Here is a 57,586-nt window from a genome sequence, read left to right as displayed (position 1 = left end):
AAATTTAAACCATCGTGATCAAAAGTTGAAAAACGAAATGATTTTAGTTAGCTATGAATAATTCAGGTTTAACATTGAGTTTATTGAACAGCCAGTTCCTTCCTATGATTTAGATGGCCTAAAGTTTGTAACTAATCGGGTTTCTACACTTATTATGGCAGATGAAAGCTTGTTTTCAGTAAAGGACGCGTTAAAGCTTGTCGCAGGGCGCTATGTAGATTTATTAAATATTAAGCTTATGAAGTGCGGGGGAATAAACGAAGCATGGAAAATTGCGAGTATTGCAGAAGCAAACGGTGTGGGTTGTATGATTGGTAGCATGATGGAACCTTGTTTTTCTGTAGGAGCGGCAGCACACTTTGCAGCAGCACATCCAAATGTTCATTACTTTGACTTAGATGCTCCACTATGGCTAGATGGCGACTTAGATGTTTTAACCTATCACGGAGATCAAGTCATTTTATCTGCTCTTCCAGGGGTGGGAGATGTACAAACTACTTTTCAAGGAAATTAAAAAAGATGCCACCTAGTATCATAATCTAGTTGGCAGTTTCTTTGAATATTTGAAAATGGAAAGCTTGTACGTTTTACTGCTCGTCCTTTTTTTGCTCTTCAATGATAGTGGCAATACGGTTGATAATCTTTGTGAAATTATCAATCTTTTAATGAGTAAATAAAAAGCGACCGCAATTGGAAAAACTACATTGGCAATAACGTTTAACCAGCTTTCTATTAGAGACACCTCCTTAATATGGACTTGCTATATCATATGCAGTCTTTCACCAAGGATTCATTATGCTGAAAATAAGTTCTTATATACGTTTTTATTGTTGTTAAATGGAAAGGTGTGAATTTTTTGGGGAAGGAAGTTTCAATCGTTTTAGATCCTAAGGATGTTAATAGAAAAGCCTCTTATTACACAATAGGAATTGTATTGCTTAGTACGGTTGTTTACACATGGTTCTGGGGGGTAGAGTTTACCATTACTCTTATGTCCCTGCTTAAGTTTATCGGTTTTTATTTTCTATTAATTTTTCTTCATGAACTGCTTCATGGAGTTGGTTTTTTGTGGTTTGGGAAGGTCAAGCTAACAGATTTAAAGTTTGGTTTTATTTGGAAGTATATGGTTTGTTACGCACACTGTAAGGTCCCCATTTCAATGCGTGCTTTTCGCATGGCACTGTTGCTGCCTGTACTTCTTACAGGATTTGTTCCGCTCATTATCGGATTGGTAGTTGGCAACGGCATGCTAGTAGCAATCTCAACATTATTAGTAGGGGGTGGTGCTGGAGATTGGCTTATTTATCGTTCGATTCACTCATTTTCTAAAGATACGCTGGTAAAAGATCATAAAGATAATATTGGATGTACGGTTTATTTTTGTAATGAAATGAATGAAAATAAAAACATCAATACATAGATTAAAAAGCGCATGAATTCCACCTGGTTTCTTCTTCTCACAAGCTGATGAAGATGAGCTGCATCAAGCACTTGGTGTTACTTTAAAGAAAATAGATTTGCAAAAAGCATTTAAAGAATGCATTACTAATTCAAAGTCAGAGTGGGTTGGAGAAGTAGATCGTGCTCAACTCTGTCTCAGTTCACAGAGGATGGAATGGTAACATCATGTGAATCTGATATTGATGGATCAATTTCCATGTTTATCTTAAGAGAATTAGCAAAAGGAAACGCCCCGTATTTGGGAGACTTGGTTCACATTGACGAAGGGAAAAATTCAGCTGTATTTTGGCACTGTGGAGCTGGTGCTTATTCGTTAGCCCGTCCAGATACTGGAGCCACAGCTGGTGTTCATCCTAACAGAAAGATTGGCTTGGCAATGGACTTTGGCTTAAAAGCTGGAGAAGTAACGATTTTCCGAGTGAGTCATAGACCAGATGGTTATCGTTTATCATTTACGAAGCTGATTTGTTAGGCATTCGAGCGGGAGAAGCGCTCTTGGAAATGACAAGGTTGAGCTTTGGTTTTGATGATAAGCTTATTGAATTTACAACCACAAAGTTTCGTAGTGATAAGTACCATTATGATATTGAATTAACGAGATAATAAACATTTGGGTGAATGGGAGACATGGTAAATACGGCAAGCGTAAAGCAATATGGATTATATGTAGATGGCGAATGGAGTGAGACCAAAAAGGAAATGAATGTTCTTGATAAATACACGCAGGAAACAGCTGCAAAGGTATCAGTTGCTGAAAAACATCACGTTGATCAAGCAGTTCAGGGAGCAAAGCAGGCACTTAAAACCTCATTTTCACCATATACGCGATACGAGGTATTAATGAAGGTAGTTGAACTGTAGGAGGAGGGCTTATGAATAAACCAGTCATTCTATTCGTTTCGTATCTATTATTTATTATTCCGCTTTTCATAATTATAAACTTCTTTCTAGGAGTTGTTACTTTTGAGAAAATTCAAGGAGTCGTCATTTTTTTCCCTCTAGTCTTAAGTTTCATTGGCTTTTGGCTAGCCCTATCTATCTATAAGAGAAAAGAAAGTGGCTTTGCTAAAGGAGCAATTGTTAGAAATATAGCTATGTTCTTGTTTCCTATTGTATATATGATTATGGGAACGGTTTTTTTAGGAGTATAAATTTACTAATAGGTAAAAAAGACATGGCATAAGCCATGTCTTCTTAATAATAGTAACCATATGGTGGATAGTAAGGGTATGGTGGATAAGGGTATGGGCCGAAGCCGCCACCGTAAAGAGAGCTAGCAAGTAATCCGCCAGCTAATCCTCCTAAGAACGGAGCTCCAAAGATAAATGGTCCTCCGAAAGGACGTCCGAATGGTCTGCCAAATGGACGACCGAAGCCGCCTGGTCTGCCATAAGGTCTGCGAAAATCGTGCTCAGTGTATACGTGTTGGTTTTGATACATAACAATACCTCCTTTTTCTTTAGAAGTATATGCAATAGCCTACAAAACGTTTGGGCAGTAATCTCGTTTACGTACATTATTTTTTGAAAATAAAATAAAGGAGAAAAATCTATGAATCTATATTCCGTAATGAAGGCAGTTGAAAGTGATTTTTTATCATTTTCAGAGCTGAAAAATCAAGTGCAGAAGCTTCATATTAAAGGAAGGCCTGATTTATATGAGAAGAAGGATTCAACCTTGTCCCGTGGTGAATATCAACAATGGCTTGAATCGACTGAAACAGAATTACTAGTCGTACGAGATCGAGAGAAGTCTGTCGTTGGATATGTCATCCTTGATTTTAAAAAGGCAAGAGATACTAATCCCATTTTAAAAAACCGGTGCACTTTATTCATTCGAAGCATCGGTATTAGTGAGGATCATCAAAGCAAAGGAATTGGTAAGCTATTAATGAATGAAATTGTTAAATACGGCAGAGAAAAATCAGTAGATGCTATTGAACTAAACGTGTTGGAATTTAACGAACGTGCAATAAAGTTCTATGAAAACATGGGGTTTACTACTAAAAGCCGTCAGCTTGAACTGCTGTTTTAAAAAAGGAAGCGCTCAGTATAGTTATATTGAGCGCTTCCTTCTTATCTATTTTGCGCAAGCTCGAATAAAAAATCATCAAAGCTTAGGGAGTGCTGGCTATTATCTGAGCGTTTTCGAACGGCAAGGCTGCTATTCGCTACTTCTTGATCGCCGACAATTACGATATAAGGAGCTTTTCTTAGCGTGGCTTCCCTAATTTTAAGGCCAATCTTTTCTTTTCGGCTATCAACTTCAACCCGTCTTCCATGCTGACGTAAGCGCTGTGCAACTTCATTTGCGTAGTCTATATGAGCATCAGCAATCGGCAGAATTTTCACTTGAACAGGTGCAAGCCAAAGAGGGAAGTCTCCACCATAATGCTCGATTAAAATACCCATAAAACGCTCGATTGAACCGTAAATTGCGCGATGAATCATTACTGGGCGATGAGGGTTGTTATCTTCTCCGATATATGTGCAGTCGAATTTTTCAGGCATTTGAAAATCCAGTTGAACTGTTCCACACTGCCAGCTTCGGCCAAGGGAGTCTAAAATATGAAAATCAATTTTAGGCCCGTAGAACGCTCCGTCTCCTTTATTAATATCGTACGCTAACCCTCTTGCTTTTAAGACATTTTCAAGAGACGCTTCCGCTTGTTCCCACATGCTTAAGTCTCCCATGTGTTTTTCAGGACGAGTTGAAAGTTCTATCTTATACTCAAAGCCAAACTGCTCATAAAATTCATGAACCAGCTTTAAGACACCATTAAGCTCTGCTTCAATTTGAGCAGGCGTAACAAATAAGTGTGCGTCATCCTGCGTAAATGAGCGAACGCGAAACAAACCGTTTAAAGATCCAGATAGTTCATGTCTGTGTACGAGTCCAAGTTCAGCATAACGAACCGGAAGCTCTCGGTAGCTTCTACGTTTGCTGTTAAACAATAAAATTGCGCCGGGGCAGTTCATTGGCTTTAGGGCATAGCTCTGTTCATCTACGTTTGAAAAATACATATTTTCTTGATAGTGGTCCCAGTGTCCAGATTGTTCCCATAAATGTTGCTTCATCATAACGGGTGTTTGAATCTCCGCATATTCAGCTTGAATATGCTTTTGTTTCCAATCGTTAACAAGTTCGTTTCGAATGGCCATGCCGTTTGGTAAGAAAAATGGCATGCCGGGTGCTTCTTCCAGAGTCAAAAAGAGTTCAAGCTCTTTTCCTAACTGCTGATGGTTTTGTTTTTCAAGTTTTGCGTTTCTCATGTTTTTTCCTCCCAATAATTAAATAAAAAAACGCACTCATCCCAAAAGAAGGGACGAGTGCGGTCGTGGTACCACCCTAGTTTCACGACAAATAAGCGTCGTGCTCAAAAACGATAACGGATTTCCCGATTACGGATAGTCTGCAAAGCATTTCCCCGCAATAGCTCAAAGGTGGTAAATCAACTTTGTTTCTAAAGGGCTCGCAGCCAAAGGCCCTAGTCTCTGAGTAGAAATGAAAAGTTATTCATGTCCTTATCAATGCTTACGGATGATTATAATGGATGGATTTTCCTTAAGTCAAGAGGGATTTTTAAAAAAAGGAAAATAAAGATAAAATAACCCAGTTAAAGTTAATTATGGTATAATGAACAATACATATTCGGCTGAGAGAAATAAAGGAGTGCTAGTAATGATTCAATTTCCGCGTTTAAAGCATGACGCTACCATAGGTGTAACCGCTCCTTCTTCGGGGGTTCCAGACGCTTTACATAAGATGTTTCAATCAGCTTGTGACAAAATGGAGGAGCGTGGGTACAAGGTTCAATGCGGTCAAACTGTTTGGACGCAGGTAAAAGCAAAGTCTGCTTCAGGTAAAGTGCGAGCTTATGAATTGATGAGTATGCTCAAAAACGAAGAAATAAATTTAATTATTCCGCCTTGGGGTGGGGAGCTTTTGATTGAAATTTTTGAGCACTTTTTATTTCAAGAAATTAAGCCAAAGTGGGTTTTAGGCTATTCTGATACAAGCTTATTCCTATTTGCGTTAACCATAAACACCGGTATTGCAACAGCTCATGGTCCAAATTTAGTCGATTTGCGAGGCGAGTACTGGGATGAGACGACCAAGATGTGGGAACGAGTATTACAACTTGAAGAAGGAAAGAGTATTACGCAGTACTCTTCTACTTATTTTCAAAAAGAATGGCAGCACAGTAATCCATCTCCTTGCGTCTTTCATTTAACCGAACCTACCGAGTGGAAAATGGTTGGGAACAAAGAGCTTGTGATTGAAGGAAGGTTACTTGGTGGATGTATCGACGTAATCCGTCATGCAATTGGCACACCATGTGGGGATGTTAAAAGCTTTCAGCAGAGGTTTTTACAGGGTGAAAAGCTCGTTTGGTATTTTGAAAACTGTGAGCTATCAGCTACAGACCTTAGGCGTACACTCGTTCAAATGAAGCTAGCAGGTTGGTTTGATTATTGTAGCGGTATACTTTTTGGTCGAAGCACTGCTAACCATCCAGTCGGAGGCTATACAGCTGAAGATGTGTATGAAGCCCTTTTAAAAGAGCTTGAAGTACCTATTGCATATGATCTTGACTTTGGGCATATGCCTCCTCAGCTTACGCTTGTGAACGGTGCTTTCGCCAAGGTAGAAATTAAAAATGGAAAAGGTTATATAAAACAAACATTTAAAAACTAACAGAGGTTGCATTATGCAACCTCTGTTAGTTTTTATGGCTGTAAGTCTAGCATAGCTCCATAATATTGAGAAGCGGTTGTGAAACAAATAAAAGCACAAAGCTCGCTAATCTCCTTATCGCTAAAGGCCTCTTTTAAAACGGCAAAGACAGTATCTGGAACGCTTCCTTTTTCTTTTAAAAAAACGTCTGCAAAGGCAATCGCCAGCATGGTTTTCTCATCTTGTTGTTTCCGATTTGGCGCACCTTTTGCTTTACAATAAGCGCAGCCATTTTTTTCAGCTAATACGCGCCTTACTTCTTCCTTTAGCTGTGCTGATAGACTAAGAGTTCTTTCTAACTCATCACCTAAATCACACCATTTATTCATAATATCTACATTGTGACCTAATAGCCGTTGAAAAGGCGTGAATCCAACCCTAGAAAGTTCAATTCTTGGCATATTTTACATCCTCCTTTCATTTTTCTAGTATAGCGTAATGGGATAAAACAGACCCTTTCGTTTGAAAAAGAATTTAAAATAATTATTTATATATATAACAAATAATGCATAGATGGTTTTCAATTGAGAAACTATCAATTTTTAGAAACAGTTTATCTGAAAAAGTCATTTATTTAGATTTTTTGATATATTCCTAGTTTTTTCTAAAAGGTTATAGTATCCTGTTGGTAGAAAGATTCATTTTTTGTAAAAAAATGATAGATTTTTGGGGAATATGGTATAAAGGGGAATCGGTCAGATGGAGGAAAGAACAGGGAGAAAACAGAAATACCGGCGGATGAAAAAAAGAGGGATTTTTACTATTCTAACTTTGATTCTCATTGGCTATTTTGTCGTTGCCAATATGGATCGTTCAGAACCTGCAAGTAACAACGTTGCTTCAACGGAAAAAGAACAACCTAAAAAGGAAGAAGCTAAAGAGAAAAAAGCAGCGGCCCTCAAGAATGAAAAAGAAACAACGATTAAAATTAGCGCAGCGGGAGACTTTACAATTGGTACAGACGAAAGCTTTCCATATCAACAGTCGTTTCCGCATGAAGCAGATAAAAATGGCCTACCTTACTTTGTAGAACATATTAAAGATTTATTTGAAAACGATGACTTTACGACCGTTAATCTTGAAACAACGTTAACTAACTCGACGCAAAAAGCAGCAAAAACCTTTCGTTTTAAAGGGGACCCTTCCTACGTTAATATCTTAAAGTTAGGAAATATTGAAGCTGTGAACTTGGCAAATAATCATATTTTTGATTATCTAGATCAAGGGTATGAGGATACGATGAAAACATTAGATGAAAATGATATCGGTTACTTTGGTTATGATAACGAGTACATAACAGAGGTTAAGGGTGTTAAGATTGGTGCACTTGGGTATGAAGGTTGGGATTCAAATGTGGAAACAGCCAAAAAAGAAGTCAAGGCTGGCATAAAGCGTTTACGCAAAGAAGGTTCAGAGATTGTTATTGTACATTACCATTGGGGTATTGAAAAAAGTCCTGTGCCAACACAAACTCAGCAAGAGCTAGCTCGCTACACGATCGATAACGGTGCAGACTTAATTCTAGGACATCATCCACATGTTGTTCAAGGCATTGAAGAGTATAAAGGGAAGTTCATTGTATATAGTCTAGGAAACTTTATGTTTGGTGGAAATCGCAATCCAAGTGATAAAGATACGTTTGTTTTTCAGCAAACGTTTCATTTGAAAGGTGAAGAGCTAACAGATAAAAAAGAAATTCAGGTTATTCCATTTAGCATTTCATCAGTAGCTTCAAGAAATAACTATCAGCCAGCGCCTTTACAAGGAGCTGAAGCAAGTCGAGTGAAAAATAGAATTATTAATTTATCCGCCCAAATTACAGATTCAAACTGGCTTGTTTATGAAGGCGGAGAATAAAAGAAAGAGACTGAGACATAAGTAGTTCAGCCTTTACTATACCTGAACGATTGAGAGTTCATAACTTTTAATCGTTCAGGTTTTTTGGATGATTGTGAAAACAATGTTGGAAACAGGGTGGAATGGAGCGTAGGGCACTCGACTCCTGCGGGAAAGAGATGGGAACAGCTAGTGTTCGTCTTTTAGAAGCCATCATTTTGTTATGTCCCAAACTCTTTATTGTAGATGAAAATCAAGAGATTTCATCTCAATACCATTTATGAGTATCGTTAAGGTGTGTACCCCGCTATAGTGTGTGCGCGTAGATAGATTTTTAAAGGAAAGCTTTCTTTCATAGTGTTTAGATAAATGCTTTTTGACTTGAAACTCTGCTAGCTTAAACACTTTTCTTGTGCGATTACCCCGTGATTTTACATAATCTACTGCATATTCAATACGAATTTTCTCTTCTGTTTCGCCATATAGATCAAATTGAAAAGTTAAAGAGTCTCCAATTGCTGTTTCGGGAGCTGAAAGTTGGAAATTTGAGATTGTCACTTGGTGATTCTGGTCAAAGCCAAAAAGCTGTAGAACTTTTGGATGGCCATTTTTCAATAGCGTGCGACATGCATGTTTTAAAATCCAATCTGTGTGTGGGTGCTTATTAAGGTTAGCCTCAGTAAAAGTTAAAAGAAGATCAGAATGCGTTTTAGAAATATCATTTAAATTATTTGCGACGCTTTTACGTACATACAAAGATGAATCTTGAAGTAAGTTATTTAACACGGGAAACACCGGCCTTGGGTTTTGTTTAAATGATGGAATAGATATTCCCCAAGGAAGGCGAGGACGACAGCCTTCACTGGCAAGGCGGCGAACGTGTTCATTTTCATGAGTAGACCATGTTAAAAATTGTTCCATCATGCGTTTTTGATCTTTGAGTAAAAAAGGTCGAACCGCAAACTCTGAAGTAGAGTAGGTCGTGAAAAAAGCAAGCGCATCCATAGACATTTCCCATTCGTTCAAACCATATTGTTCTACATAGTCTGGAAAAGTAATTCCAGCAAGCTGTCCCTTAAATTCAGGGGCGACTTTATATAAAACAGCAAGTGCTCCGTGATAATCTAATGCTAAATGCTTATGTAGCATTATAGTAATGTGCCTCATTCTGTCTTTTAATGATCGATTGTCCCACTCTTTATGAAAGACACTTGATACAAAAGCATCTTTTGAAAATGAAGAATAAGCTGCTTTTATCGAATGGGCCAGCTTGTTAACAAAATGTTTATTGTAGATATTTCTTTGCTCAGCCATTGGTACACCTCTTCTATATAAATTGATAAAGTAAGGTAGAGACAGTATTCTTAAGATAAACGCCCTCGTAGCTCAGAAGGGAAGAGCGCCGGAAAACATTGTAGCCACCGGGTCGCAAGGTAAGGGTTTCAGAAGCACCGAAAAGCAAAATAAGCTGAAACGGGTGAAATTCCCGTTGGTGAAACTCCGTAGGGAAGCGTGTTCCCCCGAACCTAAGCTTACGAAAGGAGTGCGGGTTCGAATCCCGTCGAGGGCATAAAAAAAGCAGAGAATTTCTCTGCTAATTACCACTCTTTTGGTTCATAGTTTAATTCTTTAAACAGCTGGTTACGCTCTTTTTTTGTTAAATCACGCCACTGACCAACAGGTAAATTATTTAAGTGGATATTCATAATACGTGTACGCTGTAGGCGTAATACCTGGTAACCTAGGACTTCACACATACGACGAATTTGACGGTTAAGCCCTTGGGTTAAAATGATTTGAAATTCGTATTTCGACAGCTGCGTTACTTTACACGGCAGTGTTTTTGTTCCTAAAATATGTACACCCTCTGACATGTTTTTAACAAATTCTGGAGTGATAGGCTTGTCCACAGATACCACATACTCTTTTTCATGCTGATTTTCTGCACGTAGAATTTCGTTTATAATGTCATTATCATTTGTTAAAAGAATAAGGCCGTCTGAATCTTTATCCAATCGTCCTACGTGGTGAATACGTAACGGATGATTGACAAGGTCAATGATGTTTCCCTTTACTTTCTTCTCACTTGTACTTGTAATGCCAACTGGCTTATTTAAAGCAATATATACGTTGTTACGAGCGATACGAAGCTGCTCTCCGCTTACTCGAACGTCATCGCCAGGATATACTTGGTCACCAATTTTTGCTTTCTTACCATTAATGGTTACGCGACCTTCGCTAATTAATTTATCTGCACCGCGTCTGGAAGCTTTTCCAGATTCGCTAATGAATTTATTAACTCGCAGTTTCATCACATCCATATCTTCATTCATTTTACTTTAAAGTAATGCCTTAATATCTTATCATGCCAAGGGAATTCCGTCATTAGTTGTTCTTTTTATTATTAACAAATTTCATCTGTTTTTAACAGTGAAAAAAGGATGGAGAAAACTGCTAGCATGCTTTGTATGCATTTAGCCATGCTAATAAGTGAGATGCCAAGCGAGGCTTTCTCGTTAAAGGTAAGTATCCTAACTTTGAGGTGATAAGAATGAGTTATAAAGATCAATTAGATCCGCACTCAGAACTTTTTAGCCACAACTGGACAAGACCTAAGCGCTCGAAATCGCAGGTAAATGGACATACTCAAATGTCACAAACAAACATTATTTTGCGAAGTAATGCGAAAGCGCATCGTTGGTAAGGATGCTATTCTCTATGCAAAAGGCGCGCACAGCGCCTTTTGTTGATTCATTGAAAATGGAGGGGTAAATGATGAATCAAAAAAGTCGTGTAGAAGCGGAAAAAGCGAAATATTTTTCGTCTCAAATTGTTAAAAAACCAGGTCATTCTGATGGTGTATACGAAGAGTTTTCAAGTGAGCTTGATCAAGCTGATTTAAAAGCTCAAGAACGTGCAAAAGCTGCAGATGAACGTCAAAGTCATTAATGAATAAAATAGCTGCCGTTTGGCAGCTATTCGATAGTCAATAGTTATTATTCTCCTTGTGCGCCACCAAGCGTTTTTTGGTGAGCATGCTCCGCTTCATTTCCGTTCTTTCTAAGCTTAGCTGCTTTGTCATCAACTAGCTTTGATTGATCCACTTCTTGTGAAGGAGTTAGCTTTTTCTTAGACAATAGAATCACCGCCTTTCGATTACACTTTTAGCTTTTCTAAAACTCAATAAAATATCAGCCTAAAATAAAAAAGACTCCCAATTGGAAGTCTTTTATTTTTTCAGAAGTAGATAAATGAAATAGGGAGCACCAATTAACGCAACAATAATTCCGGCCGGAACTCCTTCAGAAGTCATTAAGTTACGTCCGATTGTATCAGCTATTAAAAGGAAAAAGCCACCCATTAAAATAGCTACGGGAATAAATAGCTGGTTTCTTGGTCCTACAAGGCTTTTTGCAAGGTGAGGAGCAATTAATCCAATAAATGCAATTCCACCGCTTACAGATACGGCAGAAGCTGCAAGGGCTACAGCAGCAAGTAACAGTGTGATTCGTTCTTTTTCAATGGAGATTCCAACACCGATAGCCGTATGCTCATTGAGCGATAAAATATTAAGTCTATTAGCTTTGTATAAAACAAAAGGAATTAATACCATTAGCCAAGGTAAAAGAGTTAAAACAAACGGCCAGTCTGAACCCCAAATGTTTCCGGCTAACCATTTTGCAATAAAGTCCACCTTTTGACGTTCAGCAGAAGAGATTAAGACAATCATGACTCCGGATAGAGCCATGGAAAACCCAACCCCAGTTAGTACTAACTTAGTAGGGGCGAGGCCTATATTTCTTTCATAGGCAAACGTGTAAATCAAGGCTGCAGTTATAATGGCTCCAATAAATCCAACAAAGGGAATCATATACACAAATGAGCCAGGGTCAATTGGGAAGAATAAGAAAAATACCGCGACTCCTACTCCAGCACCTGAGTTAATTCCAATAATGCCTGGTTCTGCTAAATCATTTCGGGTAATGCTCTGTAAAATAGCTCCTGATAAAGCAAGAGCCATACCAGCTAGTAATGTAATAACGATACGAGGCAGACGGATTGAAAATAAGATAAATTCTTCTTTAAACGTTCCTTGTCCAAATAGAGTCGGAAGCAAGCGGTCAAAGGATAAAGACGCATAGCCTAATCCCATGCTAACAGTAATTGTCAGCAAAATAAGAACTGTTAGTAAAAGCAAAATAAATAGCTGTTTTTTTCGTAGTGTAGGATGAATCATCGGATTGTGTGACCTCCTTTTTTAATAATAAACAAAAAGAAAGGGAGGCCAATCATTGCTACAACTGCAATAATGGATGTTTCGTACGGAGCGTTAATTGTGCGTGCTAACGTATCCGCAAACAACATAAACGATGACCCGATAAGTACAGACATTGGGATGATAAATCGGTAATCCGTTCCGACAATCGCTCTTACGATATGAGGAATCATCAGACCAATAAAGACAAGGTTACCGGCTAAAGCAACCGATGCACCCGCCAATAACACAATGACTCCAAACAAAATAACTTTAACCTTAGTCGTATGCTGTCCTAATCCCGTTGCTACCTCATCACTTAAACTAAGAATGGTCAGCTGTCTAGCAAGAGTAAGTGCAATCAATGTGCCTACTATAATAAATGGAATCACAATGGATAATTGTTTCCAAGATGTTAAAGTAAGTCCTCCAGAAGTCCACATAGACACATCTTTTGAAATGTTAAAGTAAATGCCAACGGCATCGGCGATTGCATATAGAAAAGTAGAAACTGCGGCACCAGCTAATACAATGCGGAGAGGGGAAAAACCTCCTCTTTTTAGAGAGCCAATGCCAAATACTAGCCCAGCGCCAACACCAGCTCCAATAAAGCATGCAATCATAATCCAAAAATAGTTGGCAGATGGAATGAGAGCAATTGTCAGAGCAAGAGCAGCTTTAGCACCAGCTGTTAATCCGAGTAAACCAGGGTCTGCTAGTGGATTCCTTGTCATCCCTTGCATGATACCACCTGATACTGAAAGAGCGATACCTACAAAAATAGCTGCTACTTCTCGAGGAAGGCGAAGTTCGCGAATAATTAAGATTTGATTATTTGTACTAGTTGAGGTAAGCGCTAACCAAACATCTTTTATAGAAATGTTAGCTGCCCCAAAAACCATTGAAATAATGAACATTCCAATAAAGATTAAAAATCCAAGAATAAGTTTAAGTGTAAAAGGAATAAATGGTGTTTTGTTCGTTGTCATGAGCCTCTCATCTTTTCTTTTATAGAATAAAGCAAAAGGAATTCTTAAAATAAGAATTCCTTTTTATGATTGGATTACTGCTGTAAAAATTTCTCTTTAAAGAAGTCTAATTGATATTCTAATGAAATTGGATCATTAAAATAAAACTCTTTTGCATTTGCTTCAAACAGTTGCTTGTTCTTTACAGCAGGAATGTTTTTGTACGTATCCGTTTCTTGGAATGACGTATCTCCATCTGTATTTTTACTGAAGATTACGTAGTCACCGGCATACTCAGAAAGAACCTCTGGTGAAATTGCATAATAGCCATCTTTTAATGCCATTTCTTTTACTTTTTCAGGCATTTTTAATTTCATCTCTTGATATAAAATTTCTGTACCACGTGCCCAATTGTCACCAAATACATAGAGTTGTTTGTCAAAGTTTTCAATAACTGAAACGGTTGCATCTTCACCAATTTTTGCTTTGATGTCTTCACCAGCTACTTTTGCATCAGCTTTGAATTCATCAATCCATGCTTGTGTTTCTTTTTCTTTGTTTAAAGCTTTACCAATTTCTAAGTGCTGAGTTAAATAATCTACTTTACCGTATGTATACGTAACGGTTGGAGCAATTTCTTGTAGTTTATCAATGTTTTTTGTTGTCGATAAACCAATGATTAAATCTGGGTTTAATTCAATGATTTTTTCTAAGTCGTCTTCTGTTACAACTTCCGCATCTTTTAGCTGGTCTTTGAAGCGAGGGTTGTCTTTTGACCATGAATCTACGCCAACTACGTTTGTATCTAAAGCTAAAACGTTTCCGACAAATGAAGCAAGAACAACTACGCGCTTAGGATCAGCAGGAACTTCAATTGGTCCATTTTCAGATTCATATGTAACAGTATCTGATTTTTTATCTTTTGCTTCATTACCTTGACTTTCGTTTGAGTTACCGCAAGCACTAATAATGAGCAGTAGTAAGAGCACAAAGGGAAGTAATAATTTTTTCATGTTGTTAGTCTCCTTCTATAATAAATTATATGTAATACACATCGGTTTGTTTGTTCTAGGATCGAGTCCAATTTCAGCATCGATCTGGAAGACCTCTTTTAAAATGTCTTGCTGCATGACTTCTTCACAGGTACCGGCTTTTATAATTTCGCCATCTTTCATTGCGATAATATAATCTGCAAAGCGGGCGGCTTGATTTAAGTCGTGAAGAACCATAATAACAGTGCGATCTTGCTCTTCGTTAAGCTTTTGTAACAGCTCAAGTACTTCAAGCTGATGAGCCATATCCAGGTAAGTAGTGGGCTCGTCTAAAAAGATAATATCTGTTTCTTGAGCTAGGGCCATTGCAATCCACACGCGCTGTCGCTGACCGCCCGATAAGGCATCAACAGGACGGTACTTATAGTCTATTGTTCCTGTTACTTCAAGTGCCCAGTCAATAACTTCATAATCTTTTTTTGTTAAGCGACCAAATCCTTTTTGATAAGGAAAACGTCCATAAGATACAAGCTCTCCTACGGTGAGTCCGTTTGCGCTTTCAGGGGACTGAGGAAGGATTGCTATTTTCTTTGCAAGTTCCTTGGTGTTTTCTTTTGCAATACTAGAACCGTCCAATAATACAGTGCCGGACTGATGAGAAATCAAGCGTGTAATAGCTTTTAGCAACGTTGATTTTCCACAGCCGTTTGAACCAATAATGGTTGTTATTTTTTTATCAGGAATTTGAACACTCAAATCTTTTACGATTACCCGTTCACCATATCCAATGTTAAGATCTTCTGTATGTAGGCGAACCATGGCGAAACCTCCTGTTCAAAAGTGTTAATTAGAATTGGTGATAATGATTATCATTTCTGATTCATTTTTACTATAATAGTCTGTTTGAATTCTGTCAATCATTATTTTTGTTTGTCAATTTGATTAAAAAGATGTATATTTAAATGAGAATGATAATCAATGATGATTACTAGGAGTGAGCGAATCGTGAAAAATTCAGAGCTTTATGATGTAACCGTAATTGGTGGCGGACCAGCAGGGCTATATTCGACCTTTTACAGCGGACTTCGTGAAATGAAAACGAAACTAATTGAATTTCAGCCTCGTTTAGGGGGGAAAGTGCACGTTTATCCCGAGAAAATGATATGGGACGTGGGGGGCTTAACTCCGACTCCTGGAGCTCAATTAATTGAGCAGCTTGTAGCTCAAGGATTAACGTTTGATCCAACAGTTGTATTAAACGAGAAAATTGAATCTATTTCTCGAAATAATGAAGGACACTTTTTATTAACGGGTTCTTCGGGCGAAATACATCGATCTAAAACAGTAATCATAGCGGTAGGCGGAGGGATTTTGAATCCACAAAAGCTAGAAATTGAAGGAGCAGAGCGCTTTGAGATTTCAAATTTAAATTATACTGTAAAGTCACTGCAACGCTTTAAAGATAAAGTCGTAATTGTTTCGGGAGGAGGCAATTCAGCCATCGACTGGGCTAATGAATTAGAGCCTGTTGCAAAAAAAGTGTATTTAACATATCGAAAAGACTGTCTATCTGGTCATGAGTCACAGGTGACGCAGCTAATAAATAGCTCTGCAACTTGCATGTTAAATACGTCAATTAGTAAATTAATAGCTGATGGGAACAGTGAAAAAATTGCTAAAGTAGAGCTTACTAACCATTTAACTGGAGATATTACATATCTACCAATTGACGAAGTAATCATCAACCATGGATATGAGCGAGACACATCATTACTTCAAAAAAGTGAGCTTTCAATTGAAATGATTCATGATTATTATATTGCGGGAAACTCGTCAAGTGAAACAACTGTGCCCGGCTTATACGCAGCAGGTGATATTCTGCAGCATGAAGGCAAAGTAAACCTAATTGCTGGTGCGTTTCAAGATGCAGCAAATGCCGTAAATCGAGCAAAGCTGTTTATTGAGCCTAATGCTAATAAAGTTGCAATGGTCTCTTCTCATAATGAAGTGTTTAAAAAACGCAATAGAGAGCTAGTAAAGCAAATGTTACAAGCATAGAAGGTGGCTGCAGATATAGTAGCCATCTTTTTTATCGTGTAATTGTACCGTGACAAACTACTAGAGAATTTCATATAATTTTATAAGTAAGCGCTTACAAAATTTTAAGGGGATGAAGGGAATGACGAATACAGAGAAATATAGGTTTGAAACAAAAGCGGTTCACGGAACGTATAAATCAAGCATGCATCACGACAGCCTTGTTACACCGCTTTATCAAACATCTACTTTTACGTTTTCAAGCTTAGACCAAGGAGCACGACGTTTTGCAGGAGAAGAGAGTGGATATGTTTACTCAAGGTTATCAAACCCCACCGTAGCAGAATTTGAAAGTCGAATGGCAGAGCTAGAAGAAGGCGAAGAAGCGCTAGCATTTGGTTCGGGAATGGCTGCTGTATCTGCAGCTTTAATTGGTTTAACAAAGGCTGGAGATCATATTCTTTGTTCAAAAGGTCTCTACGGCTGTACGTTTGGTTTATTGGAGCTATTAAATGAGAAATATAGCATTACACATTCTTTTTCAACGTTTCTAACAGTAGAAGAAATAAGAGCTAGCATTACTGATAAAACTGCATGCATTTATATTGAGACACCGGTTAATCCTACTATGCACGTCATTAATTTACCTCTTGTAGTGGCAGTAGCAAAAGAGCATGGAGTTCCAGTCATTGTGGATAATACATTTTTAACGCCGTATTTGCAAAAGCCCTTGGCTCTAGGATGTGATCTTGTTATACACAGCGCAACCAAATATATTGGTGGGCATGGTGACGTTGTGGCAGGCGTAATGGTTGGAAGTACAAATCTTATTCAAGGTATAAGAAAGACTGTTCAAAAAGATATCGGTGGCATTCTTGCGCCTTTTGATGCGTGGTTATTAATTAGAGGCTTAAAAACCCTGCCTGTCAGGATGGATCGTCATTGTGAAAATGCAGAAAAAATTGTTGAAAAGCTGAAAATACATCCAAAAGTAAAAACGGTATATTATCCAGAAATAAAAGGGAGATTAGAAAAGCAAATGGAAAGGAGCGGAGGGGTGTTAGCTTTTGAATTGAATGGATCAGAGGAATCTGTGAAGGAGTTTATGAATGAATTAAGCCTAATCTCCATTGCAGTTAGCTTAGGTGATACAGAAACTTTAATTCAACACCCTGCTTCAATGACGCACGCGGTTGTTCCTGAAGGTATCAGAAAGGAAATGGGCATATCAAACGAGCTATTGCGCCTATCTGTAGGCTTAGAATTTTGGGAAGGTATATGGAAAGACTTGGAAAATGCACTTGATAAAATTAGCTAATTATGTAAAAAGGAAAAGACCTTTTTAATAGGGTCTTTTTTGTTTTGTCAAGAATTTTGTTCTCAAAATAAAAAGTTATGTTGAAATATACATATTCACTAGTTATAATGGTGTACATGCTTCTAATGAACGTTTTTAAATTATTCTGAAAAATCTTTTTAGGAAGTAATTTCAGCCAAGAAAGACGGAGGGTTTTAGGTGTCAAATAAAATACCATTTTCATTTATTGTTGTAATTGGTCTTATGTTATTCGCTCTATTTTTTGGAGCAGGAAATTTAATCTTTCCAGCCATGCTTGGTCAATCAGCCGGTACGAATTTATGGTCTGCAAACGCTGGCTTTTTACTTACAGGGGTAGGACTTCCTTTAATCGGGGTAATGGCTCTTGGGTTTTCAGGCAAAGATGATTTGCAGTCTTTAGCTAGTCGAGCACATCCTGTTTTTGGGATCGTGTTTACGATTGTTCTTTACTTAGCAATCGGTCCACTTTTTGCAATTCCTCGAGCGGGAACAGTTTCTTATGAAATTGGCGTTAAGCCGTTTTTATCAGAAGGAGTAGGAGGTCTACCTCTATTAATTTTCACCATCATTTTCTTTGGAGTTGCGTGCTTCTTTTCCCTTAAGCCAGGTAAGATTGTTGATATTATTGGAAAGGTGTTAACACCTGTTAAAATTGGGTCTATTGGCATTTTAGTTGTTGTAGCAGTTGTAGCTCCAATTGGTGAATTTAAAGCTCCTTTGGAAGCGTACGAAACCAATTCATTCTTCAAAGGCTTTCCAAGAAGGATACTTAACAATGGATACGCTAGCTTCATTTGTATTCGGTATTATGATTATTAACGCTATCCGTGAGAAAGGGGCTACGACTAGAAAGCAAATCATTGGGGTATGCGGAGCGGCAACTCTTATTACAGCCACAGTATTAGGTGTCTTTTATACGGCTCTGGCTTATATGGGAGCGTCGAGCGTATCTGAGCTAGGCTATTTAGATAATGGAGGTGCCGTGTTTGCGAGCGTATCAAATTATTATTTTGGCTCATTTGGAGGCGTGTTTTTAGGTATTATGATTACCGTGGCATGCTTAACAACAAGCATTGGGTTAATTATTGCCTGTTCTACTTTCTTTCACCAGCTATTTCCTAAAGTTAGCTATAAAGCAATTGCTGTTATTCTATCTGCCTTTAGTGCACTTGTTGCTAATATCGGTTTAACACAGCTAATTGCAGTTTCTGTACCAGTACTAACGGCTATTTATCCGCTTGCCATTGTACTTATTGTGCTTACATTTTTACATCCTTTATTTAAAGGACATCCTGTCGTATACCAAGGAAGTTTACTTTTAACATTCATCGTAAGTTTATTTGATGGACTAGGTGCTGCTGGGGTGAAAATTCAGGCAGTTGATTCAGCTTTTACACAATTGTTACCGCTATATTCTGTTGGATTGGGATGGGTTGTTCCAGCCATTATTGGAGGAATCGTGGGATATATTGTTGTATTGCTACGAGCAGGAACAGTCTTAAATAGACCAAGTAAATAGAAGTGAAAGAGGCTGGGACATAAGTAATTCAGCCAATGATAAACCTGAACGATTGAGAGTTCATAACTTTTAATCGTTCAGGTTTTTTGTTGATTGTGAAAACAATGTTGGAAACAGGGTGGAATGGAGCGTAGGACACTCGACTCCTGCGGGAAAGAGAGGGAAAACGGAGATCCCGCAGCGCAGCGAGGAAGCTCAGGTTCCTCCCCGCGGAAAGCGAGTGGCCGTAGCGCAATGGAACGAACGTGTTGAGACAAACTAAAGAGATGGGAACAGCGAGTGTTCGTCTTTTAGAAGCAATCATTTTGTTATGTCCCAAACTCTTTTTGTTACAACCACTCCAAAAACTCCAAGCGATTACCAAAAGGATCATGTACATAAATGCGATTAGCGTTTGGTAACTTTTCATCTTGTATAAAAGCAACGTGATGAGCTGCAAGATGCTCTTTCAAAGCAGATAAATTTTCAACTGTAAAAGCAGGATGTGCCTTTTTGGCAGGTATAAACGATTGGTCAATTCCGATGTGAAGTTCACAGTCGTTGATCTTAAACCACAAACCACCATTTTTCTGAAGTACGACAGGCTTTTCAACTTCCTGAAAACCAAGAAGCTCATGAAAAAAGCGTCTAGCTCTATGTTCACTATTAGGCGGAGCAGCCAGCTGAACGTGATCGATGTGTTTAAGAGAATACATCAATGAATCGCCTCCATCTGAATTCACTTCTTTCTTCTATATTAGTATAGTGGGTAGCTCTATCGAGTAGTAGAAAGAAAAAGTAGTGCACGATAATAAGAAATCCTTATAAAAAGATTAATTTTTTAGAAAATTTATTGATTTCTGTTTTCTTGTCGTGTTACCCTTTTGAAAAGGAATTTAAATGGGAATTTTTCTAAAACATCAATAGAGGGGAAGGCAGCTATGAATCCAGAAGTGAATCAAGTTGAGAAAAAAGGGGTTATACTAAGGGTATTAGATTCAATTGAAAGGGTTGGGAATAAACTTCCACACCCCGCAGTATTATTTGTTATTTTTGCTATGAGCATTATGGTTGCTTCATGGATTGTAAGTGTATTTGACGTAACGACCGTTCATCCTGGAACAGGTGAAGAACTTCCAATTCGAAATATGTTTTCTAAAGAAGGGATTCAGTTTATCTTTACATCAATGCTATCCAATTTCACAGAGTTTCAGCCTCTTGGTTTAGTACTAGCTATGATGCTTGGTATCGGAGTGGCTGATAAGGTTGGACTAATTGAAACGTTTATTAAAAAGACTATTATAAATGCACCTAAAAGTGTTATTACATACGCAATTGTTTTTGCAGGAGTGCTTGGTAATTTAGCAGCAGATGCGGCGTTTGTCATTATTCCTCCGCTTGCGGCAACCATTTTTTATACGCTAGGAAGGCATCCTTTTGCTGGTTTAGCAGCTGGCTTTGCGGGAGTAGGTGCAGGGTTCAGTGCTAACTTGGTCATTTCAGGTAATGATGCTTTATTATCCGGAATTGCAAATGAAGTAGTGAAAACGGTAAGCGATACGGCAACGGTAACACCCGTTGATAACTGGTTTTTTAATGCGGCATCTGTAGCGCTTGTTGTTCTTGTCGGTGGACTTGTAACAGAAAAAATTATTGAGCCAAGACTTGGTACGTACAAAGGGAATAAAGCATCCGTGATGTCAGAGGTATCGAACCTTGAAGCAAAAGGGCTTCGAAATGCTGGTATTGTAGGGTTTCTTTACATAGGAATGATTGTTATGATGACTGTGCCAAAAAGTGGACTGCTAAGAAGCGATGAAGGAACTATTATTCCAAGTCCATTCTTAGATGGTATTGTACCAATTACGCTTATTTTCTTTCTTTTAATTGGAATGGCATATGGATTTACGGTAGGGAATCTAAAATCTATTTCCGATGTTCCTAACTTAATGGCAGAGTCGATGAAAGATATGGCTGGCTTTATTGTCTTAATTTTTGCGGCTTCTCAGTTTATTGCGTACTTTAACTGGACGAACATTGGTACGTGGATTGCTGTAAGTGGAGCTGAGATACTAACAGGAATTGGGCTAACAGGACTGCCTGTTATCATCGGATTCATCTTTTTGACTGCAGTATTGAATTTATTTATCTTTAGCGGGTCTGCGCAGTGGGCTTTAATGGCTCCTATCTTTATCCCCATGTTAATGCTGCTTGATTATCATCCAGCATATGTGCAAATGGCTTACCGAATTGCCGATTCGTCCACTAATGTTATTACGCCATTAAATCCGTATTTTCCAATTATCTTGGCATTAATGAAAGATTATGATAAAAGGTCAGGGATTGGCTCACTGATTTCCTTAATGCTGCCGTATAGCGTAGTCATTTTGGTTACGTGGACTCTATTCTTTCTCATTTGGAATCTTCTTGGGCTTCCAATTGGGCCAGGGATTGAGATGTTTATCAATAAATAAAAAAGTCGCTGTGTAAAGCGACTTTTTTATTTGTCATCACCGCATTTTGGAGATAATGCCATTAGGATCTTGGCAGTAGCTTCATGTCCATAAAAATCGTATCCCATACCCCATCTTTTTCAGTGAAGCGTGTGTGAAAGCCCCTTGATTGCCAAAATGCAAAGCCGCCAGGAAGGAATGGGTGAGTGTGTAAGCTTAAGACATCATACGTCCCTTGACTAAAAGACAGTGCTTGTTGAAAGAGCTGTTTACCAATTCCACAGCGGCGATACTTTTCGTCAACATAACACTTAATAATTTCAGCTGTGTTTTCTGGATAAAAGTCGTTCAGATGACTAAAACGACGGTCATATGGATAAACACAAATGGTTCCAATTACTTCATTGGTAGGTGAAAAAGCAGCGAAGAAAGCTGTTTTTTCTTTATGTAAGTAGTGCATTTCAAAGTTTGCTAAATCTGGAGAAAGGACATCCTTATTCAGCATGGGAAACAGTTGACTGCGCATTTTAACTAAAAAAGCAACAACTTGTTTTGCGTCTGTAGTGGTGACTTGCTTAATAGCGACAGTAGATAGCATAAAATTTCTCCTTAGACTAAAAAAATTCCGTGTATGGTGAGAGTATACACCATTTCTTTGTAAAAAAGATCGGTGTTTTCTGAAAAATAACTTTTAATATTCTGTAAATTAGATTATAGTCTAATTAGATAAATATCTAACTAGGAGTGTTTATATGCAGTTGAAACGTATTGTGGACTTTCATAAAACAATGGGCGATCCGACGCGAATTCGTATTCTAAGTTTACTAAAGTCAGGACCCCTGAACGGGCAAGCAATTGCAGGCAAGCTAGGACTAAAACCGCCAACGATTACGCACCACATGGCAAAGCTTCGAGATATTGGACTCATTAAAGAACGAAGAGACAAAAATACGATTTATTTTTATCTGAATGTCAAAGCACTAGAAGCAAGCGCAACGGCTATTTTAACGATTGTAAATGAAGAGGTGATTGAAACAGTGGAAGAAAATGATCGTTTTAAAATTTTAAAGCCCTTTTTTACTGCTGATGGAAAGCTGACAAATTTACCAGCACAGCGTAAAAAGCGTATGGTTGTGCTTGAAAAGATTATCAGTGATCTTAAGTATGGAATTGTTTATGAAGAAAAAGAACTGAATGAGTATTTAAAAAAGTTTCATGATGATTACGCAACGTTAAGGCGTGAATTAATCATGAATCATTATATGTATCGAAAAGATAATCAATATGAAATGAACCCTAAAGAGCTATGGGGTAAGATGTAAGCTAGTTTAATCAACTAGCTTTTATTTCATACAACTAATTAGATGGTTATCTAATTAGTTAAAGGGGATAGAAAGATGATTTATTTATTAAAAGTTGAGAAAGCATATCGAAGTTTATTTTTAGCAGGGGTTGTGAACGGAGTAGGAGATCGTTTCAGCCAAGTAGCGTTGTTAGCTTTGCTGTTAGAATATACGGAATCTGGCCTAGCAGTAGGTACAGCACTTGGCATTAGGGTTCTTCCGTTTCTTTTTTTTGGCCCCTTAGGAGGAGCGCTTGCGGATCGTTTTTCAAAGCCAATGATTTTAATTGTTACAGACCTCATTCGAATTCCGTTTGCTTTAGCTTTTATATGGGTAAACGATTCTTCAATGATTTGGCTTGTTTATGTAAGTACGTTTGTATTAGCAGCGGGAGAAGCTATCTATGCTCCTACAAGAAAGGCTTTAATACCTACTGTTATTCATTCGAACCGTATTGTACAGGTTAATAGTTTAGAGCAAGTATTATTAGGAATTGTATTAGTTGGTGGCTCTCTTATTGGTGGCTTTGCTTCTTTTTATATAGGAAGTGATGTCACGTTTATATTAAATGCGTGTTCTTTTTTATTTGCCAGTTTAATTGTATACAAACTAGTAGATAGAGGTGGACAACAAGTAAATTCGAAACCAACAGAATCCATTACAATTTCTGCTGTTTATTCAATTATTACGTCTTCGGTAGCTTTAATTTTGGTTTTTTGCTTTGAACTTTTTGTACCTATCTTTAATGGAATTGATAACGTACTCATTAGCGTGTATGCTGTTCAAGAATTTAACATAGAAAGCTGGGGGGTAGGCTTGTTTTACGGAGGACTTGGGATGGGGCTAATGCTTAGCTTTATTGTGGCGAATCGAATCCGAAAATATCTGTTGATTTGTGGATTAGTCTCTCTTGGAGTAGAAGGTATTTTCTTAATGATGATAAGTAACACCTATTCCTGGCAGCTAGCGTTTTGCTTTTATTTGGTTCTAGCATTCTTTTCAGGTATTAGCAACGCTTGTCTGGATTCAGTTGTTATGAGAGTGACGCCTTTACAACATCAAGGAAAGGTATTTGGTATGTTTACAACCATTTCCAACGTAACTCTGGGTTTATCTATGTTTGGAGCAGGCTTATTATTAACAGTAATAGATAGTCGAACACTTGGATTAATTGGTGGGATAGGATATGTAATCATCAGTGTAGGGTTAGTATGTATTTATATCATAAGGACTCTTAAGCAAAAAAAAACTCCTTTTATATAACATAATGAGTTGAAAGGCTGCTCAATTATTTTAGCAGCTTTTTTAGTTAATTAGGACCTATTAGTTTCTAAATATTGTTATTTATAGTTAAAATGTATTGTTTTGCTTTATTTTGTAAAAAATTATGAAAATTTAGTTTATTATAGAATGTGAAGGGATACATTCCACCTATTAAAAAGGAGCGTGAAGTAGATGAAGGTGTTAAAAAGTTTTTTTGCTATTATGCTAGTCTTTAGTGTTATTGCACCAGTAGGATCTGCAGAAGTGCCAGGAGTGAATCGCTCGATGAAGCAAGGAGCGACGAAAGGCCTTGTGTCTGTGTCACACCCTTTAGCAGCTAAAGTAGGGAAAGAAGTGTTGGAAAATGGTGGTAACGCCGTCGATGCAGCCGTAGCTATTCAGCTTTCTTTAAACGTTGTTGAGCCAATGATGTCAGGTATTGGTGGCGGCGGATTTATGATGATTTACGATGAGAAAGAAAACGATATTGAAATGATTAACGGTCGTGAAATGGCGCCAGCTAATGTAACATCGAAATTGTTCTTAGATGAAAAAGGAAAGCCTGTACCTTTTAGCAAGAGACACACAACTGGAAAGGCAGTTGGAGTTCCTGGTACAGCAAAAGTATTAGAACAAGCCCTTGCAGATCATGGGACAATGACATTTGAAAAGCTAATTGAACCAGCTATTAAACAAGCGGATAAAGGCGTTAAGGTGAATTGGTCGATGGCGCAGTATATTAATGAAAATAAGTCGAAGTTGAAAAATAATAAAGCAGCATCCGAGATTTTCTTTCAAAATGGCGAACCTCTTGAAGAAGGAGATTTACTCCTACAAAAAGACCTTGCTAAAACGTTTAGAATTTTGCAAGAGGATGGTCCTGCAGCTTTTTATGAAGGAGATATTGCGAAAGCTTTAGCTGAAGAAGTACAAGCTAAAGAAGGGACGATGACTGAAGAAGATTTAAAAAATTATACAGTTAAGAAAAGAGAGCCTGTAGCTACTACATACAGAGGTTATGATGTTATTAGTGCAGCACCGCCAAGCTCAGGTGGATTAACGGTGTTACAAATTTTAAAGCTGATGGAAGGTTATGATGTTAAAAAAATGGGAGCAAACTCTCCTCAGTACCTTCATTATTTAACAGAAGCGATGCACTTAGCGTACGCAGATCGCGCAGCTTATATGGCTGACGAAGATTTTTACAGCGTACCTAAAGAAAGCTTATTAAACGAAGAATATCTGAAAGAACGTCGTAAACTTATTAACAAAAATCGTTCAATACCTGAAGTGAAAGAAGGAGATCCTTGGAAGTATCAAGAAGGAGAGAAAGAAAAGAAAAAAGTCGTGAAAGAAGAAACGCCAATCGGACAAACCACCCATTTTTCAGTAGTAGATAAGTGGGGGAATATGGTTTCGTATACAACTACTATTGAACAAGTATTTGGGTCAGGTATTATGGTTCCTGGGTATGGCTTTATGCTTAACAATGAAATGACGGACTTTGATGCAACACCAGGGGGAGTTAACGAAGTAGAGCCAGGTAAGCGACCACGAAGCAGTATGTCCCCAACGTTTTTAGGAAAAGATGGCAAGCCGTTTATGGCGATTGGTTCACCAGGAGGACCAACAATTATTGCATCTGTCGCTGAAACAATTATGAATGTTGTAGATCACGACATGCCTATTCAAGAAGCAATTTTAACACCGCGTATTTATTCAGCAGCTTATCCAACTGTTAGGTGGGAGCCTGATATTGATCAAAATACGCGATTAGAGCTAATGGCTAAAGGACATGCTTTTGAAGAAACAGCGCAGCATATTGGGAATGTCCAAGCAGCTATTTTAAATCGAGAAACTGGAAAGATGTACGGTGGAGCTGATAATACGCGTGAAGGAACGGTTTTAGGAGTAGACCGCTTTTCCTATAAAGCAAAACAGCCCAAGCCAATTCAAGAACAAAAAGAGGGGCCGTTCACAGTAAAAGTGAATAATGTCAAATACCCATATACGCATGACCAGCTTAAGCTCATTGATGGCAAGCCTTATGTACAAGCTGATAAACTGCTACTTGGTTTGGGGCTTTTAAAAACGAGCGATTTGAAGATGTATAAGCCAACGAAACACTCCTACTTACCGGCTGCTACTACTGCAGTAGGAGCAGGATTTGAAGTAGAGTGGGATGAAGAGAAAAAAGAGCTTTCTTTAGAGAGGGACCCTGTAGAAATTGATAATCCAATTGATGATGAAGATGGAGACATTATCACGAACTAAAGTTTAGTATTAAAAGAGACTGAGACATAGGTAGTTCAGGTTCCTCCCCGTGGAAAGCGCAATGGAACGAACGTGTTCAGCTAACCTAAAGAGATGGGAACAGCTATTGTTCGGCTTTTAGAAGCAATCATTTTGTTATGTCCCAAACTCTTTTGTTACAGGAATGTAAAAGATTTAAACGTTAAAATGAAGTTCATAAATTCGTCATGAACTTATCTGTAAGTTTCCCAAAAATCATGTATAATGATTCTTAATCTTTGCTATATATATAGTAAAAAACCATTAACTGATAGTTTAAAAGGGGGTGATTCCATGGGGCAGGGAGACATAGCAGACGAAGCAGATTTGCAAGTATGGTTAATGTAATAAAAGTAGCGTGCATTAAAAAGAGATTGAAAGTTACATTTATGCACCTGGAATCACCTTTATACATAAAGGTGTAATCCAGTCGATACTTTTATAAAACAGGAGGTGTTCTCTTATTCTGCCGTTTGACAGAATAAGAAAACGTATTGATTACACTTAATTTAATATTAGTTGCGCTTTTAATTGGTTTGACCGCGTTCTTCGTAGCGGCTGAGTTTGCCATTGTAAAACTTCGTAGTTCAAAGGTTGATCAGCTGATTGCTGAAGGAAGAAGAGGGGCACTTGCAGCTCAAAGGGTAACCACACATCTTGACGAGTATCTATCTGCCTGTCAGTTAGGTATTACAATTACAGCTTTAGGCTTGGGTTGGTTAGGTGAGCCGACTGTTGAGAAAATCTTAAATCCAATTTTTGCTGATTTTGGCTTTTCATCAACGCTGTCACATTTATTATCCTTTGCTATTGCCTTTGCTCTTGTTACGTTTCTACACGTTGTAGTCGGGGAATTGGCTCCGAAAACAGTTGCTATTCAAAAAGCAGAAACGGTAACACTATTATTAGCGCCAGCTCTTATTTGGTTTTATCGCTTAATGTATCCATTCATCTGGTTATTAAACGGGTCAGCACGTATTTTAGTCGGTCTTTTCGGGCTAAAGCCAGCTTCTGAGCATGAAATCGCTCATAGTGAAGAAGAGCTTCGTATTATTTTGTCAGAAAGCTATGAAGGTGGAGAAATTAACCAAGCGGAATATAAGTATGTAAATAACATATTTGAGTTTGATAATCGCGTTGCACGTGAAATTATGGTGCCAAGAACAGAAATGATTGTGGTATCAAATGAGGATACAATAGAAGAGTTCTTAAAAGTAGCAGTAGAAGAACGCTATACGCGTTATCCGTTTGTAGCAGAAGGTGACAAAGATCAAATTATTGGTTTAATTAACCTAAAAGAAGTTTTAAATGATGTGGTCATTCATAGTCACTTAAAGCAAGAGAAGGTTGAGCGATATATGAAGCCAATTATCCAGGTTATTGAATCAATTCCAATTCACGATTTACTGTTAACCATGCAGAAGAATCGTACGCAAATGGCTGCTTTAATTGATGAATATGGCGGGACGTCTGGACTTGTTACGATTGAAGATATTCTTGAAGAAATCGTTGGAGAAATCCAGGACGAGTTTGATGGCGAAGAAGTTCAAGAGGTTCGTAAAGTATCAGACGATCATTACCTTTTAAATGCCAAAGTGCTAGTTGAAGAGGTAAACGACTTATTAGGAATTCACATCGAAGAAGAAGAAGTCGATACGATTGGCGGTTGGATTTTAACACAAAAAACCGATATTGAGCTTCACGATTGTATCGTTTACGAAGGTTATGAGTTTAAGGTGACTGATGTAGATGGATTGCAAATAAAAGAAGTAGAAGTAAGGAAACTGCAAGAAAACGCAGCTGAAGTATAATAAAAAGCCAGCTTGGCCATATGGTCAAGCTGGCTTTTCATATGTTATTCCTGCGCTTCCAATCTTCATAAAAATGCAGCAACGTTTGGTGTATGCCCTGGAGTGCCATTAACACTAAGTAAAGCATCATAAATAACACGATTTCACCTGTGAACAATGCAATAACGGCCAACCAAACATAAAACATTTTATCTTTCATTCTCTTTTTCCCTTTTAAATAGAACTAAGCTTTGAGGAGCCACTTTCCCGCTTCTTCTAAGTTCGTAGCAATATAATGAGGGAAATTTTTCGTTTGTTCATGCTTATTCTCAGCAAGAGCTTTTTTTCCTGCACCTGTTTGCACTAAAATGGTTGTTGCTCCTACTTTCCTTCCAGCTTCAATGTCCGTCCACCGATCTCCGATTATCACGCATTTTGATAAGTCTAACTGATGCTTACGGGCAGCTTCTATAAGCATGCCGATACTCGGCTTTCTGCATGTGCATCCCGCAGTATGATGATGGGGACAAATGCAAAAGTCGTCAAACCCAAATGAAGTCAATTCGTTTATAAACTCATTTTTGGTTGCTTCTCCGCTTGAAATTCCAGGCTGGTTGGTAAAAGCAAATAGTTTAATATTGTGCTCTTTTAACAAATGAATGGTTTTTAATGAAAAAGAAAAAAAAGCGAATTGTTGTAAAGTCGATTAGCTTTATAGTGTTGTTTCCGTTACTATATGTATTATTTTTAGGGTGGCAAGCGTTTAGCGAAAAGTCTTTTGACGTAGCAGGTATTGTATTGATTAGCGGTGTTTTAATGTTTCTTGCTGAATATATTTCATTAAAACGCTCGTATGCAAAAAATAAAGAGCTGTTAGATTAATGAATCCATACTATAAAACAGTAATTAGCTTATAAAGAAATGAGACTGAGACATAAGTAGTTCAGCCTCTACTATACCTGAACGATTGAGAGTTCATAACTTTTAATCGTTCAGCTTTTTTGGTTGATTGTGAAAACAATGTTGGAAACAGGGTGGAATGGAGCGTAGGACACTCGACTCCTGCGGGAAAGAGAGGGAAAACTGAGATCCCGCAGCGCAGCGAGGAAGCTCAGGTTCCTCCCCGCGGAAAGCGAGTGACCGTAGCGCAATGGAACGAACGAGTTAAGACAAATCAAAGAGATGGGAACAGTGAGTGTTCGTCTTTTAGAAGCAATCATTTTGTTATGTCCCAAACTCATTTTTATGTGGTGAAAAAAATGAATATTTTGTTTTATTTATTTATAATCCTAACTCATTGCTTGAATCCTTGGAGTAAGATAAGATATGTTCATATGAAAGGTGTGAATAGAAATTGATAGTACGTACTGAAGAAGAAAGGCAAGGCTTAATGAAAATTGGAAAGATTCTTGCTGAGATAAGAGATACGTTAGTAAAAGAAACGAAGCCTGGAGTTACAACGGGCGAACTAGATGAATTAGCTAAAGAACTTTTTGAAAAACATGGAGCAATTTCTGCTCCGAAAGAACTATTTGATTTCCCAGGCTATTCTTGTATTAGTGTAAACGAAGAGGTAGCTCACGGCATTCCTGGTAAACGTGTAATTGAAGATGGGGATCTTGTTAATATTGATGTATCAGGTTCGAAAGACGGTTATTTTGCTGATACGGGCATTTCGTTTGTTGTTGGGGACAGTAATAAGTTTTTAGAGAAGCTTTGTAAAGCGACAAAAGAAGTATTTGATGAGGGACTTAAAAAGTTTAAAGCTGGTGGTAAGCTTAGTAATGTTGGGCGAGCTGTTCATAACAGTGCACGCAAACGTGGGTACACGGTTATTACTAACTTAACGGGTCACGGGGTAGGACATTCACTTCGCGATAAGCCAGATCACGTTCATAACTACTATGAGCCAAGAGACCGCACGCTTTTAAAAGATGGAATGGTTATTGCGTATGAACCGTTCGTGTCAACAAATGCTGAAGAAGCATATCAGCTGGATGACGGCTGGACGTTAGCGACAAATGATGGAAGCTTTGTTGCACAAATTGAGCACACAATCATTGTGACGAAAGGTCAACCAATTATCGTAACAGAATAGAGAGGCTGGGACATAAGTAATTCAGCCAATGATAAACCTGAACGATTGAGAGTTTCTCACTTTTAATCGTTCAGGTTTTTTGGTTGATTGTGAAAACAATGTTGGAAACAGGGTGGAATGGAGCGTAGGACACTCGACTCCTGCGGGAAAGAGAGGGAAAACGGAGATCCCGCAGCGCAGCGAGGAAGCTCAGGTTCCTCCCCGCGGAAAGCGAGTGGCCGTAGCGCAATGGAACGAACGTGTTCAGACAAACCAAAAAGATTGGAACAGCTATTGTTCGTCTCTTAGAAGCAATCATTTTGTTATGTCCCAAACTCTTTTTTATAGTACTACTCATACCAAAGCTTAATTGTTTGTTGATTCATTTTAATGTAGGTGGAAAGTGAAGAAATGAAGATAAAAAAGAATAGAACAAAAATCGTTCTATTCTTTCTATTTACTAAAATAAATTTAGTTTATTTAAATTAGTAGTCCCATTTACCGTGGCGTTTGCTGCTTTTTTTATAAGAGCATTTTTCTTTCTTGTCGTAGCTGTGTTTCTTTTTGTCACAAGTTCTTTTGTCATCGTGCTTGTAATCTTTTTTGTAAGAATCTTTTTCGTAGCAGTAGCATTTAAACTTTTTCTTACCATAATCTTTTTTACCTTTACGGTGCTTGTCGTGTTTTCTACACATTGACAATCATCTCCCAGTTGTTTTATTAGTAGAAGCTCTAATGCATTCTACTTAATATAAGATATGAAAAACCGGACAACCTGGTATATGCAAAAGCCTGTATTGAGTAGAAAAGGGCGAGTCCATTTTTAACTTTATTATAATGAGCTGATTGACATTGACATAATGAAAGTGAATTTGATATAATTATCTCGAATTAAAGATATTTGATGTGAAAATAAATGATGGTATAAACATAATCCTAGTTAGGAGGAATTAGAATGAATGAATTAAAAGGTATTCATCACGTGACAGCTATTACGAGTAGTGCTGAAAAAAATTATGAGTTTTTCACGTATGTACTAGGGATGCGCTTGGTGAAAAAAACAGTCAACCAGGACGATATTCAAACCTATCATTTGTTTTTTGCAGATGATAAAGGAAGTGCTGGAACTGATATGACGTTTTTTGACTTCCCAGGAATTCCAAAAGGATCTCATGGTACGAATGAAATTTTTAAAACATCATTTCGTGTTCCAAACAATGAAGCACTTCAATATTGGGAAAAGCGATTTAATCGTTTAGGTGTTCATCACGGTGGTATTCAGGAACTATTCGGAAAGAAAACTTTATCTTTTGTGGACTTTGATGATCAGCAATACCAATTAATTTCTGATGAAGGAAATGTCGGAGTAGCTTCTGGTATACCTTGGCAAAAGGGGCCGATTCCACTGGAATATGCCATTACTGGACTTGGTCCAATCTTTGTACGCGTGGCGAATTATGAGTTCTTTAAGGAAGTATTAGAGAAAGTATTATTATTCCGCGAGGTGGACCAAAAAGGTGACTTGTATCTATTTGAAGTTGGAGAAGGTGGGAACGGTGCTCAAGTAGTAGTTGAACATAACACAACTTTACCTGAAGGTATTCAAGGGTATGGAACCGTTCACCACGTTGCGTTCCGAGTGAATGATCGTCAAGTACTTGAAGAGTGGATTGATCGACTTGCGAGCTTTAGATTTCCAACATCAGGCTATGTGAATCGTCATTTCTTTGAATCTTTATATGCTCGCGTTTCTCCTGGGATTTTATTTGAATTTGCAACGGATGGTCCAGGATTTATGGGAGATGAAGAGTATGAAACACTAGGAGAAAAGCTTTCACTTCCTCCATTTTTAGAGCCTAAACGTGAACAAATTGAAAAGCTTGTACGACCAATTGAAACGGTTCGGAATACAAAACACTTTGAAAAAGAGTATGAGTAAAGGTAGCTTCCAATGGAAGCTTCTTTTTTTTTACGTCATTGTTAGAAGGACTGACGTATAATAGAAGAGAAGGTGTGGGGGTGATGATCATCAATAAAAAGAAAATGGTTTTATTTGCTGTTTCCATTATGATTGCAGCACTAAATATGAGGCCAGCTATTAATTCAATTTCCCCTATTTTACAGGAGCTTACGTCAGCACTTCAAATGAATGCGTCTACGGCTAGCCTTTTGACAGCTGTACCCGTGTTGTGTATGGGAGTGTTTTCACCGCTTGCTGCAAGCTTGGCTCAAAAATTTGGGCTAGAGCGTATTATTGGGTATGCGCTTTGTTTGATTGGAATTGGGACGGTACTACGTTTTTTTACATATTCAACAGGCTTTTTAATTATGACCTCGCTTATAGCAGGAGTAGGAATTGCCGCTATGGGCCCGCTTTTGTCTGGCTTTATAAAAAAATATTTTAATGAACATGTACCGTTTATGATTAGTCTGTATACAGCGACGTTGATTATATGCTCCTCGGCGTTATCGTTGAGAAAATTACTAATCAGCGCTTAGATCATTATGTGGAAAATGAAATTTATCGACCATTGGGCTTGAGACATACACTGTTTAACCCGCTACAAAAAGGGTTTAAGTCAAAAGACTTTGCGGCAACTGAACTACAGGGCAATACGCGGGATGGTGTTATCAACTTTCCGAATGTTCGAACTTACACACTGCAGGGAGAAGTTCATGACGAAAAAGCATATTATTCAATGGCAGGTGTTTCGGGGCATGCTGGCTTGTTTTCAACAACGAGTGATTTAGCAGTTTTACTACAAGTCATGTTAAACGGAGGAGGATATGGTCGTCATCAATTATTTAATGAGCAAACAATTCAAACCTTTACAGAGCCGTCACCTATGAACTATACATATGCACTTGGATGGAGACGAAACGGGGATGAAAGCATGGGATGGATGTTTGGTCCTCATGCAAGTCGAAATGCAATTGGCCATACTGGCTGGGTTGGTACTGTCACAATCATTGATCGAGAGAAGGGTTTAGGTATTGTTTTATTGACGAACAAGAAACATTCACCACTTATTAATCCGTCAGAAAATCCAAATCGCTTTGAAGGAGATGTGTTTGAAACCGGTCAATATGGAAGCGTTGTAACAGGCGTTTATGACGCCATTGAATAGAGAGTGAAGAAAGAAGGAGCTGAGGTTAATCAGCTTCTTCTTTCTTCTTTTTTTGAAAACGTATTCAAAAAGATGTTGAACTCCATCGGAGGTTTTGATAAAATAAATTTAGTTAATTTTACTAAAAAGTAGTAAAATTAACTGTTTTGCCGATGACTGCATAATAAGCAAGCAGTCTTTTTTCGTAAACTGTTTGGTCTATACCAATTTTCGTATGCTATCATAAAAGCAAATAGAAGTTTTACAGGGAGTGGCTAACTTATGGCAACGATTAAAGATATTGCACAGCAAGCAGGCGTTTCAATCGCTACCGTATCTAGAATTTTAAATAGTGATCAAACTCTATCCGTCGCTGACGATACGCGTAAGCGAGTAATTAACACTGCAAAAAGCTTAAATTATCAGTCGTCAAAAAGAAAAAATACGGCGTATTCAAAATTAACAGAGACTCGTTCTATCGGTTTAATCCTAACAACATCACAAAAAGATGAAGTGAATGATCCATACTTTTTATCTATTCGATTAGGCATCGAAAGTATTTGTGAAGCTTATCAATTTAAAATTGAAAACGTATTTGTGGTTGGTGAAAATGAAATCCCTAAAGGCGGACTTAATCATTTGGACGGCTTAATTGTGATAGGAGCAATTGACGAAAAAGATTTAGCGTCATTTTATTACAATAAAAATAGGCTAATCTTTGTTGACTATACACCTAAAGGTAATGATTTTGATGTAGTGACGTCTGATTTCGAAGCTGCAACTAGAGACTTAATTGAAAAGCTAGAAGAAATGAAGCATAAAGATATTGCCTTTATTGGTGGGAAAGTGATTACAAAGCGCCTCAGTGACAGTGCCGGAGAGCATCATTCTGAAAGACGTCAAAACACGTATGAACAAGTGATGAAAGAAAAAGGGAACTTTCATTCACGCTATGTAAAAGTAACGGGATGGGATCCAATTCATGGATACGAAATGACGAAAGAATTAATTAATCAAGAAAGCATGCCTACTGCAATTATTGTAGCGAGTGACCCATTGGCTATTGGAGCTTTAAAAGCGCTTAATGAAGCAGGTATTCATGTGCCAAAGGAAGTATCAATTGTTAGTTTTGATGATATTAGTGCAGCAGCTTACCTAACTCCAAGCCTATCTACAGTTAAAATTCATACAGAAGAAATGGGGAAAACAGCGGTAAAGCTTCTTCATGATAGATTAAAAGGAAGAGAGTTACCAATTAAGGTTATGTTACCTACGAGCTTTATTGCTCGGGAAAGTATAGCAGAAAAGATAGAATGACAACAAAGCTAGGGGAGATGGAGAGAAATGTCTATTTTATTTGACGAAAAGAATAAGATCTTTCACTTGAAAGCAAAAGATACAAGCTACGTAATGGGGCTTGTTCGAGATAATTACTTAGCTCATTTTTACTGGGGGAGAAAGATTAATAACTACAATCACACAAACCAAATCCAGCCGTTAGACCGTTCGTTTTCTCCGAACCCATATCAAGGAGACCGCACGTTTTCACTGGATTGGTTACCTCAAGAATACCCTCAGCATGGAAACGGTGATTTTCGTTCACCAGCTTATCAAGTAGAACTATCAAATGGTACAGCGGTTACGGATTTACGTTATAAAGAGCATCGAATTTATGAAGGGAAACCTAGCTTAGAAGAATTACCAGCTACATATATTCATTCTGATGATGAAGCAGAGACTCTAGAGGTTGTGTTAGAAGATGGCATTATTGGCTTAGAAGTAACGTTACAGTATACGGTTTTTGAAAACTATAATGGGATTACGCGTGCGACAAAGTTTGAAAACCAAGGGAAAGAGTCTATAAAGTTGATTCGTGCTCTCAGTGCTAACGTTGATTTTCGGGACGCAGAATTTGATATGCTTTCACTGCCAGGTGCATGGGGGAAAGAGCGTCATGTTGAGCGTCAGCCATTGCATACGGGTATTCAATCTGTTGGCAGTATAAGAGGTGCAAGCAGCCATCAGCAGAATCCTTTTCTTGCGCTGCTTCGTAAAGATGCGACTGAATATTCTGGAGAAGTATACGGATTTAACTTTGTTTATAGCGGTAATTTCTTAGCCCAAGTAGAAGTAGACCAGTTTTCAACGGCGCGTTTATCTGTAGGCATTCACCCGCATAATTTTACGTGGTTACTAGAAAAAGAGGAGGCTTTTCAAACTCCTGAAGTCGTCATGGTATATTCAGCTGCAGGTTTATCAGAAATGTCTCACACTTTCCATAATTTATATAAAAACCATCTATTACGCGGTGAATTTAAAGAGAAAGAGCGTCCAATACTAGTAAACAACTGGGAAGCTACTTACTTTGACTTTGATGCGGAGAAAGTAGAGCAAATTGCCAAGGTAGGTAGCGAGCTTGGCATGGAGCTGTTTGTACTTGATGATGGCTGGTTTAAAAAGCGCAACTCAGACACAACGTCACTTGGAGATTGGTTCGTTGATAATGAGAAACTTCCTGCAGGCTTAGAAGATGTGGCCAAACGTGTAAACAACGTAAACATGGAGTTTGGCTTATGGTTTGAACCTGAAATGGTCTCAAAAGATAGTGATTTATATAGAGAACATCCGGATTGGTGTTTGCACGTACCGAACCGTCATCGAACGGAAAGTCGAGAGCAACTGGTTCTTGATTTTTCTAGAGAAGATGTACGCGCTGAAATTACAAAACGCATCTCAGCTATTCTTTCAAGCGTTCCAATTACGTATGTTAAATGGGACATGAACCGCCACTTAACAGAAGTGGGTTCAGCACTTCTTCCTGCTGAGCGTCAAAAAGAAACGTCTCATCGCCATATTTTAGGCGTATACAAAATGATGGAGGACCTTACAACTGCATTTCCTCATATTTTATTTGAAAGCTGCTCTGGTGGTGGAGGACGCTTTGACCCAGGGATGCTGTATTACATGCCGCAAACTTGGACCAGCGATAACACGGATGCGGTTGAACGTCTGAAAATTCAGTATGGCACAAGCCTTGTGTACCCGATTGTATCAATGGGAGCGCACGTATCAGATATTCCGAATCACCAAATTCATCGCTATGCACCATTAAAGATGCGCGGTGATGTAGCAATGGCTGGCAACCTTGGCTATGAGCTAGATTTAACGAAGCTAACAGATGAAGAGAAACAAGCTGTAAAAGAGCAAATTGTGGAATATAAGGAAATTCGAAGACTCATTCAGTACGGTAATTTTTATCGACTCTTAAGTCCATTTGAAGGACATGAAACAGCATGGTTATTTACGGATGAAGCAAAAGAAGAGGTAGTAGTATTTTATTATCGTGTACTTGCTGAGCCGGCGGCACCTTTGCGCTCGATCAAACTTCATGGGTTAGATTCAGAGAAATCGTATGAATTAATAGGAACAGATAAGGTGTATGGGGGCGATGAGCTTATGTACAGTGGAATTCATATCCCTATTTCCTTACAAGGCGACTTTCAAAGCTATGTGTGGAAATTTAAAGCAAAAAGATAAAGAAAGGGAGGCTGGGACATAAGGATTTCAGCCAATGATAAACCTGAACGATTGAGAGTTCCTCACTTTTAATCGTTCAGGTTTTTTGTTGATTGTGAAAACAATGTTAGAAACAGGGTGGAATGGAGCGAAGGACAGTCTCCGCGGAAAGCGAGTGGCCGTAGCGCAATGGAACGAACGTGTTCTGATAACGTAAAGAGGTGAGAAAAGAGATTGTGTGTCTTTTTGAAAATTTGTTTTGTTATGTCCCACCCTCTTTTTTGTAATGGTTATTCTCCACTATTTAGTAGAAGTGTGGTAAACTATTTAGCGAGAAAAGATTTTGTTAGTAAGATTGGAGATGCAAGATCATGTTAGCGAATCATGATAATCAACAGCCCATGAGTCGTTCTGAACGAAGAAAACAAGCTCAGCCAAAGAAAAAAACTCAAACGTTTCAAAATCGTCTTTTAAATGGATTAATTTTAATTGTCTCAATATGGATTTTATATCTACTGGTTAAAATTTTGTTTTTAGTTCAATGAGCAACGGATACAGTTGCTCTTTTTCATTTGGGTAAAAAGGAGAGAATATTATGCAAAGAGAGCTTGCGCAAAATATAGCAGTTGGTTCAAAAAGCCGTTTGCTGCTTGTTTTAATTTTAGGAGGGCTGGGTGCATTTGGGCCTTTTACAATCGATATGTATTTACCCGCTCTGCCAACAATTGCAAAAGAACTTGATGCGACAACATCTTTAGTTCAAATTAGTTTAACAGCCTGCTTGATTGGGTTAGCGTTTGGTCAACTGTTAATGGGGCCTTTTAGCGATATTAAAGGTCGAAAAAAGCCTCTCGTTATTTCAATTATTATCTATACAATCGCTTCAGCTTTATGCGTTGTGGCACCTACTATTTGGATATTTATTGCCTTACGCTTTATTCAAGGAGCTGCAGGGGCGGCTGGTATGGTCATTTCAAGAGCGAGCGTGCGAGACTTGTTTTCAGGAACAGATTTAACTAAATTTTTTGCAATGCTGATGCTCGTTAACGGGTTAGCACCTATTGTAGCACCGATTGCAGGGGGTCAAGTACTGGAGTTCGTATCGTGGCGAGGAGTATTCGGTGTTTTAACCGTAATTGGCTTAGTCATGTTAATCAGCGTTATGGTTGGACTAGATGAAACACTACCGCCGGAACGCCGTAAAACAGGCGGATTTAAAGAGATTTTACAAACCTTTGGAAGCTTAGTGAAAGACAAAACATTTGTAGGTTACGCGTTGACGCAAGGGTTCGTAATGAGCGCAATGTTTGCTTACATTTCGGGCTCAACATTTGTTCTTCAAGAAATTTATGGGTTGTCTCCACAAATGTTTAGTGCTGTGTTTGGTATTAATGGTTTAGGTTTAATTATTGCCACGCAGGTGACGGGACGTTTGGCAGGAAGAATTTCTGAAAGTATCTTGCTGACGTATGGTCTGATTCAAGCTGCTGTTGGCAGCATTAGCTTAGTGCTCGCTATTTTATTTACAGACTCTGTGTTGCTGCTGTGTCTTTTTTTATTCTTCTCAGTAACAAGCGTTGGGATTGTCAATACAACGGTATTTTCATTAGCTATGCAAACTCAAGGAAAACAAGCGGGGAGTGCAGCTGCTTTATTAGGACTACTCCCATTTTTACTAGGAGGATCCGTAGCGCCGTTAGTAGGCGCATTTGGAAACAATACGGATTTAGCGATGGGAATTGTTATTGCAATCTGTGAGTTACTTGCTTTATGTGCTTATATGTTACTTGTAAATAAAAAAGGATAACATTACAAAAAATAGCGCTTTACATAACGTAAAGGGCTATTTTTTAGATGAAATCACTTTCAATTTCTCATGCATATGCTGTAAAAAGAACTTTATGATGGGGCGTGGCATGGATGGAGAATGGACAATTGGAAGTAGTTGGAGCTGCAATTGCCGCTATCGGAACCATAACGGCCGCAGTTGGAAGTACGCCTTTCTGGTGGCTTTCTGAACAAGCTAAGTACAATTTAAATCTTTGGGGGAACTTACTTCAGGGAACAGGTAACGCATTAGAAGCAGATGGGCAAGGAGAAATCTCACTCGAAAAAATCGGAAACGAAATTCAAGCTGTCGGCAACTCCACCATTGTTGCAGGCCTTCTTTTGTTAGAAGAAGGGGATGCACAAACTCGTCTTACTATTTCTGGAAACTTAATGCAAGCTTTGGGAGGAGCGGCTGCTTTAGGAGATGAGTTAAAGGACGACTCAAATATTGGAGAGGTATATAGCATCGTCGGAAATATCATGCAAATTATTGGGAATTCGATGCAAGCTCTAGGTGATGGGTATGATTTAAGAGCAGAAGAACTAGAAGAAGCAACAGGGACAGATAATAATAATAAAGGAGAAGTATTAAATGTGTTTGGAAGCTGGATTCAAGCAGGTGGATCTGTACTATCGTTCATCGGTCAGGTTATAGAAGAAGAGGAAGAATAAAAGGAAGCACCGAGGTTCTAGTTGAAAGTAGAAACTTCGGTGCTTTTTGCCATATTTATAAAGTTCTTTGAAGCTTGACTAAGGTAAAAATCCTTAACGTGAGCGAATACAAGCGTACGCGTAGCGTGCTCTAGTTTTATATAGCGAATTGTGGAAGGATTATCATGTTTAATAACCATTTCAGGAACAATGGTAACTCCAAGGCCGTTCAAAACTAATGCTTGAGCTGTTTCAATACTACTTGTTTCATAAGCTACTGCTGGTTGAAACTGGTGATTTGCACATAAAGAGAGTACCTTCGAGCGAAAGTCAAACCCGCTTTTTAATAAGATGAATGGGCAATTTTCGTAATCGGTTAAGCGATTCGATAAAGGTGGTAGCCAATTGGGCGAATTCTTTGGAACAGCAAGGTAGAGAGCTTCTGTTAAAAAAGGTTCATATTTTAAGCGTTCATCTTTAATCGGAAGTGATAGCAAAGCAAAATCTACTTTAGCGTTGACCAATAATTTCAGTATATTTTCGCTTGAGTCTTCCAGAAACTTTACTTTTACAGTTTGATACTGATGCATAAACTGCTTTAGCAAAGGCGGAAGAACATGTCCACCTGTGATAGGGGTAACGCCAATTGTGATACTGTTTTCTTTTATGTTTTTGGAATCCTCTAGCTCTTTTTGTAAATTGTCATGCATACGTAAAATAGCCTGTGCTCTTACAACAAACAGCTTGCCTTTCTCTGTTATTTCAATACCAGTTGAATAACGATTAAATAATAAAATACCCAGCTCATCTTCTAGCTTGGAGATTTGTTTACTTAAAGAAGGCTGAGCGATATGTAAATTCGCAGCGGCTTTCGTAAAGCTTTTCATCTTGTAGATTTCTATTACATATTGAAATAAGCGTATCTCCATTTTTCCCTCCATAGTTTTAAACTATCAATGTAATAGCTACCATTTTGTTTAAATACCATTATTATGTTTTCTGAAGGCTCATATTAATATTTTTAATACAACTAATAAATTATCTGTATTTTACTAATTTTGAATTTTAGTGTAAAATCAATTAAAAAAATAGGAATAGTAGAGATTAAGAGATTTTTAGAGAAATATTCGTCAGAATAATGAAATCATTTTGTATAATTTGTATACATACTAAGCTTTATATTCCTTTGTGAGGTGGATATTTTTGCAACTTCAGGTCACAAACAGTCCTTTTAATCAAGAGCAGGTAGAATTATTAAATAAGCTACTACCAACGCTAACAGAATCCCAAAAAATTTGGCTAGGGGGATACTTGGCTGCGAGCGGTTCAGCACCAGCAGCAGTATCAGCACCTGTTGCTGAATCGGTGCAGAGCGTATCAGTTGCTCAGCCTGTGTCTAAAGACGTAACAATCCTTTATGGATCTCAAACAGGAAATGCTCAAAACTTGGCAGGTCAAACGGGTAAAACATTAGAAGCAAAAGGCTTTAATGTTAAAGTCGCATCTATGAGTGAATTTAAACCCAATACCCTTAAAAAACTTGAGAATTTACTCATTGTCGTAAGCACACACGGAGAGGGGGAGCCACCTGATAACGCGCTCTCATTCCATGAGTTTTTACACGGAAAACGCGCTCCAAAGCTTGAAAATTTACGCTTTTCAGTTCTTTCTCTTGGAGACAGTTCTTATGAGTTTTTCTGTCAAACAGGAAAAGAGTTTGACCAACGCTTAGAAGAGCTAGGCGGTACGCGCTTATATCCACGAGTTGACTGCGATTTAGATTTTGAAGAACTAGCAGCAGAGTGGACAGAAGGTGTTTTGAATGGTTTAAGTGAAGGTAGCGGCGCTCAAATGGAGGCGGCTGTAGCAGTGGAAGACGCATCAGCTCAGCCATCAACTTACTCTAGAACGAATCCATTTAAAGCAGAAGTACTAGAAAATTTAAACTTAAACGGTCGCGGATCAAATAAAGAAACGCGTCACTTAGAGCTATCTTTAGAAGGTTCTGGATTAACGTTTGAACCTGGAGACAGCTTGGGCGTTTATCCAGAGAATGATCCTGAGCTTGTTGATTCATTAATTTCGGAGCTAGGTTTCAACCCAGATGAAGTAGTGAAGGTGAACAAACAAGGCGATGTGCGTTCTCTACGTGAAGCGCTCATTTCAAACTTTGAAATTACTACATTAACAAAACCGCTTCTTGAACAAGTGGCAAAGCTTACAGGAAATGAAGAACTGCATGCTCTTATCAGCGATAGCGCAAAAGTAAAAGAGTATGTCTATGGGCGTGATCTTTTAGACCTTATTAAAGACTTTGGTCCGCTTGGAGTTTCAGTTGGAGATTTTGTTGCCTTATTGCGCAAGCTACCAGCACGTTTATATTCAATTGCAAGTAGTTTAGAAGCTAATCCTGATGAAGTGCATTTAACAATTGGAGCAGTGCGCTATGATTCACACGGAAGAGAGCGTAAAGGCGTATGTTCTATTTTATGCGCAGAACGCTTACAGCCAGGTGATACTTTACCTGTTTATATTCAACATAATCAAAACTTTAAGCTTCCAAGCAATCCTGAAACGCCAATTATTATGGTGGGGCCAGGAACGGGAGTTGCACCGTTTCGTTCGTTTATGCAAGAGCGTGAAGAGGTTGGTGCGGAAGGTAAGTCATGGATGTTCTTTGGCGATCAGCACTTTGTAACAGACTTCCTATACCAAACGGAATGGCAACAGTGGTTAAAGGACGGTGTACTTACCAAGATGGATGTTGCATTTTCACGTGATACAGCTGAAAAGGTATATGTTCAGCATCGTATGAAAGAGCATAGTAAAGAGCTTTTTGAGTGGTTAGAAGAAGGTGCGGTTGTTTATATTTGTGGAGACGAAAAGCATATGGCACATGATGTGCACAATACGCTAATTGATATTATTGAACAAGAAGGCAATGTAAGCCGTGAACAAGCAGAGCAATACTTAGCTGATATGCAGCAGCAAAAGCGTTATCAGCGCGACGTATATTGAGGATTGAAAGGAGAGTTTCAACATGGTTAACAAAATTTTAAAAGCGCCCGAAGGTCCTCCAAGTGACGTTGAGCGTATAAAAAAAGACAGTAATTACCTGCGCGGTACATTAAAGGAATCGATGCTTGAACCGATTAGCTCAGGAATTTCGGATGACGATAATCGTTTAATGAAATTTCATGGCAGCTATTTGCAAGATGACCGTGATCTTCGTAACGAGCGTCAGAAGCAAAAGCTAGAGCCAGCTTATCAGTTCATGCTTCGCGTTCGTACACCAGGTGGAGTTTCAACGCCTGAACAATGGCTTGTTATGGATGATTTAGCTCAGAAATACGGAAACGGCACGCTTAAGTTAACAACACGCCAAGCATTTCAAATGCATGGTATTTTAAAGTGGAACATGAAGCAAACAATTCAAGATATCCATGCATCAATGCTTGATACAATTGCAGCATGTGGTGACGTAAATCGTAACGTGATGTGTAATCCAAATCCGTATCAATCTGACATTCATGAAGAAGTATTTGAATGGTCAAAGCAACTCAGTGATTATCTATTACCACGTACGCGAGCATATCATGAGCTTTGGTTAGATGAAGAAAAAGTTGCTTCAACGCCTGAAGTGGATGAAGAAACTGAGCCAATGTACGGCCCGTTATACCTACCTCGTAAATTCAAAATTGGAATTGCGGTGCCGCCATCAAATGATGTTGACGTATACTCTCAAGACCTAGGTTTTATTGCAATTGTTGAAGAAGGTAAGCTAGTTGGTTTTAACGTTGCAATCGGCGGCGGTATGGGGATGACGCACGGGGATAAGCAAACGTACCCGCAACTAGCAAAAGTGATTGGTTTCTGTACACCAGACCGAATACTTGAAGTGGCTGAAAAAATTATTACAATTCAGCGTGACTACGGTAACCGCTCTGTGCGTAAATACGCGCGCTTTAAGTATACGGTTGATCGCTTAGGGTTAGATACTGTCGTTAAAGAATTAGAAAATCGCCTAGGGTGGAAACTTGAAGAAGCGAAAGAATTTCACTTTGAACATAACGGCGATCGCTATGGCTGGGAAAAAGGTGTCAGAGGAAAATGGCATTTTACACTATTTGTTCAAGGTGGTCGCGTAACGGATTACGATGGCTATCCGTTAATGACTGGATTGCGTGAAATTGCGAAAGTGCATACTGGAGACTTCCGCTTAACAGCCAATCAAAATTTAGTTATTGCTAATGTATCAAGCCAAAAGAAAAAGCAAATTAGTGAATTAATTGAACAATATGGATTGACAGACGGCAAGCATTATTCCGCGCTTCGTCGCAGTTCACTTGCTTGTGTATCGTTACCTACCTGTGGATTAGCGATGGCAGAAGCAGAGCGCTACTTGCCGACGCTTATTGAACAAATCGATGAAATTTTAGATGAAAACGGTCTTCGTAATCAGGAAATTACGATTCGTATGACAGGCTGTCCAAATGGATGCGCTAGACCTGCACTTGGTGAAATTGCCTTTATCGGTAAAGCGCCAGGAAAATATAATATGTACTTAGGGGCTGCTTTTGACGGCAGTCGTTTAAGTAAAATGTATCGTGAGAACATCAGTGAAAGCGAAATCTTAAGCGAGCTACGCGTGCTAATTAGCCGCTATGCAAAAGAGCGTCATGATGGTGAACACTTCGGTGATTTCGTTGTACGCGTTGGCGTTGTGAAAGCAGTAACGGACGGTACGAACTTCCACGATTAAGAAAGAAAAAGAGGCTGGGACATAAGTAATTCAGCCAATGATAAACCTGAACGATTGAGAGTTTCTCACTTTTAATCGTTCAGGTTTTTTGGTTGATTGTGAAAACAATGTTGGAAACAGGGTGGAATGGAGCGTAGGACACTCGACTCCTGCGGGAAAGAGAGGGAGCTCAGGTTCCTCCCCGCGGAAAGCGAGTGGCCGTAGCGCAATGGAACGAACGTGTTCAGACAAACCAAAAAGATTGGAACAGCTATTGTTCGTCTCTTAGAAGCAATCATTTTGTTATGTCCCAAACTCTTTTTTTTATGAGTCCATGAACCGAACGAGAAGCTTGTACATATACTAAAAAGACAAGTCGGTTTAAAAGGAGAGTGAAAGTCCTTGAAGGAATTTACGGAGCGGGTTATTCAAATTATTCAAAGAATCCCTAGTGGGTACATTATGACATATGGACAAATTGCAAAGGAAGCAGGAAACCCACAGGCAGCGAGACAAGTAGCTCGCATTCTACACTCTATGAGTCAAAAGCATAAATTACCGTGGCATCGTGTTGTAAATGCAAAAGGTGAGATTGTAATTAAAAGTGAAGAAGCTGCTTGGACTCAAGCGACATTTTTAGAGAAAGAAGGTATTTCTGTAAAAGAAGGAAAAGTAATAATAGAACATTATCGCTTGAACCAAAAGAAATAGTGATTAGTAAACTAATTCATAAAAAAAGAAGGTAGCGTGCACCTTCTTTTTTTAATACCACGTATTATCTTCAATCCAATATTCATATTCCTCAGCTTCTTCATCACTTAGCTTCTTGCCATTTATGTAGACTTCATGCCACTCGTATACTTGCTTATGAATATATGTATAGAATAGGATGCGTACATGTTCTTTTTCAGCATAGTCATAGCCTTTAAACTGAATAATATGATGATTATCTTCTTTTTTGATATACGTCCACGTTGGATTATCCGTAAATGCTTCTAGCGTTATTCCTTCATCGCTGTACTTCATAATGTCTTTAGCATTTGTTTTAGTCGGTAAATAAGATAATCCGTAATCAGCACCAATACTAAAAGCAATAACGAGTGCGTTTAATCCAATTAAACTACCCATGTGTGTGCCACCTTTATCTTTTAAATAAAGAATTTGCTTTTCTTCTGGGAGATCCATAGCGGACTGTACTAGTTTAAAAGCATGTTTATAATACCAACGATTAGCATTTATTCCTATTACTATGGCAATCACCAAATAAAAAAGTAATTCAACGAGAAATGGGATATCAATGATATATGTTGCAACGAGCAGTGGGATATCAATCAGCGCAATAATTAAAAAGATTTTATATAACTTGCGGTAGGCAAGCCAGAATGGAAAAAATAAAAAGGCCATCCAGTTCCAACTGTTATTTTTGGCAGGGTCTGTGACCGAGCTCCATTTTGTATGGTAGTAAGAGGTGTTGGTTTGCACTACTTTATGTTGAGCATCAAATGATAGAGGATGAATTGTTGAATCTAGCATCTAGATCCTCCTTTCTTTTTTCTTATCCAATCTAGAATAAGCTATTAATGGAAATGAAACAAGTAGATTTATGTGTTTCATAGGTACTTTTTAGCCCGAATGCTAACCCGTGTTCTTTAAATTAAAAAACAGTATAGGAAAAATCTTTTTCAGTGTATAATAGATACACTGTAAGATGAATAAGTAAAGGCAGGAACATATATGAAAACGAAATGGAAAATGGGGATACGAACAAAGATTTTAGGCGGCTATTTCTTTATTGTTTGTAGCTTATTTATAGCTATTATTCTTTTAAATAACCAAATTAAGTCGTTACAACAAGAGCGAAATTTTATTATTGATCACGATATCCAAATTCATGAGTTAACAGGTCGAATTGAAAATAGTTTGTTGAACATGGAAACGGGTCAACGCGGGTATGTACTCACAGGGGATTCAAGTTATTTAGCACCTTATGAACAAGGACAATCTCAATGGAGAGACGATTATAATAAGTTATATCGATTATTAGATGATAATTCTCAACAAGAGAAGCTAAAGGAAATAAAGTCAATCATTGAGAGTTGGGTTGAAAGCGCTGGAGAACCAACAATTAAATGGAAGCAAGAAGGTAACAAAGAAGAGCTAGAATCGTTTTTTAAAGTAGATTCTGGTCGCCGCTACATGGATGACATGCGCAATCAATTTAATTCGTTTCGTGAAACGGAAAAAGCAATGACCGAACAACGAGCGGTGGAATTAGATAGCCAAAATAAAAATATTACCTTAGGCATGTATGGTCTTCTCGTATTTGTCGCCTTATTTTCAACTGTAATTGGCGTTTTTTTATCAAGATCAATTGTTAATACAATGAAAGAAGTTACAAATACAATCAAACAGATTGCTACATCAAAAAATCAGTTAAATACGCGAATTAGAGTTAAAACAAACGACGAAATCAAAGAGCTAGGTGATGCAACTAACGAGCTACTAGATAGTGTAGAAGACCGAAATTGGCTTCAAACCAACCTGGCAGAAATCGTGACTATGTATCAAGGCATTACGTCTATTCGAACATTAGCTGAGCAATTTCTACTAACGGTTTCTAAAATAACAGGTGCTTCATACGGTGCATTTTATATTCGAAATGATGAGCATGATGAGATTGAGTTTGTAAAAGAAGCAAGTGTTGCTGATCGGTTTGAAGACGTAGGAAGAGAATCATTTAAAATGGGACAAGGGCTTATTGGACAATGTGCATTAGAGAAGAAACAGTTATGCTTAACAGATTTACCTCAAGGGTATCAATTGATTGGCTCAGGCTTAGGTGCAACCGTACCTAAAAGTGTGCTTATTGCTCCTGTTTTATTTGAAGGTGAAGTTATCGCGGTTATTGAATTAGCAAGCTTAGAAGACTTTACTGCGCTTGAAAAAGAGCTTATGAATCAGGTGATTGAGACGTTTGGGCTGACGATAAATAGCGTTACGAGACGAATGGAAATTGCTCGATTACTTTCGGAATCTCAAGCAATGACTGAAGAGCTTCAAGCACAGTCCGAAGAGCTTCAAACCATCAATGAACAGTTAGAGGAGCGCACGCGAGATGCAGAACATCAGTCCGAAGAGCTTCTGGTTGCAAAAAAAGAGCTAGAAGAAAAAGCAAATCAGCTTGAATTGAACTCACAGTACAAGTCTGAATTTTTAGCAAATATGTCTCATGAGCTTCGTACGCCGCTTAACAGTATATTAATCCTATCAGAGATGCTTTCGGAAAATGGAGATAATAGGCTTACAGATGAAGAAGAAGAGTATGCACGCATTATCCACTCTTCAGGCAGTGATTTATTAGGGTTAATTAATGATATTTTAGATTTATCAAAAGTAGAAGCAGGAAAGCTAGAGCTGCTTCTAAGTGAAGTTAACATGAGCGAGCTTCCACAACAGCTAGAGCGTCAGTTTGCTCATGTATCTGAAAAGAAAAATGTAGCTTTTCATGTATACAAAGAGGATGATGTACCGAATCTGTTTATAACGGATGAAAAGCGTGTTCAACAAATTTTGAAGAATTTGCTATCCAATGCTTTTAAATTTACTCATCAAGGAGAAGTATCTATTTTCATTCGACGAGCAAGTGAAAGCATCTCTCACCCACTAAAAGAATTAGTGGAGTCGAACTGCTGGCTCGAGTTTGAAGTAAGGGATACTGTGGAATTGGTATTCCTAAAGAAAAGCATGAACTGATTTTTGAAGCTTTCCAACAAGCAGATGGTGCCACGGTTCGGAAGTACGGTGGTACAGGTTTAGGGCTGTCCATTTGTAGCGAATTTGCAAAGCTTTTAGGTGGTTTTATTACACTTCATAGTGAAGTAAGTAAAGGAAGTTCGTTTACGCTTTATTTACCAAGCTTAATTAATGGGGCTGTGGATTATACTCAGCTAGAAGAAGCGTACAACCAAGTGGCGGTGACTTTTAATGAAGTGGAAGTCGCTGAAACACAGGTAGAAAGCAAAATTGACAATCAAGAAGAAGATACTTCAACTATAAATGACTCAAATGTATTCCAAGGAAAGAAAGTATTAATTGTTGATGATGACCAACGTAATATTTTTGCTTTACAAACAGCGTTGAAAAAGCAGGGAATGGACATCATCACGGCTCAAAATGGCCTTGAGTGTTTAGAGATTGTAGAGTCAAAAGAGCATCATATTGACTTAATTTTAATGGATATTATGATGCCGTATATGGACGGATATGAAACAATGCAAAAGATTCGTCGAGAGTTGGAATTAACTGATTTACCAATTATTGCATTAACCGCAAAAGCGATGAAAAATGATCGTGAAAAATGCTTAGAAGCAGGAGCGTCTGACTATATTAGCAAGCCGTTAGATTTAAGTCAGTTATTTTCCGTGATGCGCGTGTGGTTGGCAAGCTGAGTTAAGTAATGAAAAAGGATGTTACGTATGGATACAAATCAACTAGAAGTAAACGAAGCATCTTATAAATCAAATCTAGAGCTGAAGCTGCTATTAGAAGCGATTTATCGACTATCTGGATTTGATTTTAGAAAGTATGCTCAGTCCTCTGTATACCGGCGAATTCAAAACCGAATGAACATCGATGGCATTCCAACGATTTCAAGAGTAATTGAAAAAGTTGTGCATGACGAGGAGTTTCTAGAGCAAATTTTAAACGATCTATCAATTAATGTAACAGAGATGTTCCGAAACCCAACGTTTTTTAAAGCGTTTCGTATGCAGGTAATACCTTTACTAAGACAGCATAAAGAAATTCGAATTTGGCATGCTGGCTGTGCAACAGGTGAGGAAGTATTTTCAATGGCTATCCTGTTACAAGAAGAGGGATTATTAGATAGAGCAGTTATATATGCAACAGATATGAACGAAGACGTGCTTCAAAAGGCAAGACAAGGAACGTTTTCACTTCGGAAAATGAAAGATTATACAAAAAACTATATGCAAGCAGGTGGAACAGAAGCCTTTTCACAGTATTATCAAACCGATCATCTATATGCTTATTTCCATCGAAGCTTATTAAAAAATATCATTTTTGCACAGCATAACTTAGTAACAGATCACTCATTTAATGAGTTTCACGTTATTATTTGTCGTAACGTGCTCATTTACTTTACAAATGAGCTTCAAGAGCAAGTATATGGGCTGTTTTCAGAAAGCTTATGTGAAGGTGGATTTTTAGGACTTGGAGATAAAGAAACGCTGCGTTTTTCAGCTGGCTCTGAATTCTACGAAGAGTTTGTGGGAAATGAGCGAATTTATCGAAAAATAACTACATGAAGAAAGGTCGAGAGCGCATGCTCTCGACCTTTTTAAATAGATTTAGCTTGAACAAGCAGTAAACACATGTCATCTGGCTGGTTTTCACGCTGTTCGGGAGGGAGGATTTGATCCATGATAATTGATGTATCCTCCCATTTTTGAGAAGTAATTAATTTCAGTTGTTCAGTTGCCTCGACTTCCGAAGGTCCCATCGCTTCTAGTGCACCATCTGTAAATAATAGAAGTTGAACATCTTCTTCAAAAGACACTGTAAACTTGTTGACGTTAATGTCATCAAAAAAACCAACTGCACAGCTTCCTCGCTCCAACGGTAAGACTTCCTTGCCATCAATCAACATAAAGCCAGGGGGATGCCCAGCATTTACGTATTCGATCGTTTTCTTTTTTGTATCAATCACAACATAGATACCGGTAAAATAATAAGGAATATGATCTTTTTCCGTATGTAGCAAGGTCATGTAGCGATTTAACTCTTTAATCACAAGCTCAGGATCAACAAGAAGCTTAATAGCTTCTCTAAGGACAGATGAGATAAACATACAGACAAGAGAAGCCGAAATTCCGTGCCCCATCATATCAAATAAAATAATTCCGTATCGGTGTTTATCAATTTTATGGCAATAATACATATCTCCAGCGAGCTTAAAAGATGGTAAATAGGATACGTCCATTTTAATATCATCTTCTTTTAACAATTGGCTAAGAAGATTTCGCTGAACGTTTGTAGCTAAATCAAGTTCTGTTTGAATTTTCTTTTCATGCTCAGCATGCCAGTCGAGCTCTGATTTTAGTCGAAGCGCAACGCGTATGCGTGCCAGCAGCTCTACTTTGTTAATGGGCTTTGTAATATAGTCACTTCCTCCAGCGTCGAGTGCTTCAACAAGCTTTGAAGAGTCCTCAAGAGCGGTGACAAAAATAATAGGGATGTTTCTCAAACGCTCGACGGTTTGAATACGGCGACACGCTTCAATACCATCAATTTCAGGCATCATAATATCTAATAGAATTAAATCAACAGGCGGTGTTTTTGCATGAGGATCATCTACTCTTAGATAGGTGAAAAGCTCTTGTGCCGATGTTAGTGATACGGTATCAGTATAACCAGCACCTTTTAAAATTTTATCAATTACAAATAAATTGACGGAATTATCGTCTACCAATAAAATGGCCATTCTTTATCTTTCCCCTTATCTTGTTTGAAGACTATTCAGTTTTCAAGCATACATTTTCTTTTAAGCTTTATTATACAAAACTTATATGGCTTGTGGTATTAACATCTCTTAATGTTAATAATAAAATTTGCCTCTACGGAAATACAGAGAGTTAAACTAGGTGATAATGTAATAATTTTCTAGAATTCTAAAGTTAAATGGGTTAATATGTAAATAATGGATAAGGAAAGGAAGGATAGTGTTGAAAAAAGGATTTTTATGGGGCGCTAAGGTTGTTGTTTTTGCATTATTAATTAGCAGCATTTATTTATCATATACTCAAAGTAACGATCCGTATCGTTTTTTTACAGGCTTAGGGAGTGAAATTTCAATTTCCCCAAATGACGATCGTTTGTTATTTTCATATTATACAAATGGAAATGAACAGATTTACAGTTCGAGTATAAGTGGAAAGGATGTCCAGCAGCTTACAACGTCGAGTGAAACTCGCAGTCATACACCGCGCTATTCAAATGACGGCAAAAAGTTTTTATTTTTAGCAAAGAAAGCGGATGCTAACGAGCAAAACGTTCTTAATGTTACGAATGCGGATGGGCAAACACCTCAAAAGGTTAGTGATGATTCTCTACACGTAACGGATGCTGTATTTTCAAAGAATAATCAGCAAATATATTTTATCGGAATGCCTGCTTCAGATCTTGGGAAATTAGAAGGAACAGCAGAAGGTGGAAGTAATCTCTACGTTGCAGATGTACAGACTGGAAAGGTCAAGCAACTAACAAAGAAAGACTATTTTTCAATGGGAGATTTAGCTGTTGATGATGATGACGTATATTATACCGTTTTTAATGAGCATGAAGAGCTCTACTCATATAATCTAAAAGCAAACAAAGAACAGCGTGTAAATTACAATAAACTAACAGGAGATATCTATGAAACAACTTTTACACCATCTGGTGATCAAGTAGCGTATACAGCAGTCTCAAAAGAGTCTGAAAACAGCTCGTTATATGAATATGAACTATTTTTATTTGATATTCAATCAAATAAAACAGAGCAGTTAACAACGTTAAAATCTAGCGTGAATTCTCCTGTGTTTTTTCATAAGCAAAATAAAGTTATTTTTCTACATGATACAGCCTGGGCAGCACAACCTGAAGAGTATAAGTTAAAAACAATTGATCTAAAAACAAAAGAAATACAAGAAGTAAAGTTATCGGTTCCTAAAGATACGAATAATAGCGCGCTGAACAAGTTAGTAGGCTATATAGGAAATGGATATACAATTGGGCTATTATACGTCGTACTGCTTTCTTTATTCACATACTCGTTTCATAAAAATAAGCATAAACCATACGTAATTCCGATTATTAGTCTTAGCATTGCTATTGTAGGAGTTGTAGCAAGCTTTGTTACAGCAGCTGTTTTTGATCCATGGGTGGGCATTGCAATTGGGACGTTATCAATTGGCATCGCGGCATGCAGCATTATCTTATTTCTCATTGCGTTTGTCATAAAGCAAGTGATGACAACGCATAATCATTCACTATAATAAGAGCTGCAACAGGTACAGGTGGACTGTACCTGTTTTTTCTATTTGAAAAACGAGGTATAATAAGGTGAATCGTTTTCATAAAGCAGGGGGATTACTGAATGAAACCAAAGATTAGCGATGTAGCCAAGCGCGCTGGCGTATCACCAACGACGGTGTCGCGCGTTTTAAATAATAGAGGATATATTAGTGAAGAAACAAAAACACGCGTGCATCAAGCGATGAAAGATATTAACTATTTCCCGAATGATGTAGCACGTTCTTTGTTTAATAAGCGCACAAACGTCATTGGTTTAATCTTTCCAACGGTTGCCAATCCATTCTTTGGTGAACTGACGTTTTATATTGAAAATATCTGTACCAAATTAGGGTACAAAGTATTGTTGTGCAACAGTTTAAACCGAGTAGATGAAGAAGAAAAATACGTTGAAATGTTAATGCGTAACCAAGTGGACGGAATTATTGTTGGAACCCATAACCGAGGAATTATTAATTATCACAAGGAGCATCTCGCTGTCGTAGCTATTGACCGAAATTTATCTGAAACGATACCCGTTGTCAGCTCAGACAATTATGAAGGAGGAAAGCTAGCGACGGAATTGTTGCTGAAAAAAGGGTGTCATCATATTGTTCATTTGAATGGACCAGCCGAATTAGAAACGCCAGCGAGGTTTAGACGAAAAGCATATGAAGACGTGATGAGACAAAGTGGAAAAGAACCAATTACTTATGAAATTCCCGCGACGTTTGATCGACGCAGTCAACAGGGAATAATTGAACAGCTGTTTGATGAACAAGTTAACGTAGATGGGATTTTTGCCAGTGATGATGTCATTGCAGCTTCTGTTTTACGAGAAGCAAAGAGGCGAGGAAGAGATGTTCCCAGCGATTTAAAAGTAGTGGGATATGACGGAACTGAAGTAACACAAACGCTTCTTCCAGAGTTAACGACTATCAAGCAGCCGGTTGAACAAATTGCTCAGCAATCTGTTGAACTGTTATTGCAAGCTATTGAAGGAAAGTTTGGTGAACTGCCTTTAGAAACCAAGCTTCCCGTTCAGTTATTGGAAGGAAGCACAACGTAACGATACATAGCCTAAAATGGGCTATGTGTTTTTTTTTGTGTCAACCCGTTGACATATGAAACCGGTTGACATAGAATATATTTGAAAGTGCTTTCAAATATTGGGGAATGAGTTCACTTCAAAGGGGTTAGAGGGATGAATAAATCTAAAAGTTTGTATTGGAAGCTAAGCGCTTATTTTTTCTTTTTCTTTTTTACGTGGTCATCGAGCTACTCATTATTTTCGATTTGGCTTGGACAAGAGATGAATCTAAACGGGGCTGAAACAGGCATTATCTTTTCTGTAAACGCTATCTTTGCTCTTTGTATGCAACCGATTTATGGATATGTTTCCGATAAAATTGGTTTAAAGAAAAACATTTTATTTTTTATTAGTACACTGCTTGTGTTTGTGGGACCTTTTTACGTATTTGTCTATGGTCCGTTACTCCAAGCCAATGTAATAGTTGGAGCCGTAGTAGGGGGATTATACCTTGGTGTTGCCTTCTTAGCAGGGATTGGAGCTATCGAATCTTATATTGAAAAAGTGAGTAGAAAGTATAGCTTCGAATATGGAAAATCGAGAATGTGGGGATCTTTAGGCTGGGCGGCAGCGACGTTTTTTGCAGGACAGCTGTTTAATATCAATCCAAACATTAATTTTTGGGTCGCTTCTGTATCCGCTATCATTCTGGTTTTAATCATTTTATCGGTTAAAGTTGAAATGACAGATTCAGAGATGAATAAAGCTGAATCCGTTAAAATGAAAGACGTTTGGAATCTCTTTTTATTGAAGGACTTCTGGTTCTTCATGGTTTATATACTTGGCGTTACGTGCATTTACGGCGTATATGACCAGCAATTTCCTATCTACTACGCATCATTATTTCCAACAGAGCAGTTGGGAAATCAGGTTTTTGGTTATTTAAATTCATTTCAAGTTTTCTTGGAAGCTGGAATGATGTTTCTAGCACCTTTTATTGTTAATAAGCTTGGAGCAAAGAATAGTTTAATTCTAGCAGGTCTCCTTATGGCACTTCGCATCATAGGGTCTGGCCTGGTTGGTGGGCCAATTGGGATTTCATCTATGAAACTCATTCATGCGCTTGAACTACCAATCATGTTAATTGCTATCTTTAAATATTTAGCGGCCAACTTCGATACACGCTTATCATCTATTCTTTACTTGGTTGGCTTTCAGTTTGCCTCACAGGTAGGAGCTTCTATCATGTCTCCACTTGCAGGAATGTTATATGATTTAGTTGGTTTTAGATCTACGTACTTAATTATGGGTGGCTTTGTGTTATTTTTCACCATTCTATCAATCTTTACATTGTTAAATCACAAAAAACAACCTGTGCTGAAGCAGGCTAACAATGTACCTAAAATAGTGTAGGGGGGGAATGAATATGTTAACAACGAACGGAATTCAACAAGCAACGGAAGCAGTGGAACAAGCAAAGAAAAAGGTAAACAATCGTCATCGTCTCGGCTATCACATTATGGCTCCAGCAAATTGGATTAATGATCCAAATGGCCTTGTTCAATTTAAAGGAGAGTATCACGTTTTTTATCAGCATCATCCTTATGATGAAAATTGGGGTCCTATGCACTGGGGACATGTGAAAAGCTTAGATTTAGTTAATTGGGAACATCTTCCGATTGCACTTGCTCCAGAAGATGCTTGTGACAAGGATGGCTGCTTTTCTGGTAGCGCAGTTGATAATGATGGAGAGCTTACGTTAATTTATACGGGACATCATTATATCGACAAAGAAAGAGACTTGTTTTATCAAAACCAAAATATTGCAGTCAGTACAGATGGAGTACATTTCAAAAAGGTAGTCGAGAATCCGGTTATTGAAAAGCCGCCAGCAGATAGCTCTCATCATTTTCGTGACCCAAAAGTATGGAAGCGCGGAAGGGATTGGTATATGATAGTGGGGAATTCAAAAAACAACATTGGTCGCGTTATTTTATATCGCTCTCCAAACCTTCGAAACTGGGAGTATATTGGCGTACTAGCAGAAGGAAACGAGCAGCTTGGTTATATGTGGGAATGTCCAGATTTCTTTGAGCTTAACGGTAAACATGTTCTACTGATGTCACCACAGGGGATAAAAGAAGCTGGAGATCACTTTAAAAACTTGTTTCAAACGGGCTATATGATTGGAGAATATGAGTACGACAAGAACAAGTTTGGGCATGGAGAATTTATTGAGTTAGATTATGGTCATGACTTTTATGCGGTTCAAACATTTTTAGACGATAAAAACCGTCGGATTGCAATTGGCTGGATGGATATGTGGGAATCGGATATGCCTACAAAGAAAGATGGCTGGTGCGGAGCACTTACATTACCTAGAGAACTTACGCTTTCAGCTGATGGAAAGATAAAGATGGTGCCTGTTGCAGAGGTGACACAGCTTCGAGAAAAGAAGCTGTCAGCGATTGAAAATCAAACGATTACTTCTAGCTATGAAATGGGTGTGCAGGGTTCAATGTTTGAGGTTGAAGCTGTGTTAGAGGTGACGAATGCAGAGAAGGTAGAGCTAGTACTTCGAGGCATCGAAAACGAAGCCACAGTTCTTGCCTATGACAAATCTACAAATAAACTTAGGCTTGATTGCTCTAAATCAGGCAAGAAAAAAGATGGAATTCGTCGTGTCAAACTAGCAGCTAGTGACCAGTTGAAGCTACGTATTTTTGTTGACCGCTCTTCGATTGAAGTATTTATTAATGAAGGAGAGGCTACGATGACAAGTCGTATCTATCCAACAGAACCGTATCGCAGTGTAGAATTTACAAGTTGTTCAGGAAAAAGTCTACTGAAAAAAGCAACGTGCTGGAAATTAAAAGATATTTGGAATGAGAAATAAGCGAAAAAGCACGGGACTAGTCCCGTGCTTTTTCGCTACTCTGCAAAATTATTCTCAATGAATTTTTGTTCTTCTTCAATTGTTAGTGTGCCGTAGGCTTGACCAACATTTCCACCTTGAAGTCTCCAAAAAAAGTTATGGTCTTCTGCAACTGTTGAAAAATTATCATTTTCCCAACGTTTTAAGATCGTTAGCATGTCTGTTTTATGTTCAAAAGAACTTGCTTCTACAATTGCAATCACTTTTTTGACATTTTCATTTGTTAAAGGAACCGCCCCCCATTTATCCTGAGCACGCACTTTTTGATGAGTCATCTCGTGCATAATTTGCATCACTTCACTTTCTTCAGAATCAGCGGTTATACCGAGTTCTTCTGATACGCCACCTATAAAGCTTGCTTGTTCTTTAATTTCTTCTTCAATTTCTTCTGCTTTTTCCTTTTCAACAGAAGCAGCTGTGGTTAAAGAGGAGTATCCTGCTTTTTTGTCGTTAATCGAAGTGGACCCATAATGAACCAAATAAATACGGAAGAAATAATGGCTATGAGCCAGTAAATGAGCCAAAACGTATCTTGAAAGGGAACGATAAAAAAAGCAGATCCAATCAATATAAGCATAATAAGAGAGCACTTACAAAAACGATAAAAGGAGCGCCACTGCTCTTGCTTTTTTGCTTCACCAACTAAACAGATTTTCTCAGGAAGCGTACCGTTATTCCATTTATGGTTCGCCCATTCGTCTGCCCACTTGATGGTTTGGTGGCCATAAACGATGGAAAATGCAATATATGCTGCCGATAAGCCGTGAAAAAAGGTTGGGTTTGTTCCGGTCGATAAATCGATAAATGTAACTCCTAACAGAAATAAATCAATAAGCGGTGTTGCTGCTAACAAAACAAGAGAGAGCTTTTCTTTTTTCCATACATACCGACAAAGCAATCCTAAAGCCAAGAACATCCAAAAAGCGACTTCTCCCAGTATAATGGCTAGAAAAATAGGGTTCATATACCTAGGTTCCTCCTTCTTACTTCAAGGTAGTCAATTCTATCATGACAATCATTTCAGCTAATCTTTCTTGTGAAATTAAATTTTCTAATCATAGTATAGTGCTGTTCAGCTTAACAAATAAGGAAAATTCCATGTATCTCTCTATGTGTATATGAAAAGTATAACTGCTCGTTTTAAATAAAGTAACATAATAAAAGGAAAAAAATTCATTTTTTGAAGTCGTAGTAAAAACTCAGGCTAAAGTTGTAGAAAAACATGCCAAAAGATACGGCAGGTGATGGATACGATAAAAGCTCTTTATTCATACAATGAAGATAGAAAGAAAGAGAGCGTTAGTAATAGAGGAGGAACCAATAATGACAGCTAAACAAAATGTTGAAACGAAAAAGCATATGTTT

Annotated in this window: 57 protein-coding genes, 4 pseudogenes and 1 other annotated feature; of the genes and pseudogenes, 42 read left to right on the top strand and 19 right to left on the bottom strand. The window is 38.1% G+C overall.

Going from position 1 to position 57,586, the window contains the following annotated elements; all coding sequences use genetic code 11:
* Positions 1-70: 70 nt before the first annotated feature.
* The 6 genes and pseudogenes from AC1UFB_RS13150 to AC1UFB_RS13125 form a co-directional block, all read left to right on the top strand.
* Positions 71-514 (top strand): annotated as a pseudogene (locus AC1UFB_RS13150) (enolase C-terminal domain-like protein); the annotation flags it as partial.
* A 342-nt stretch (positions 515-856) separates the two neighbouring features.
* Positions 857-1,420 carry a DUF3267 domain-containing protein gene (locus AC1UFB_RS13145; protein ID WP_100347102.1) on the top strand — a complete coding sequence of 188 codons (564 nt, stop codon included), beginning with the start codon at positions 857-859 and terminating at the stop codon, positions 1,418-1,420.
* A gap of 195 nt (positions 1,421-1,615) precedes the next feature.
* Positions 1,616-1,933, top strand: a complete 318-nt coding sequence (locus AC1UFB_RS13140; protein ID WP_482589387.1) for a hypothetical protein — start codon at positions 1,616-1,618, stop codon at positions 1,931-1,933.
* 29 nt (positions 1,934-1,962) lie between these two features.
* Positions 1,963-2,064, top strand: a complete 102-nt coding sequence (locus AC1UFB_RS13135; RefSeq protein ID WP_281998643.1) for a hypothetical protein — start codon at positions 1,963-1,965, stop codon at positions 2,062-2,064.
* Between the two features lie 24 nt (positions 2,065-2,088).
* The gene (locus AC1UFB_RS13130) at positions 2,089-2,322 is read left to right on the top strand and encodes an aldehyde dehydrogenase family protein (RefSeq protein WP_025910871.1); all 234 of its coding nucleotides are present in this window, start codon (positions 2,089-2,091) and stop codon (positions 2,320-2,322) included.
* 11 nt (positions 2,323-2,333) lie between these two features.
* Positions 2,334-2,612: a hypothetical protein gene (locus AC1UFB_RS13125; protein WP_100347103.1), complete on the top strand. Its 279-nt coding sequence runs from the start codon at positions 2,334-2,336 to the stop codon at positions 2,610-2,612.
* Between the two features lie 43 nt (positions 2,613-2,655).
* On the opposite strand, the gene AC1UFB_RS13120 is transcribed toward AC1UFB_RS13125, so the two are convergent.
* On the bottom strand, positions 2,656-2,901 hold the full coding sequence (locus AC1UFB_RS13120) for a hypothetical protein (protein ID WP_025910872.1): 246 nt from the start codon (positions 2,899-2,901) through the stop codon (positions 2,656-2,658).
* 111 nt (positions 2,902-3,012) lie between these two features.
* Here AC1UFB_RS13120 and AC1UFB_RS13115 point away from each other — a divergent pair, with 111 nt between their 5' ends.
* A complete protein-coding gene (locus AC1UFB_RS13115) occupies positions 3,013-3,495 on the top strand; it encodes a GNAT family N-acetyltransferase (protein ID WP_100347104.1) in 483 nt (160 codons plus the stop codon).
* Between the two features lie 41 nt (positions 3,496-3,536).
* Here the strand turns inward: AC1UFB_RS13115 and thrS are convergent, their stop codons facing one another.
* Positions 3,537-4,733 (bottom strand): threonine--tRNA ligase, encoded by a 1,197-nt coding sequence (gene thrS, locus AC1UFB_RS13110; protein ID WP_078989511.1) that lies wholly within the window; start codon positions 4,731-4,733, stop codon positions 3,537-3,539.
* A gap of 46 nt (positions 4,734-4,779) precedes the next feature.
* Positions 4,780-5,001: a binding site (T-box leader), on the bottom strand.
* 141 nt (positions 5,002-5,142) lie between these two features.
* Here thrS and AC1UFB_RS13105 point away from each other — a divergent pair.
* Positions 5,143-6,159, top strand: a complete 1,017-nt coding sequence (locus AC1UFB_RS13105; RefSeq protein ID WP_061785809.1) for a S66 family peptidase — start codon at positions 5,143-5,145, stop codon at positions 6,157-6,159.
* A gap of 32 nt (positions 6,160-6,191) precedes the next feature.
* Here AC1UFB_RS13105 and AC1UFB_RS13100 read toward each other — a convergent pair whose 3' ends face one another.
* Positions 6,192-6,599: a carboxymuconolactone decarboxylase family protein gene (locus AC1UFB_RS13100; protein ID WP_035321122.1), complete on the bottom strand. Its 408-nt coding sequence runs from the start codon at positions 6,597-6,599 to the stop codon at positions 6,192-6,194.
* Positions 6,600-6,897: 298 nt separating this feature from the next.
* On the opposite strand from AC1UFB_RS13100, the gene AC1UFB_RS13095 reads away from it, so the two are divergent.
* Positions 6,898-8,055, top strand: coding sequence for a CapA family protein (locus tag AC1UFB_RS13095; protein WP_482589386.1), 1,158 nt, complete (start codon positions 6,898-6,900; stop codon positions 8,053-8,055).
* A gap of 216 nt (positions 8,056-8,271) precedes the next feature.
* On the opposite strand, the gene AC1UFB_RS13090 is transcribed toward AC1UFB_RS13095, so the two are convergent.
* Positions 8,272-9,348, bottom strand: coding sequence for a DNA alkylation repair protein (locus tag AC1UFB_RS13090; RefSeq protein WP_328101117.1), 1,077 nt, complete (start codon positions 9,346-9,348; stop codon positions 8,272-8,274).
* 284 nt (positions 9,349-9,632) lie between these two features.
* Entirely contained in the window at positions 9,633-10,340 is a 708-nt protein-coding gene (gene rluF / locus AC1UFB_RS13085) for a 23S rRNA pseudouridine(2604) synthase RluF (protein WP_035321142.1), read from the bottom strand.
* A gap of 245 nt (positions 10,341-10,585) precedes the next feature.
* On the opposite strand from rluF, the gene AC1UFB_RS13080 reads away from it, so the two are divergent.
* Positions 10,586-10,738, top strand: coding sequence for a YpzG family protein (locus AC1UFB_RS13080; protein ID WP_078989514.1), 153 nt, complete (start codon positions 10,586-10,588; stop codon positions 10,736-10,738).
* A 71-nt stretch (positions 10,739-10,809) separates the two neighbouring features.
* Positions 10,810-10,983: a YfhD family protein gene (locus AC1UFB_RS13075; protein ID WP_100347106.1), complete on the top strand. Its 174-nt coding sequence runs from the start codon at positions 10,810-10,812 to the stop codon at positions 10,981-10,983.
* Positions 10,984-11,030: 47 nt separating this feature from the next.
* On the opposite strand, the gene AC1UFB_RS13070 is transcribed toward AC1UFB_RS13075, so the two are convergent.
* The 5 genes from AC1UFB_RS13070 to AC1UFB_RS13050 all read right to left on the bottom strand — a co-directional run bounded on the left by AC1UFB_RS13070 (position 11,031) and on the right by AC1UFB_RS13050 (position 15,068).
* Entirely contained in the window at positions 11,031-11,171 is a 141-nt protein-coding gene (locus tag AC1UFB_RS13070; RefSeq protein ID WP_167556118.1) for a hypothetical protein, read from the bottom strand.
* Between the two features lie 92 nt (positions 11,172-11,263).
* Positions 11,264-12,271: a FecCD family ABC transporter permease gene (locus AC1UFB_RS13065; protein ID WP_482589385.1), complete on the bottom strand. Its 1,008-nt coding sequence runs from the start codon at positions 12,269-12,271 to the stop codon at positions 11,264-11,266.
* Complete coding sequence (locus AC1UFB_RS13060; protein ID WP_482589384.1) at positions 12,268-13,278, bottom strand: FecCD family ABC transporter permease; 1,011 nt, start codon at positions 13,276-13,278, stop codon at positions 12,268-12,270. Before AC1UFB_RS13060 ends, AC1UFB_RS13065 begins: the two co-directional genes overlap by 4 nt.
* Positions 13,279-13,352: 74 nt before the next feature.
* The gene (locus AC1UFB_RS13055; protein WP_061785954.1) at positions 13,353-14,270 is read right to left on the bottom strand and encodes an iron-hydroxamate ABC transporter substrate-binding protein; all 918 of its coding nucleotides are present in this window, start codon (positions 14,268-14,270) and stop codon (positions 13,353-13,355) included.
* Positions 14,271-14,285: 15 nt separating this feature from the next.
* Positions 14,286-15,068, bottom strand: a complete 783-nt coding sequence (locus AC1UFB_RS13050) for an ABC transporter ATP-binding protein (protein ID WP_100347108.1) — start codon at positions 15,066-15,068, stop codon at positions 14,286-14,288.
* 186 nt (positions 15,069-15,254) lie between these two features.
* On the opposite strand from AC1UFB_RS13050, the gene AC1UFB_RS13045 reads away from it, so the two are divergent.
* The 4 genes and pseudogenes from AC1UFB_RS13045 (at position 15,255) to AC1UFB_RS13030 (ending at position 19,406) form a co-directional block, all read left to right on the top strand.
* Positions 15,255-16,307, top strand: a complete 1,053-nt coding sequence (locus AC1UFB_RS13045; protein WP_025910884.1) for an NAD(P)/FAD-dependent oxidoreductase — start codon at positions 15,255-15,257, stop codon at positions 16,305-16,307.
* A gap of 121 nt (positions 16,308-16,428) precedes the next feature.
* On the top strand, positions 16,429-17,604 hold the full coding sequence (gene megL / locus AC1UFB_RS13040; RefSeq protein WP_482589383.1) for a methionine gamma-lyase: 1,176 nt from the start codon (positions 16,429-16,431) through the stop codon (positions 17,602-17,604).
* 198 nt (positions 17,605-17,802) lie between these two features.
* Positions 17,803-19,144, top strand: a pseudogene (brnQ, locus tag AC1UFB_RS13035) (branched-chain amino acid transport system II carrier protein).
* A gap of 118 nt (positions 19,145-19,262) precedes the next feature.
* Positions 19,263-19,406, top strand: coding sequence for a hypothetical protein (locus tag AC1UFB_RS13030; protein WP_156413441.1), 144 nt, complete (start codon positions 19,263-19,265; stop codon positions 19,404-19,406).
* Between the two features lie 67 nt (positions 19,407-19,473).
* Here the strand turns inward: AC1UFB_RS13030 and AC1UFB_RS13025 are convergent, their stop codons facing one another.
* Positions 19,474-19,842 (bottom strand): VOC family protein, encoded by a 369-nt coding sequence (locus tag AC1UFB_RS13025; RefSeq protein WP_482589382.1) that lies wholly within the window; start codon positions 19,840-19,842, stop codon positions 19,474-19,476.
* 222 nt (positions 19,843-20,064) lie between these two features.
* Between AC1UFB_RS13025 and AC1UFB_RS13020 the strand changes: the two genes are divergently transcribed.
* Complete coding sequence (locus AC1UFB_RS13020) at positions 20,065-21,597, top strand: AbgT family transporter (RefSeq protein ID WP_100347111.1); 1,533 nt, start codon at positions 20,065-20,067, stop codon at positions 21,595-21,597.
* Between the two features lie 61 nt (positions 21,598-21,658).
* Here AC1UFB_RS13020 and AC1UFB_RS13015 read toward each other — a convergent pair whose 3' ends face one another.
* The gene (locus tag AC1UFB_RS13015; protein ID WP_328101115.1) at positions 21,659-22,174 is read right to left on the bottom strand and encodes a GNAT family N-acetyltransferase; all 516 of its coding nucleotides are present in this window, start codon (positions 22,172-22,174) and stop codon (positions 21,659-21,661) included.
* Between the two features lie 154 nt (positions 22,175-22,328).
* Between AC1UFB_RS13015 and AC1UFB_RS13010 the strand changes: the two genes are divergently transcribed.
* The 4 genes from AC1UFB_RS13010 to AC1UFB_RS12995 all read left to right on the top strand — a co-directional run bounded on the left by AC1UFB_RS13010 (position 22,329) and on the right by AC1UFB_RS12995 (position 28,285).
* Positions 22,329-22,898, top strand: coding sequence for a DUF2087 domain-containing protein (locus AC1UFB_RS13010; RefSeq protein WP_025910893.1), 570 nt, complete (start codon positions 22,329-22,331; stop codon positions 22,896-22,898).
* A 75-nt stretch (positions 22,899-22,973) separates the two neighbouring features.
* Positions 22,974-24,182: an MFS transporter gene (locus tag AC1UFB_RS13005; protein ID WP_061785961.1), complete on the top strand. Its 1,209-nt coding sequence runs from the start codon at positions 22,974-22,976 to the stop codon at positions 24,180-24,182.
* A 192-nt stretch (positions 24,183-24,374) separates the two neighbouring features.
* Positions 24,375-26,456, top strand: coding sequence for a gamma-glutamyltransferase (gene ggt, locus AC1UFB_RS13000; protein WP_482589381.1), 2,082 nt, complete (start codon positions 24,375-24,377; stop codon positions 26,454-26,456).
* A 512-nt stretch (positions 26,457-26,968) separates the two neighbouring features.
* Positions 26,969-28,285 (top strand): hemolysin family protein, encoded by a 1,317-nt coding sequence (locus tag AC1UFB_RS12995; protein ID WP_061786349.1) that lies wholly within the window; start codon positions 26,969-26,971, stop codon positions 28,283-28,285.
* Between the two features lie 223 nt (positions 28,286-28,508).
* Here AC1UFB_RS12995 and AC1UFB_RS12990 read toward each other — a convergent pair whose 3' ends face one another.
* Positions 28,509-28,919 carry an HAD-IIIA family hydrolase gene (locus AC1UFB_RS12990; RefSeq protein WP_326046276.1) on the bottom strand — a complete coding sequence of 137 codons (411 nt, stop codon included), beginning with the start codon at positions 28,917-28,919 and terminating at the stop codon, positions 28,509-28,511.
* A 14-nt stretch (positions 28,920-28,933) separates the two neighbouring features.
* On the opposite strand from AC1UFB_RS12990, the gene AC1UFB_RS12985 reads away from it, so the two are divergent.
* From AC1UFB_RS12985 to AC1UFB_RS12970, 4 genes are all read left to right on the top strand, one after another.
* Positions 28,934-29,146 carry a hypothetical protein gene (locus AC1UFB_RS12985; RefSeq protein ID WP_061786350.1) on the top strand — a complete coding sequence of 71 codons (213 nt, stop codon included), beginning with the start codon at positions 28,934-28,936 and terminating at the stop codon, positions 29,144-29,146.
* 152 nt (positions 29,147-29,298) lie between these two features.
* Positions 29,299-29,622 carry a hypothetical protein gene (locus AC1UFB_RS12980; RefSeq protein ID WP_100347116.1) on the top strand — a complete coding sequence of 108 codons (324 nt, stop codon included), beginning with the start codon at positions 29,299-29,301 and terminating at the stop codon, positions 29,620-29,622.
* Entirely contained in the window at positions 29,619-30,362 is a 744-nt protein-coding gene (gene map, locus AC1UFB_RS12975) for a type I methionyl aminopeptidase (protein WP_025910904.1), read from the top strand. The genes AC1UFB_RS12980 and map overlap by 4 nt, the downstream gene beginning before the upstream one ends.
* 112 nt (positions 30,363-30,474) lie before the next feature.
* Positions 30,475-30,711, top strand: a complete 237-nt coding sequence (locus tag AC1UFB_RS12970) for a hypothetical protein (protein WP_482589380.1) — start codon at positions 30,475-30,477, stop codon at positions 30,709-30,711.
* A 90-nt stretch (positions 30,712-30,801) separates the two neighbouring features.
* On the opposite strand, the gene AC1UFB_RS12965 is transcribed toward AC1UFB_RS12970, so the two are convergent.
* The gene (locus tag AC1UFB_RS12965; RefSeq protein ID WP_076512809.1) at positions 30,802-30,993 is read right to left on the bottom strand and encodes a hypothetical protein; all 192 of its coding nucleotides are present in this window, start codon (positions 30,991-30,993) and stop codon (positions 30,802-30,804) included.
* Positions 30,994-31,296: 303 nt separating this feature from the next.
* Between AC1UFB_RS12965 and AC1UFB_RS12960 the strand changes: the two genes are divergently transcribed.
* The 8 genes and pseudogenes from AC1UFB_RS12960 (at position 31,297) to AC1UFB_RS12925 (ending at position 39,466) form a co-directional block, all read left to right on the top strand.
* Complete coding sequence (locus AC1UFB_RS12960; RefSeq protein ID WP_482589379.1) at positions 31,297-32,280, top strand: ring-cleaving dioxygenase; 984 nt, start codon at positions 31,297-31,299, stop codon at positions 32,278-32,280.
* A gap of 83 nt (positions 32,281-32,363) precedes the next feature.
* The gene (locus AC1UFB_RS12955) at positions 32,364-32,840 is read left to right on the top strand and encodes an MFS transporter (RefSeq protein WP_100347118.1); all 477 of its coding nucleotides are present in this window, start codon (positions 32,364-32,366) and stop codon (positions 32,838-32,840) included.
* A pseudogene (pbp4b, locus tag AC1UFB_RS12950) lies at positions 32,774-33,469 on the top strand (penicillin binding protein PBP4B); the annotation flags it as partial. The gene AC1UFB_RS12955 and the pseudogene pbp4b, both read left to right, overlap by 67 nt.
* Positions 33,470-33,730: 261 nt before the next feature.
* Positions 33,731-34,765 carry a LacI family DNA-binding transcriptional regulator gene (locus AC1UFB_RS12945; RefSeq protein ID WP_328101754.1) on the top strand — a complete coding sequence of 345 codons (1,035 nt, stop codon included), beginning with the start codon at positions 33,731-33,733 and terminating at the stop codon, positions 34,763-34,765.
* 27 nt (positions 34,766-34,792) lie between these two features.
* Complete coding sequence (locus AC1UFB_RS12940) at positions 34,793-36,985, top strand: alpha-galactosidase (protein ID WP_328101755.1); 2,193 nt, start codon at positions 34,793-34,795, stop codon at positions 36,983-36,985.
* A gap of 350 nt (positions 36,986-37,335) precedes the next feature.
* On the top strand, positions 37,336-37,509 hold the full coding sequence (locus tag AC1UFB_RS12935; RefSeq protein ID WP_153301140.1) for a hypothetical protein: 174 nt from the start codon (positions 37,336-37,338) through the stop codon (positions 37,507-37,509).
* 50 nt (positions 37,510-37,559) lie between these two features.
* Positions 37,560-38,771, top strand: coding sequence for a multidrug effflux MFS transporter (locus tag AC1UFB_RS12930; protein WP_412760553.1), 1,212 nt, complete (start codon positions 37,560-37,562; stop codon positions 38,769-38,771).
* Between the two features lie 113 nt (positions 38,772-38,884).
* Positions 38,885-39,466, top strand: coding sequence for a DUF6944 family repetitive protein (locus AC1UFB_RS12925; RefSeq protein WP_328101110.1), 582 nt, complete (start codon positions 38,885-38,887; stop codon positions 39,464-39,466).
* 17 nt (positions 39,467-39,483) lie between these two features.
* On the opposite strand, the gene AC1UFB_RS12920 is transcribed toward AC1UFB_RS12925, so the two are convergent.
* The gene (locus AC1UFB_RS12920; RefSeq protein ID WP_100347122.1) at positions 39,484-40,374 is read right to left on the bottom strand and encodes a LysR family transcriptional regulator; all 891 of its coding nucleotides are present in this window, start codon (positions 40,372-40,374) and stop codon (positions 39,484-39,486) included.
* Positions 40,375-40,648: 274 nt separating this feature from the next.
* Here AC1UFB_RS12920 and AC1UFB_RS12915 point away from each other — a divergent pair, with 274 nt between their 5' ends.
* The 4 genes from AC1UFB_RS12915 (at position 40,649) to AC1UFB_RS12900 (ending at position 44,897) form a co-directional block, all read left to right on the top strand.
* A complete protein-coding gene (locus AC1UFB_RS12915; protein WP_025910918.1) occupies positions 40,649-42,463 on the top strand; it encodes an assimilatory sulfite reductase (NADPH) flavoprotein subunit in 1,815 nt (604 codons plus the stop codon).
* 22 nt (positions 42,464-42,485) lie between these two features.
* On the top strand, positions 42,486-44,207 hold the full coding sequence (gene cysI / locus AC1UFB_RS12910; protein ID WP_076512474.1) for an assimilatory sulfite reductase (NADPH) hemoprotein subunit: 1,722 nt from the start codon (positions 42,486-42,488) through the stop codon (positions 44,205-44,207).
* Positions 44,208-44,328: 121 nt separating this feature from the next.
* Positions 44,329-44,475: a hypothetical protein gene (locus AC1UFB_RS12905; RefSeq protein WP_482589378.1), complete on the top strand. Its 147-nt coding sequence runs from the start codon at positions 44,329-44,331 to the stop codon at positions 44,473-44,475.
* A gap of 113 nt (positions 44,476-44,588) precedes the next feature.
* On the top strand, positions 44,589-44,897 hold the full coding sequence (locus AC1UFB_RS12900; RefSeq protein ID WP_025910921.1) for an MGMT family protein: 309 nt from the start codon (positions 44,589-44,591) through the stop codon (positions 44,895-44,897).
* 51 nt (positions 44,898-44,948) lie between these two features.
* On the opposite strand, the gene AC1UFB_RS12895 is transcribed toward AC1UFB_RS12900, so the two are convergent.
* On the bottom strand, positions 44,949-45,719 hold the full coding sequence (locus tag AC1UFB_RS12895; protein ID WP_100347123.1) for a DUF2628 domain-containing protein: 771 nt from the start codon (positions 45,717-45,719) through the stop codon (positions 44,949-44,951).
* A gap of 201 nt (positions 45,720-45,920) precedes the next feature.
* On the opposite strand from AC1UFB_RS12895, the pseudogene AC1UFB_RS12890 reads away from it, so the two are divergent.
* Both AC1UFB_RS12890 and AC1UFB_RS12885 read left to right on the top strand, forming a co-directional pair.
* A pseudogene (locus tag AC1UFB_RS12890) lies at positions 45,921-48,634 on the top strand (CHASE3 domain-containing protein).
* 27 nt (positions 48,635-48,661) lie between these two features.
* Positions 48,662-49,513: a CheR family methyltransferase gene (locus AC1UFB_RS12885; RefSeq protein ID WP_025910927.1), complete on the top strand. Its 852-nt coding sequence runs from the start codon at positions 48,662-48,664 to the stop codon at positions 49,511-49,513.
* 32 nt (positions 49,514-49,545) lie between these two features.
* On the opposite strand, the gene AC1UFB_RS12880 is transcribed toward AC1UFB_RS12885, so the two are convergent.
* Entirely contained in the window at positions 49,546-50,688 is a 1,143-nt protein-coding gene (locus AC1UFB_RS12880) for a SpoIIE family protein phosphatase (protein ID WP_062686974.1), read from the bottom strand.
* 241 nt (positions 50,689-50,929) lie between these two features.
* Between AC1UFB_RS12880 and AC1UFB_RS12875 the strand changes: the two genes are divergently transcribed.
* The 4 genes from AC1UFB_RS12875 to AC1UFB_RS12860 all read left to right on the top strand — a co-directional run bounded on the left by AC1UFB_RS12875 (position 50,930) and on the right by AC1UFB_RS12860 (position 56,182).
* Positions 50,930-52,240, top strand: coding sequence for a hypothetical protein (locus AC1UFB_RS12875; RefSeq protein WP_482589377.1), 1,311 nt, complete (start codon positions 50,930-50,932; stop codon positions 52,238-52,240).
* A gap of 101 nt (positions 52,241-52,341) precedes the next feature.
* Positions 52,342-53,325 (top strand): LacI family DNA-binding transcriptional regulator, encoded by a 984-nt coding sequence (locus AC1UFB_RS12870; RefSeq protein ID WP_025910935.1) that lies wholly within the window; start codon positions 52,342-52,344, stop codon positions 53,323-53,325.
* A 135-nt stretch (positions 53,326-53,460) separates the two neighbouring features.
* Entirely contained in the window at positions 53,461-54,699 is a 1,239-nt protein-coding gene (locus tag AC1UFB_RS12865; RefSeq protein WP_206782563.1) for an MFS transporter, read from the top strand.
* Positions 54,700-54,712: 13 nt separating this feature from the next.
* A complete protein-coding gene (locus AC1UFB_RS12860) occupies positions 54,713-56,182 on the top strand; it encodes a glycoside hydrolase family 32 protein (protein WP_061785547.1) in 1,470 nt (489 codons plus the stop codon).
* Positions 56,183-56,217: 35 nt separating this feature from the next.
* On the opposite strand, the gene AC1UFB_RS12855 is transcribed toward AC1UFB_RS12860, so the two are convergent.
* On the bottom strand, positions 56,218-56,700 hold the full coding sequence (locus tag AC1UFB_RS12855) for a DUF6241 domain-containing protein (RefSeq protein ID WP_100347127.1): 483 nt from the start codon (positions 56,698-56,700) through the stop codon (positions 56,218-56,220).
* Positions 56,643-57,185, bottom strand: coding sequence for a hypothetical protein (locus tag AC1UFB_RS12850; protein WP_100347128.1), 543 nt, complete (start codon positions 57,183-57,185; stop codon positions 56,643-56,645). The genes AC1UFB_RS12855 and AC1UFB_RS12850 overlap by 58 nt, the downstream gene beginning before the upstream one ends.
* Positions 57,186-57,586: the final 401 nt, after the last annotated feature.

The organism is Priestia sp. KCTC 13724 (assembly GCF_056820425.1).
This window is presented reverse-complemented; position numbering and strand designations above follow the sequence as displayed.

What these genes read in the sequence shown, in the direction of transcription:
- AC1UFB_RS13140 (WP_482589387.1), top strand. Translation starts at nt 1,616, where the DNA reads ATGGTAACATCATGTGAATCTGATATTGATGGATCAATTTCCATGTTT.
- AC1UFB_RS13135 (WP_281998643.1), top strand. Translation starts at nt 1,963, where the DNA reads ATGACAAGGTTGAGCTTTGGTTTTGATGATAAGCTTATTGAATTTACA.
- AC1UFB_RS13130 (WP_025910871.1), top strand. Translation starts at nt 2,089, where the DNA reads ATGGTAAATACGGCAAGCGTAAAGCAATATGGATTATATGTAGATGGC.
- AC1UFB_RS13125 (WP_100347103.1), top strand. Translation starts at nt 2,334, where the DNA reads ATGAATAAACCAGTCATTCTATTCGTTTCGTATCTATTATTTATTATT.
- AC1UFB_RS13120 (WP_025910872.1), bottom strand. Translation starts at nt 2,901, where the DNA reads ATGTATCAAAACCAACACGTATACACTGAGCACGATTTTCGCAGACCT.
- AC1UFB_RS13115 (WP_100347104.1), top strand. Translation starts at nt 3,013, where the DNA reads ATGAATCTATATTCCGTAATGAAGGCAGTTGAAAGTGATTTTTTATCA.
- thrS (WP_078989511.1), bottom strand. Translation starts at nt 4,733, where the DNA reads ATGAGAAACGCAAAACTTGAAAAACAAAACCATCAGCAGTTAGGAAAA.
- AC1UFB_RS13105 (WP_061785809.1), top strand. Translation starts at nt 5,143, where the DNA reads ATGATTCAATTTCCGCGTTTAAAGCATGACGCTACCATAGGTGTAACC.
- AC1UFB_RS13100 (WP_035321122.1), bottom strand. Translation starts at nt 6,599, where the DNA reads ATGCCAAGAATTGAACTTTCTAGGGTTGGATTCACGCCTTTTCAACGG.
- AC1UFB_RS13095 (WP_482589386.1), top strand. Translation starts at nt 6,898, where the DNA reads ATGGAGGAAAGAACAGGGAGAAAACAGAAATACCGGCGGATGAAAAAA.
- AC1UFB_RS13090 (WP_328101117.1), bottom strand. Translation starts at nt 9,348, where the DNA reads ATGGCTGAGCAAAGAAATATCTACAATAAACATTTTGTTAACAAGCTG.
- AC1UFB_RS13080 (WP_078989514.1), top strand. Translation starts at nt 10,586, where the DNA reads ATGAGTTATAAAGATCAATTAGATCCGCACTCAGAACTTTTTAGCCAC.
- AC1UFB_RS13075 (WP_100347106.1), top strand. Translation starts at nt 10,810, where the DNA reads ATGAATCAAAAAAGTCGTGTAGAAGCGGAAAAAGCGAAATATTTTTCG.
- AC1UFB_RS13065 (WP_482589385.1), bottom strand. Translation starts at nt 12,271, where the DNA reads ATGATTCATCCTACACTACGAAAAAAACAGCTATTTATTTTGCTTTTA.
- AC1UFB_RS13060 (WP_482589384.1), bottom strand. Translation starts at nt 13,278, where the DNA reads ATGACAACGAACAAAACACCATTTATTCCTTTTACACTTAAACTTATT.
- AC1UFB_RS13055 (WP_061785954.1), bottom strand. Translation starts at nt 14,270, where the DNA reads ATGAAAAAATTATTACTTCCCTTTGTGCTCTTACTACTGCTCATTATT.
- AC1UFB_RS13050 (WP_100347108.1), bottom strand. Translation starts at nt 15,068, where the DNA reads ATGGTTCGCCTACATACAGAAGATCTTAACATTGGATATGGTGAACGG.
- megL (WP_482589383.1), top strand. Translation starts at nt 16,429, where the DNA reads ATGACGAATACAGAGAAATATAGGTTTGAAACAAAAGCGGTTCACGGA.
- AC1UFB_RS13020 (WP_100347111.1), top strand. Translation starts at nt 20,065, where the DNA reads ATGAATCCAGAAGTGAATCAAGTTGAGAAAAAAGGGGTTATACTAAGG.
- AC1UFB_RS13015 (WP_328101115.1), bottom strand. Translation starts at nt 22,174, where the DNA reads ATGCTATCTACTGTCGCTATTAAGCAAGTCACCACTACAGACGCAAAA.
- AC1UFB_RS13010 (WP_025910893.1), top strand. Translation starts at nt 22,329, where the DNA reads ATGCAGTTGAAACGTATTGTGGACTTTCATAAAACAATGGGCGATCCG.
- AC1UFB_RS13005 (WP_061785961.1), top strand. Translation starts at nt 22,974, where the DNA reads ATGATTTATTTATTAAAAGTTGAGAAAGCATATCGAAGTTTATTTTTA.
- ggt (WP_482589381.1), top strand. Translation starts at nt 24,375, where the DNA reads ATGAAGGTGTTAAAAAGTTTTTTTGCTATTATGCTAGTCTTTAGTGTT.
- AC1UFB_RS12985 (WP_061786350.1), top strand. Translation starts at nt 28,934, where the DNA reads ATGAAAAAGAAAAAAAAGCGAATTGTTGTAAAGTCGATTAGCTTTATA.
- AC1UFB_RS12965 (WP_076512809.1), bottom strand. Translation starts at nt 30,993, where the DNA reads ATGGTAAGAAAAAGTTTAAATGCTACTGCTACGAAAAAGATTCTTACA.
- AC1UFB_RS12960 (WP_482589379.1), top strand. Translation starts at nt 31,297, where the DNA reads ATGAATGAATTAAAAGGTATTCATCACGTGACAGCTATTACGAGTAGT.
- AC1UFB_RS12955 (WP_100347118.1), top strand. Translation starts at nt 32,364, where the DNA reads ATGATCATCAATAAAAAGAAAATGGTTTTATTTGCTGTTTCCATTATG.
- AC1UFB_RS12945 (WP_328101754.1), top strand. Translation starts at nt 33,731, where the DNA reads ATGGCAACGATTAAAGATATTGCACAGCAAGCAGGCGTTTCAATCGCT.
- AC1UFB_RS12940 (WP_328101755.1), top strand. Translation starts at nt 34,793, where the DNA reads ATGTCTATTTTATTTGACGAAAAGAATAAGATCTTTCACTTGAAAGCA.
- AC1UFB_RS12935 (WP_153301140.1), top strand. Translation starts at nt 37,336, where the DNA reads ATGTTAGCGAATCATGATAATCAACAGCCCATGAGTCGTTCTGAACGA.
- AC1UFB_RS12930 (WP_412760553.1), top strand. Translation starts at nt 37,560, where the DNA reads ATGCAAAGAGAGCTTGCGCAAAATATAGCAGTTGGTTCAAAAAGCCGT.
- AC1UFB_RS12925 (WP_328101110.1), top strand. Translation starts at nt 38,885, where the DNA reads ATGGAGAATGGACAATTGGAAGTAGTTGGAGCTGCAATTGCCGCTATC.
- AC1UFB_RS12920 (WP_100347122.1), bottom strand. Translation starts at nt 40,374, where the DNA reads ATGGAGATACGCTTATTTCAATATGTAATAGAAATCTACAAGATGAAA.
- cysI (WP_076512474.1), top strand. Translation starts at nt 42,486, where the DNA reads ATGGTTAACAAAATTTTAAAAGCGCCCGAAGGTCCTCCAAGTGACGTT.
- AC1UFB_RS12895 (WP_100347123.1), bottom strand. Translation starts at nt 45,719, where the DNA reads ATGCTAGATTCAACAATTCATCCTCTATCATTTGATGCTCAACATAAA.
- AC1UFB_RS12885 (WP_025910927.1), top strand. Translation starts at nt 48,662, where the DNA reads ATGGATACAAATCAACTAGAAGTAAACGAAGCATCTTATAAATCAAAT.
- AC1UFB_RS12880 (WP_062686974.1), bottom strand. Translation starts at nt 50,688, where the DNA reads ATGGCCATTTTATTGGTAGACGATAATTCCGTCAATTTATTTGTAATT.
- AC1UFB_RS12870 (WP_025910935.1), top strand. Translation starts at nt 52,342, where the DNA reads ATGAAACCAAAGATTAGCGATGTAGCCAAGCGCGCTGGCGTATCACCA.
- AC1UFB_RS12865 (WP_206782563.1), top strand. Translation starts at nt 53,461, where the DNA reads ATGAATAAATCTAAAAGTTTGTATTGGAAGCTAAGCGCTTATTTTTTC.
- AC1UFB_RS12860 (WP_061785547.1), top strand. Translation starts at nt 54,713, where the DNA reads ATGTTAACAACGAACGGAATTCAACAAGCAACGGAAGCAGTGGAACAA.
- AC1UFB_RS12850 (WP_100347128.1), bottom strand. Translation starts at nt 57,185, where the DNA reads ATGAACCCTATTTTTCTAGCCATTATACTGGGAGAAGTCGCTTTTTGG.